This window comes from Mycobacterium sp. PS03-16 (genome assembly GCF_004570325.1).
In the GTDB taxonomy this organism is placed as follows: domain Bacteria; phylum Actinomycetota; class Actinomycetes; order Mycobacteriales; family Mycobacteriaceae; genus Mycobacterium.
The window spans coordinates 1-52,907 of sequence record NZ_SPQO01000031.1 but is presented as its reverse complement, the minus strand read 5'-3'; the positions used below and the strand labels follow the sequence as shown (position 1 = coordinate 52,907).

40 protein-coding genes and 1 pseudogene are annotated in these 52,907 nt (G+C 70.1%); 18 read left to right on the top strand and 23 right to left on the bottom strand.

Annotated elements, in window-relative coordinates; translation table 11 throughout:
* The 8 genes from E4P42_RS21360 to E4P42_RS21325 form a co-directional block, all read right to left on the bottom strand.
* Window positions 1–126 (bottom strand): SDR family NAD(P)-dependent oxidoreductase (locus E4P42_RS21360; protein ID WP_135128074.1); only part of this gene is annotated, 126 nt, incomplete at its 3' end.
* Entirely contained in the window at window positions 123–2,450 is a 2,328-nt protein-coding gene (locus tag E4P42_RS21355) for a CaiB/BaiF CoA-transferase family protein (protein ID WP_135128073.1), read from the bottom strand. The genes E4P42_RS21360 and E4P42_RS21355, both read right to left, overlap by 4 nt.
* 6 nt (window positions 2,451–2,456) lie before the next feature.
* On the bottom strand, window positions 2,457–3,428 hold the full coding sequence (locus E4P42_RS21350; RefSeq protein WP_135128072.1) for an enoyl-CoA hydratase/isomerase family protein: 972 nt from the start codon (window positions 3,426–3,428) through the stop codon (window positions 2,457–2,459).
* Window positions 3,429–3,478: 50 nt separating this feature from the next.
* Window positions 3,479–4,696, bottom strand: coding sequence for a cytochrome P450 (locus E4P42_RS21345; RefSeq protein WP_167759570.1), 1,218 nt, complete (start codon window positions 4,694–4,696; stop codon window positions 3,479–3,481).
* Between the two features lie 114 nt (window positions 4,697–4,810).
* Window positions 4,811–5,449, bottom strand: a complete 639-nt coding sequence (locus tag E4P42_RS21340) for a TetR/AcrR family transcriptional regulator (RefSeq protein ID WP_135128071.1) — start codon at window positions 5,447–5,449, stop codon at window positions 4,811–4,813.
* 673 nt (window positions 5,450–6,122) lie between these two features.
* Entirely contained in the window at window positions 6,123–8,411 is a 2,289-nt protein-coding gene (gene treS, locus E4P42_RS21335; protein WP_135128070.1) for a maltose alpha-D-glucosyltransferase, read from the bottom strand.
* A gap of 179 nt (window positions 8,412–8,590) precedes the next feature.
* Complete coding sequence (locus E4P42_RS21330) at window positions 8,591–9,973, bottom strand: aspartate aminotransferase family protein (protein ID WP_135128069.1); 1,383 nt, start codon at window positions 9,971–9,973, stop codon at window positions 8,591–8,593.
* Between the two features lie 87 nt (window positions 9,974–10,060).
* Complete coding sequence (locus E4P42_RS21325; protein WP_135128068.1) at window positions 10,061–11,554, bottom strand: CoA-acylating methylmalonate-semialdehyde dehydrogenase; 1,494 nt, start codon at window positions 11,552–11,554, stop codon at window positions 10,061–10,063.
* A 135-nt stretch (window positions 11,555–11,689) separates the two neighbouring features.
* Here E4P42_RS21325 and E4P42_RS21320 point away from each other — a divergent pair, with 135 nt between their 5' ends.
* From E4P42_RS21320 to E4P42_RS21305, 4 genes are all read left to right on the top strand, one after another.
* Complete coding sequence (locus E4P42_RS21320) at window positions 11,690–13,315, top strand: PucR family transcriptional regulator (protein WP_135128067.1); 1,626 nt, start codon at window positions 11,690–11,692, stop codon at window positions 13,313–13,315.
* Between the two features lie 83 nt (window positions 13,316–13,398).
* Entirely contained in the window at window positions 13,399–17,556 is a 4,158-nt protein-coding gene (locus E4P42_RS21315) for a SpoIIE family protein phosphatase (protein ID WP_245234157.1), read from the top strand.
* Window positions 17,556–17,885, top strand: coding sequence for an STAS domain-containing protein (locus tag E4P42_RS21310; protein WP_135128066.1), 330 nt, complete (start codon window positions 17,556–17,558; stop codon window positions 17,883–17,885). The genes E4P42_RS21315 and E4P42_RS21310 overlap by 1 nt, the downstream gene beginning before the upstream one ends.
* Before the next feature lie 81 nt (window positions 17,886–17,966).
* Window positions 17,967–19,133 (top strand): YihY/virulence factor BrkB family protein, encoded by a 1,167-nt coding sequence (locus E4P42_RS21305; protein ID WP_209305841.1) that lies wholly within the window; start codon window positions 17,967–17,969, stop codon window positions 19,131–19,133.
* 9 nt (window positions 19,134–19,142) lie between these two features.
* Here the strand turns inward: E4P42_RS21305 and E4P42_RS27485 are convergent.
* A pseudogene (locus E4P42_RS27485) lies at window positions 19,143–20,258 on the bottom strand (NCS2 family permease); the annotation flags it as partial.
* A 165-nt stretch (window positions 20,259–20,423) separates the two neighbouring features.
* Here E4P42_RS27485 and E4P42_RS21295 point away from each other — a divergent pair.
* On the top strand, window positions 20,424–21,362 hold the full coding sequence (locus E4P42_RS21295) for a LysR family transcriptional regulator ArgP (RefSeq protein WP_371287063.1): 939 nt from the start codon (window positions 20,424–20,426) through the stop codon (window positions 21,360–21,362).
* Here the strand turns inward: E4P42_RS21295 and E4P42_RS21290 are convergent.
* A complete protein-coding gene (locus tag E4P42_RS21290) occupies window positions 21,346–22,557 on the bottom strand; it encodes an NAD(P)/FAD-dependent oxidoreductase (protein WP_135128064.1) in 1,212 nt (403 codons plus the stop codon). The genes E4P42_RS21295 and E4P42_RS21290 overlap by 17 nt on opposite strands.
* A gap of 86 nt (window positions 22,558–22,643) precedes the next feature.
* Between E4P42_RS21290 and tenA the strand changes: the two genes are divergently transcribed.
* Both tenA and E4P42_RS21280 read left to right on the top strand, forming a co-directional pair.
* Window positions 22,644–23,321 carry a thiaminase II gene (tenA, locus tag E4P42_RS21285; protein ID WP_135128063.1) on the top strand — a complete coding sequence of 226 codons (678 nt, stop codon included), beginning with the start codon at window positions 22,644–22,646 and terminating at the stop codon, window positions 23,319–23,321.
* Between the two features lie 2 nt (window positions 23,322–23,323).
* The gene (locus E4P42_RS21280) at window positions 23,324–23,938 is read left to right on the top strand and encodes a class I SAM-dependent methyltransferase (protein ID WP_135128062.1); all 615 of its coding nucleotides are present in this window, start codon (window positions 23,324–23,326) and stop codon (window positions 23,936–23,938) included.
* A gap of 1 nt (window position 23,939) precedes the next feature.
* Here E4P42_RS21280 and E4P42_RS21275 read toward each other — a convergent pair whose 3' ends face one another.
* The 3 genes from E4P42_RS21275 to E4P42_RS21265 form a co-directional block, all read right to left on the bottom strand.
* The gene (locus tag E4P42_RS21275) at window positions 23,940–24,656 is read right to left on the bottom strand and encodes a GAF and ANTAR domain-containing protein (RefSeq protein ID WP_245234156.1); all 717 of its coding nucleotides are present in this window, start codon (window positions 24,654–24,656) and stop codon (window positions 23,940–23,942) included.
* Window positions 24,657–25,119: 463 nt separating this feature from the next.
* The gene (locus tag E4P42_RS21270) at window positions 25,120–25,575 is read right to left on the bottom strand and encodes an STAS domain-containing protein (protein WP_135128061.1); all 456 of its coding nucleotides are present in this window, start codon (window positions 25,573–25,575) and stop codon (window positions 25,120–25,122) included.
* 209 nt (window positions 25,576–25,784) lie between these two features.
* The gene (locus tag E4P42_RS21265) at window positions 25,785–27,056 is read right to left on the bottom strand and encodes a DNA polymerase domain-containing protein (protein WP_135128060.1); all 1,272 of its coding nucleotides are present in this window, start codon (window positions 27,054–27,056) and stop codon (window positions 25,785–25,787) included.
* A 56-nt stretch (window positions 27,057–27,112) separates the two neighbouring features.
* Here E4P42_RS21265 and fadD2 point away from each other — a divergent pair, with 56 nt between their 5' ends.
* On the top strand, window positions 27,113–28,828 hold the full coding sequence (gene fadD2, locus E4P42_RS21260) for a long-chain-fatty-acid--CoA ligase FadD2 (RefSeq protein ID WP_135128059.1): 1,716 nt from the start codon (window positions 27,113–27,115) through the stop codon (window positions 28,826–28,828).
* A 44-nt stretch (window positions 28,829–28,872) separates the two neighbouring features.
* On the top strand, window positions 28,873–29,652 hold the full coding sequence (locus E4P42_RS21255; RefSeq protein ID WP_135128058.1) for an SDR family NAD(P)-dependent oxidoreductase: 780 nt from the start codon (window positions 28,873–28,875) through the stop codon (window positions 29,650–29,652).
* Here E4P42_RS21255 and E4P42_RS21250 read toward each other — a convergent pair.
* Entirely contained in the window at window positions 29,649–29,957 is a 309-nt protein-coding gene (locus tag E4P42_RS21250; RefSeq protein WP_135128057.1) for a hypothetical protein, read from the bottom strand. The two genes, E4P42_RS21255 and E4P42_RS21250, sit on opposite strands and share 4 nt — an antisense overlap.
* A 42-nt stretch (window positions 29,958–29,999) precedes the next feature.
* Between E4P42_RS21250 and E4P42_RS21245 the strand changes: the two genes are divergently transcribed.
* A complete protein-coding gene (locus tag E4P42_RS21245; RefSeq protein WP_135128056.1) occupies window positions 30,000–30,911 on the top strand; it encodes an ADP-ribosylglycohydrolase family protein in 912 nt (303 codons plus the stop codon).
* A 12-nt stretch (window positions 30,912–30,923) separates the two neighbouring features.
* On the opposite strand, the gene E4P42_RS21240 is transcribed toward E4P42_RS21245, so the two are convergent.
* Window positions 30,924–31,142: an acyl carrier protein gene (locus E4P42_RS21240; RefSeq protein WP_135128055.1), complete on the bottom strand. Its 219-nt coding sequence runs from the start codon at window positions 31,140–31,142 to the stop codon at window positions 30,924–30,926.
* A 162-nt stretch (window positions 31,143–31,304) separates the two neighbouring features.
* Here E4P42_RS21240 and E4P42_RS21235 point away from each other — a divergent pair, with 162 nt between their 5' ends.
* Window positions 31,305–31,760, top strand: a complete 456-nt coding sequence (locus E4P42_RS21235) for a DUF6098 family protein (protein ID WP_135128054.1) — start codon at window positions 31,305–31,307, stop codon at window positions 31,758–31,760.
* 2 nt (window positions 31,761–31,762) lie between these two features.
* Here the strand turns inward: E4P42_RS21235 and E4P42_RS21230 are convergent, their stop codons facing one another.
* From E4P42_RS21230 to E4P42_RS21195, 8 genes are all read right to left on the bottom strand, one after another.
* Window positions 31,763–32,782 (bottom strand): aminotransferase class IV, encoded by a 1,020-nt coding sequence (locus E4P42_RS21230; protein ID WP_135128053.1) that lies wholly within the window; start codon window positions 32,780–32,782, stop codon window positions 31,763–31,765.
* Between the two features lie 27 nt (window positions 32,783–32,809).
* Complete coding sequence (locus E4P42_RS21225) at window positions 32,810–34,318, bottom strand: APC family permease (protein ID WP_135128052.1); 1,509 nt, start codon at window positions 34,316–34,318, stop codon at window positions 32,810–32,812.
* A 104-nt stretch (window positions 34,319–34,422) separates the two neighbouring features.
* Window positions 34,423–35,343 carry a LysR family transcriptional regulator gene (locus E4P42_RS21220; RefSeq protein WP_135128051.1) on the bottom strand — a complete coding sequence of 307 codons (921 nt, stop codon included), beginning with the start codon at window positions 35,341–35,343 and terminating at the stop codon, window positions 34,423–34,425.
* 81 nt (window positions 35,344–35,424) lie between these two features.
* The gene (locus E4P42_RS21215; protein ID WP_135128050.1) at window positions 35,425–36,201 is read right to left on the bottom strand and encodes a 3-oxoacyl-ACP reductase family protein; all 777 of its coding nucleotides are present in this window, start codon (window positions 36,199–36,201) and stop codon (window positions 35,425–35,427) included.
* A gap of 168 nt (window positions 36,202–36,369) precedes the next feature.
* Window positions 36,370–36,921, bottom strand: coding sequence for a TetR/AcrR family transcriptional regulator (locus tag E4P42_RS21210; protein ID WP_135128049.1), 552 nt, complete (start codon window positions 36,919–36,921; stop codon window positions 36,370–36,372).
* Window positions 36,922–36,928: 7 nt separating this feature from the next.
* A complete protein-coding gene (locus E4P42_RS21205) occupies window positions 36,929–39,121 on the bottom strand; it encodes an acyl-CoA dehydrogenase (RefSeq protein WP_135128048.1) in 2,193 nt (730 codons plus the stop codon).
* 68 nt (window positions 39,122–39,189) lie between these two features.
* Entirely contained in the window at window positions 39,190–40,344 is a 1,155-nt protein-coding gene (locus E4P42_RS21200; protein ID WP_167759569.1) for an alpha/beta hydrolase, read from the bottom strand.
* A 96-nt stretch (window positions 40,345–40,440) separates the two neighbouring features.
* A complete protein-coding gene (locus tag E4P42_RS21195) occupies window positions 40,441–41,058 on the bottom strand; it encodes a TetR/AcrR family transcriptional regulator (protein WP_135128047.1) in 618 nt (205 codons plus the stop codon).
* 74 nt (window positions 41,059–41,132) lie between these two features.
* Between E4P42_RS21195 and E4P42_RS21190 the strand changes: the two genes are divergently transcribed.
* The 7 genes from E4P42_RS21190 to E4P42_RS21160 form a co-directional block, all read left to right on the top strand.
* A complete protein-coding gene (locus E4P42_RS21190; RefSeq protein ID WP_135128046.1) occupies window positions 41,133–42,029 on the top strand; it encodes an oxygenase MpaB family protein in 897 nt (298 codons plus the stop codon).
* Between the two features lie 69 nt (window positions 42,030–42,098).
* The gene (locus E4P42_RS21185; RefSeq protein WP_135128045.1) at window positions 42,099–44,066 is read left to right on the top strand and encodes a SpoIIE family protein phosphatase; all 1,968 of its coding nucleotides are present in this window, start codon (window positions 42,099–42,101) and stop codon (window positions 44,064–44,066) included.
* Between the two features lie 140 nt (window positions 44,067–44,206).
* Complete coding sequence (gene eccA / locus E4P42_RS21180; RefSeq protein WP_209305840.1) at window positions 44,207–46,045, top strand: type VII secretion AAA-ATPase EccA; 1,839 nt, start codon at window positions 44,207–44,209, stop codon at window positions 46,043–46,045.
* Window positions 46,042–47,580, top strand: a complete 1,539-nt coding sequence (gene eccB, locus E4P42_RS21175) for a type VII secretion protein EccB (protein WP_135128044.1) — start codon at window positions 46,042–46,044, stop codon at window positions 47,578–47,580. The genes eccA and eccB overlap by 4 nt, the downstream gene beginning before the upstream one ends.
* Complete coding sequence (gene eccCa / locus E4P42_RS21170) at window positions 47,577–51,533, top strand: type VII secretion protein EccCa (RefSeq protein WP_135128043.1); 3,957 nt, start codon at window positions 47,577–47,579, stop codon at window positions 51,531–51,533. Before eccB ends, eccCa begins: the two co-directional genes overlap by 4 nt.
* Entirely contained in the window at window positions 51,533–51,844 is a 312-nt protein-coding gene (locus E4P42_RS21165) for a PE family protein (RefSeq protein ID WP_135128042.1), read from the top strand. Before eccCa ends, E4P42_RS21165 begins: the two co-directional genes overlap by 1 nt.
* A gap of 1 nt (window position 51,845) precedes the next feature.
* Window positions 51,846–52,907, top strand: a 1,062-nt coding sequence (locus E4P42_RS21160) for a PPE family protein (protein ID WP_135128041.1), incomplete at its 3' end; no start/stop codon positions are given.

The following is a 52,907-nucleotide window of genomic DNA, read 5'->3' as shown; positions in this document are numbered from 1 at the left end:
CACGCCGCTCTTCCGATCTAGCAGCGCCACCGCGGCGCCCCGGGCGGCGAGGTCCCGCGCGGTGGCGGCGCCGATGCCGCTGCTCGCGCCGGTCACCAGGGCCACCGTGCCGGTCAGCTCGGTCATGTCGCCGCCATCCGTCGTCCGCCGAGGATTCCCTCGAACACGTAATCGTTGTGCTCGCCGAGATTCGGTGCGCCGTGCTCGATGCGCGCCGGATCGCGCGAGAGCCGCCACGACGGCCCGAGCACGGGGCGCTGACCTTCGCGGTGGTCGGAGACGAAGCAGAACGTGCCGCGCTCCCACAGCAGGGCGTCACCGAGCACGTCCACCGCCGTCGCACTCTTCGCGGCGGGCACCCCCGCCGCCTGCAGGCGTCGCACCAGGTCAGATACCTCGAATGTGGCGGTGCGGGAGCTCATTTCGGCGTCCACCGCATCCGCCGCCCGTTGCCGCGCCGCAGCGGTGCGGAACCGGAGGTCGGCGGCCAGGGCGGGTGCGTCGAGCGCCGCGCAGAGAGCCTGCCACGTCGTGTCGCCGGGGACCGCGATGCTCACCCAGTCGCCGCCCGCGCACGGGTAGCAGCCGTGCGGCGACATGTCCGCATGCCGGTTGCCGTCGGGGACCGGCGGCCGGCCGGTCAGCTCATGGGCGAACAGCGTGTCGCCGATCATCGACGACAGCACCTCGACCGCGGACACGTCGACGAACTGACCGTCGCCGGTGCGCTGCCGGTGCAGCAGCGCCGCCACCGTCGCGTAGGCGGCCGCCGCGCCGACCGTGGAGTCGCCGTACCGCATGCTCGGGCCCAGCGGCGGCCCGCCCTCGTAGCCGACCAGCGCGGCGGCGCCGGCCAGCGCGGCGAAACACGGGGCGTACCCGGTCTGATGGGCGAGCGGTCCGTCGTTACCCCACATCTTGATCGAGACGGACACGATGTCCCGACGGATCGCGCGCAGCGCGTCGTAGCCCAGGCCCTGGCGTTCCATCGCGCCCGGCCGCAGGTTGTTGATCACCACGTCGCTGTGGGCGATCAGGTCCCGCAGCGCCGACATGCCCTCGGGTGTCTTGATATCCAGGTCGACACTGAGTATCTCGGGGTTGATGCTCAGGAAGTACGGTGCGTGGTCGATGTCGGTGCCGCCGTAGGCGCGCATCTCCTCCGGGCGGGCGCGGCACTCGACCTTGATCACCTCGGCGCCCAGGAAGGCCAGGAGCTTGCCCGCGTACGGGCCCGCCCACACCTTGGTGAGTTCGACGACGCGCACCCCGGCCAGCGGGCCGCCGCGTCCGCCGCCCGCCGGCTGGCCGGCCCCGGTGCGCCGGTCGCGTGGTGTGGAGAGGACGTCGGCGGTGTCGGCGCCCAGCGCGGGGGCGGGGGACCGCAGGCTCGCGGGCGACGCGCTGAGCCGGTACGGCACCGTCGGGTACCGCACATCGCCGGCCGCCGGATCGGCGACGGTCGCGAAGTAGCGGCGGTGGTGGTACTGCGGTGAGCGCCGCAGGTCCGCGGCGTCGTTGACCGGCACCAGCGGAACGCCCGCGCGTTGAGCACGTTCGGCGGCCTCCTCCCGGCTCTGCTCGCGGATCCAGTCGGCGAAACCGCGGTGGAAGGCCGCCACCTTCTCGCGGGTCACCGAGAACTCCAGCCAGTCGTCGGCGAAGTCGTCGAGCCACTCGGGCCGGCCCATCAGCTCCTTGACGGCCGCCCAGTGCGCGCGGCTGGTCAGGTACAGGTAGACGAACCCGTCGGCGCAGGCGAAGAACGACGCCGGCCCCTGCTGGTCGAAGTCGTCGCGGGTGTTCTGCGGGTCCACCTCACCGGTGACGAAGCGGCCGAGGATGCAGTCCGCGCGCGACACGAGGACGGCCTGCTGCGAGATGTCCACGAATTGCCCTGCGCCGCTGCGTCCTTGAGCGTACAGGCAGGCGGCGACGCAGAGTGCGGCGTCGAGTCCGGCCTCGTAGTCGGCAAGGAACCGGCCCGGGCCCTTCAGTGGCGGCCGGGCCGGGTCGGCGTGGCTGGGGGTGTGGAAACCCCAGCCGCTGCTGTGGAAGACGTTGAGGCTGTATGCGTTCTGCCGGTTGGCGGGTGCGCCTGCGCCGTAGGGGGTGATCGAGCAGACCACCGCGTCGGGGTGCTCGCGCCATACCTCGGCCGCCCACTGCGGGTCGTGGTCGTCGATCACCGCGTCGGCCGTCGCGAGCAGCGCGTGCAGCGCGGCGGTGTCGGACCGGTCGAGTGCGACGGACCGTTTGTTCGTGTTCAGGTAGCCGAACACGGCGCCGGTGTCGCCGACGCGGGGCCGCAGCGCCCGGGTGGGGCTACCCCGTCCGGGCGCTTCGACCTTGACGACCTCGGCTCCGAAGTCGGCCAGGAGCTTTCCGCAGTACTCGCCGGCCACCGACTCCGCGAGCTCGACGACCCGGATCCCGGTCAGTGCCGACATGACCGGTCAGGGCTTGGCGCGGCCGCCGCGGCTCAGGCGCCACTCCGGCGGGAAATTCATGTCGTTGTCCTTGACGACGTTGTTGAGCCCCTTCTCGAACGTGCCGCCCGTCAGGTCCACCTCGTTCTCGCGGTCGTTGGTGATCATCGGCAGCATGCCCTCGACCATGCCGGTGAGCAGGCTGCCCAGGTACTCGCCCTTGTGCTGTTTGTAGATCTCCAGGAACGTCTTCTGCACGGCGACGGTGTCGGTGGGACGCGACTTCGAGCACGCCATCGCGTACTTCATGGTCTCGTCCTCGAGCTGGTCCCGCGGCACCACGCTGTTGACGAATCCGCAGTCGTACATCTCCTTGGCGCTGAACGGCCGCCCGGTGAACAGCATCTCGGAGAACTTGCGCAGACCCATGGTCTCGGCCCACCACCACAGCCGCGGGCCCCAGCCGACGTAACGGAACGCCGGATGACCGAACAGCGCGTCGTCGGACGACACCACCAGGTCGGCGTCGCCGGCCTGGTAGAAGTGCCAGCCGTAGCAGTAGCCCTTGGCCTCGATGATGCTGACCTTGCGCAGCTCCTGCAGCGGCCGGTTGCCCGCGGGCGCCTTGGCGTAGAAGTCGGTGACGGTGGACAGGTAGCGGTAGGAGCCGCCCTCGGGGTATTTGACGTCGTCGTCGTTGATGGCGAGTTCGTGGTGCAGCGGCATCCCCGGGTTCTCGATCATGCCCCGCTGCTCGGGCAGGTCACCGCCGCTGCCGAAATCCTCACCCTCCCCGCGGATCACGACGACCTTGACGTCGTCGTCGACGTTGCACTTGTGGATGATGTCGGCGTAGAGCTGCCGCATGCCCAGCGTGGCGGAGTTCTGCGCGTCCGGCCGGTCGAAGGTGATGGTGGCGATGCGGTTCTTGCGGTCTTTCTCGAAGCGGATGTACTGCTCCGCTTCCTTCTTCATCTCGACGTAGTCGAATTCGGGCATGGGACGACTCCACTTCCTTCCGGGGTTGGACACGCGGTTTCGGGTCCGGCTCAGGGCACGACGGCGGGCATCGACTCCCAGCCGCGCACCGTGGAGGTCGGGCTGAGCTCGGCGGTGCTCAGGTCCACCTCCCACTCGGGGAAGCGGTCCAGGATCTCGTCCAGCGCGATCCGGCCCTCCAGCCGCGCCAGCGCGTTGCCGAGGCAGAAGTGGGTGCCGACGCCGAACGACAGGTGCTGGCGGGGTTCACGGTGGATGTCGAACGAATCGCTGGTGGGGCCGAAGCGGCGTGGATCCCGGTTGCCGGCGGCCAGGAACAGCATCATCGCGCTACCGGCGGGCACGGTTTGCCCGTAGTGCTCGACGTCGCGGGTGACATAGCGGCAGGCGTGCAGCGCGGGCGGCTCGAACCGCAGCAGTTCTTCGACGGTGGCAGGCAGCAGGGTCCGGTTGCCCACGAGTTCGCGCCGCTGGTCGGGGTGTTCGGCCAGCACCTTGCCGGCCCAGCCGATCAGCCGGGTGGTGGTCTCACTGCCCGCGGTGGCGATCACCTGCAGGTACAGCAGCAACTCGTCGCGGCCGAGCCGGCGCCGGGCCCCGGTCTCGTCGGCGAACTCGGCGTTCAGCAGCTCGGTCATCAGATCGTCCGAGGGGTGTTCGGCGCGCCAGTCGATGTACTCGGCGAACACCTCGCCGGTGGCGATCGCGCCGTCGGGGTTGTCGGTCATCTTGCCGCCGTGTTCGGTGCGCAGCGTCGAGTCACCGTGGTCGACCACGTGCTGCTGGTCGGCCTCGGGGATGCCGAGCAGCATGCCGATCACCCGCATCGGCATCTGGGCGCCGAGGTCGGTGACGAAGTCGAACCGGCCGCTGCCGATCAGCGGGTCCAGACAGCGGGCGGTGAACTCGCGGATCTTGGGTTCGAGCGCCAGGACCTTGCGCGGGGTGAAGATGCGGGAGAGCAGCTTGCGGTGGATGTTGTGGATCGGGGGATCCTCGAAGATCAGCGTGCCGGGCGGGATCTCCATTCCGGACTTGATGATCTCGAGGACCGCGCCGCGGGCCGAGCTGTAGGTGTCGTGGTCGACGAGTGCGGCGTCGACATCGTCGTAGCGGCTCAGCGCGTAGAAGTCGTGGGTCGGGTTGTAGTACAGCGGCGCCTCCTCCCGGATCCGGCCGAGCATCGGATACGGGTCGGTGTTGAGCGCGACGTCGTAGGGGTCGTAGTTGAGGTCCTGCACGGTGCTGCTGTCGGTGCTGAGTGCCACGAACTTCCGCCTTTCGCTGCGCAGCCGGACATGTTTGTGCCGCAGGGCAACCCGTGCCAGTGTGTCAGCGCGTTGACGATTTCGGGCGATTTACACTCTTCGCTTAAAAGAATGTCATTCTCGTGAGCCGCACGGCAGCGATGCCGTGCCGGTCGGCGTCCGGGCCAGCAGGATGCCGGTGATGATCGCCGACATCATCTCGTCGAGCCGCTCGGCGGAATCCACGACCCGGTCGCCATGGGCGAAGCGCAGCAGCAGACCGTTGATGAAGGTGAGCGTCACGTCGGTCACCTCGCCGATCACCGCGGGGTCGGCATCGGGGGGCATGAAGGTGCCCAGGATGTCGTGGTGCAACCGGTTGAACGCCTCGGTCTGGTGGCGCATCACCTCGGCCATCTCCGGGTCGCGGGACGCGGCCATGGTCAGCTCGTAGCGGGCCTTCGTGCGGGTGAGCTGCGGTTCCCGGCCGGCCTGCACGACCAGCCGCGCCAACCGGGAGGCGGCGCCGTCGGGCGCCGGATCGTCCATCGCGCTGCGCATGTCGGCCAGGTCGAGTTCGGCCACCCGCTCGGCGACGGCGCGCAGCAGCGCGGACCGGGTGCGGAAGTAGAACGAGGTGGTGCCGTCGGGGAAACCCGCCTCGCGGTCGACCTTGAGGTGACTCAACCCCTTGCTGCCGGATCCGGCCAGCAGCCGGATCGCCGCGTCGCAGATCGTGCGGCGGCGCTGCTCGGGATCCGGTTTTCGTCTCATCGCGGTCCGAGCAGTGTAGTGGCCGTACCCGGGCGGCGCGGCCGGTCGACCGGACTCGTCAAAACCGCCCCGATCATGCCGGTCGTCTCTCTATATTCGTAGTGCCTCAGGTCTCTCCTCGCCGTAGCGGAAGGACGCTCCATGGTCGCACTCTCCGAGATCCGGTCGCCATCCTCGCAGGCGCCGTCGCCCCCGGCCGCGGACGTCGGCCGGTACCAACTGGTGGTCGTCGCGGCCGATCCCGTGGACGCGGTCAGGCGGGCCGGCGCCCTGATGTGCGACCACGCGATGGCGGGATGGGATGTGGCGCTGCTCATTTCGGATGAGGCGGCCGCTTCCGATGCGGAGGCCGGTAGGCCGGCGCAGATCCTCGGGGCCGATCAACTGGCGTGGGCGCCGGGCGCCACCCGGCTCGGCGAACCGGCGCTCGGGCGGTCGCTGGTGGTGGCCGCCGAGGTGTTGCGCGGCGATCCGGCCGTGCGCGGCTGGGTCACCGCCGGCATGGCCGACCACCGGGTCGACCTGCTGCTCTGGGAGCGCGAAGGCGCGCCGGCGCGGCACGGCGAGGGCGATCAGGTGCAGCCGTCGACGAGCGCCACGGCCGCGGCGTTCAAACGACACGCGCTGGCCGCGGCCGGGCTCGGCGACGAACTGTCGACCGCCGAGGTCTTCCTCAGGCCTCGGCTGGTGGATCGCCGGCGTCCGGCGGCAGCTCCACCAGCAGCGACATCCCGTGATGCGCAGGCATTTCCACCGCGAAACTGTGCAGATCATCCACCGTCGCCAAGGTATGGCCGGTGAACATGTCCGACACGGTGGCCCCCGGCGGCAGCGCCTCGGACCGGACGGTGCCTGCGACCTCCTCGTTGGCGAAGTTCAGCACGGTCAGCTGGTAGCGGCCCTCCTCGGCCAATTGGTGTACCAGCACCAGCATCCCGCGGTGTGACACCTCCGGGATGTCGATCTGCCTGCTGGTCGCGATGCCGTAGTGCGCGCGCACCCGCAGGATGGCCTGCAGTTGACGCACGAAGCTGGTCTCGTCGGCGAGTTGCTCGGGGAGCGACCCGTAGAGGCTGCGGCCGCGCGGCATCCCCGCCAGCGACTTCGTCGCCCCGGGGTTGACGCCCATCAGATCGTGTGCGGCGCGGTGGATCCACCGGGTGTCGCCGCCGCGCAACAGCTCACCGATCTGCGACGGCGGCAACGTCAGCATGCCGCACAGATCCCAGCCCGACAGCGCGAAGACGCCCGGTTGCAGTGCGTTGAACATCGCCAGCAGCAGGTGTGCCCGGCGGATGCGGTCCAGGTCGGCCGGATCGGTGATGTCATCCAGATCGCTGATGCCCAGCGTCGCCGCGATCACGGTGGCCGTCGTACACGCGATGCCGTTGGTGGTGAAAACCAGGTTATACGGGGCTTTTTCACCGGTCAGCCGATCGCTGAGGTCACCGCGGATCCGGTCGCCGAGCGCCTCGCCGGTGATCTCCTCACCCTTGTAGGTGAAGACGTCCTCGCGGTGACCGTGTGACCAGTGCACCAGTTCGTAGGTCAGTTCGTCGTGGTTCTGCAGCGCGTGCACCAGTGAGACCGGATCGACGCCGAGTTCCAGCGTGGTGCGCAGGCACAGCCGCAGGAACTCGGTGTCCGCGGTGGCCAGCGCGTGCTGGTAGGCGGGCCGGGTGATGAAGTCGTAGGACAGGTCCGCGCCCGCCTCACCGATCTGACGGATGTCGTCGATGGTCAGGTTCAGTTCCTGGAACGTGAACCCGCCGACCTTGCGCACCATGCTCGCGATCAGGTGGTTGGCCGCCTCCGACAGCGGATGACCCTCCGACCAGCCCACCGCGTCCTCGGCCGCGGTCTTCTCCGCGCCCAGGAAACCGTTGGCGTCCAGCCGCAGACCGCCGGTGCCCAGGTCGGCCAGCGAGTGCAGCGCGTCGCCGATCACCAGCCGCATCCCGGCGAACGACGGGTCGAGCCAGTTGATCGACGGCTGACCGTCCTTGAAGTAGTGCAGGTACACCCAGCGGCGCTCGACACCGTCGATGCCGACCACCGGGCGGGTGACGCTCCAGTTCGTCTCCTTGATGCCCTCGGCGTAGAAGATCACCCGCTGCAGGCGGCCGATGATGTAGCCGGCCTTGTCCAGCCACTCCTCGGTGACGGTGTCGATGTTCACCGAATCCGCGCCGGCGGGCACGTCGGGCAGGTGCGCCCAGTCGCGCGGATCGATCTCGACCATGTGGTAAATGCCGGGGTAGTCGGCATACTTCATCTCGGCCAGGCGGAAATCGGCGCCCTTGCCGGTGTGCCCGGGCACGATGTCGTCGATCACGGTGCCGCCGTACCAGTTGGCCGTTCCGCACATCTTGCGGAACTCGTCCTCGGTGCCGAACGCCGGATCGATCTCGGTGCTGATGCGATCGAAGTGGCCGTCCACGCTGGGCGTGGTCTGCCAGCCGGAGATCCCACCGGCCCGCTTCACCGGGCCGGTGTGGATGGCCTCGATGCCGATGTCGGCGAACGCCTTCCACATGTCATCGTCGGCGAGCGCCTTGAGGAACGACTCGTTGGGCCGGGTGATCAGCGACAGCGGATAGGCGGTGAACCATACTGACGCGGTCTCCACGGCGCCGCGCGGGCTGGGGGTGGCGTACGGGTTCTGCCACATCGAGCCCTGCCCGGAGAACTGCTGGCTGATCTGGTTGGCGTCGGCCAGCATCGACTGCGCCAACAGCCACGACACGTACGCCGGGTTGTCCCCGGTCGCCGGGCCGTCCTGCGCGACCGACCGGCGGGTGAACGGTGTCTTCACCCGGGGCCGGAACCGCAGCGAGCGGGGCCGCGCCGGATGCAGATATTCGTCGAAGCTCGGCTCGTTCGTGTCGGTGGGCTGGTCATCGGTGTCCGGCACGACCTGATCGTCGCCTGCCCGAATGTCCGACTGTGGCGCCTCAGACATGCATCCCCTTCACGAACCGATTCCGCCGTGCTCGACCTTCACCGAGTTGTTCCACCCCATGGCGATCTCGAAACAGGCGCCTCGTCGCGCACGCGCCCCGGTGGGCCGACCACCAACCCTACGGACAGCGACAGCGCCCCGCCCACCAGGACGGGGACGGGGCGCTGCCGGTGTGCTTGCTACAGGTGCGAGTCCGCGACGTCCAGTGCCGCGTCCAGGATCGCCAGCCCCTCGCGGGCCTCCTCGGCCGAGACCGTGCAGGGCGGGACGGCGTGGATGCGGTTGAAGTTCGCGAACGGCAGCAGACCGTTGTTCTTGCACGCCGCGACAACCGCGTTCAGCGCGGCGCTGCTGGCGCCGTAGGGCGCCAGCGGTTCACGGGTCTGGCGGTCGGCGACCAGCTCGATCGCCCAGAACACACCGGTCCCGCGCACCTCGCCCACGCTGGGATGGCGGGCGGCGATGTCGGCGAGGCCGGGGCCGAGCACCTCGGCGCCGATCCGTGCCGCATTGCCGACGATGTCCTCCTCGGTCATCGCGGTGATGGTCGCCACCGCCGCGGCCGTGGCCAGCGGGTGACCCGAGTAGGTCAGGCCGCCGGGGTACGGCCGGTGGGCGAAGGTCTCGTCGATCGCCGGGCTGATCGCCACGCCGCCGAGCGGGACGTAACCGGAGTTGACGCCCTTGGCGAAGGTGAGCAGGTCGGGCACCACGTCGAAGTGGTCGATCGCGAACCACTTGCCGCTGCGGCCGAATCCGGCCATCACCTCGTCGGCGATCATCACGATGCCGTAGCGGTCGCAGATCTGACGGACGCCGGCCAGGTAGCCCGGGGGCGGCACCATGATGCCCGCCGTGCCGGGGATGGACTCCAGCACGATCGCGGCGATCGTCGTCGGCCCCTCGAGCCGGATGACGTCCTCGAGGTGGGCCAGCGCCCGGGCCGACTCCTCGGCCTCGGTGGTCGCGTGGAACTGCGTGCGGTACAGGAACGGCCCGAAGAAGTGGACAACGCCGGCGTTGCCGTGGTCGTTGGGCCAGCGCCGCGGGTCCCCGGTCAGGTTGATCGCGGTCTCGGTGCCGCCGTGGTAGCTGCGGTACCGCGACAGCACCTTGTAGCGGCCGGTGTGCAACCGCGCCATCCGCACGGCGTGCTCGATCGCGTCGGCGCCGCCGTTGGTGAAGAACACCCGGTTCAGCTCGCCCGGAGTGCGCTCGGCGATCAGCCGGGCCGCCTCGGAGCGGGCGTCGTTGGCGTGCTGGGGCGCGACTGTGCACAGCTTGGCGGCCTGCGCCTGGATCGCCGCGACCACCTTCGGGTGCTGATGGCCGATGTTGGTGTTGACCAGCTGGGACGAGAAGTCCAGCAGGCGCCGGCCCTCACCGTCCCACAGGTAGCTGCCCTGGGCGGCGGTCACGGTCATCGGCGTGATCTCGGCCTGCGCCGACCACGAGTGGAAGACGTGTGCCCGGTCGAGTTCGTAGGCGCGGGCGGCCTGCGCGCGGGCGTCCTCGACGGACAGGCCGTTGGGCAGGACGGCGGCCTCGTTGGTGACAGTCATGAGTGGACTTTCTGGTAGCGCCGAGCGCACGGTTGTTGACGGACCCTCTCGGGTTTCACGTGCAACAACCGTACTCTCGCGGGCCGGTTACTTGTTCTGCGGGAAGCCGAGGTTGATGCCGCCGTGGGACGGGTCCAACCAGCGCTGGGTGATGGCCTTGCCGCGCGTGAAGAAGTTGACGCCTTCGGTGCCGTGCGCGTGGCTGTCGCCGAACAGCGAGTTCTTCCACCCGCCGAAGCTGTAGTAGGCCATCGGCACCGGGATCGGCACGTTGATGCCGACCATGCCGACCTCGACCTCGTTCTGGAACCGCCGGGCGGCGCCGCCGTCGTTGGTGAAGATCGCGGTGCCGTTGCCGTACGGGTTGGCGTTGATCAGTTCCAGCGCCTCGTCGTAGGTCTCCACGCGCACGACCGAGAGCACGGGACCGAAGATCTCGTCGGTGTACACGCTCATCTCGGGCTTCACATGGTCGATCAGCGTCGGCCCGAGCCAGAACCCGTCCTGACCGCCGTCGGCTTGCACACTGCGGCCGTCGACCACGATCTTGGCGCCGTCGCTCTCGCCGGCATCGATGTAGGACGCCACCTTGTCACGGTGGGCCTTGGTGACCAGCGGACCCATGTCGGCGTCGCCGGTGCCGTCACCGGTCTTGATGCCCTGGGCGCGCTCGGCGATCTTGGCGACCAGGTCGTCGGCGATCGGGCCGACGGCCACGCATGCGCTGATCGCCATGCAGCGTTCCCCGGCCGAGCCGAAGCCGGCGTTGATCATCGCGTCCGCCGCCAGGTCGAGGTCGGCGTCGGGCAGGATCACGGCGTGGTTCTTGGCGCCGCCGAGCGCCTGAACCCGCTTGCCCGCGGAGGTGGCGGTCGCGTAGACGTACTGGGCGATCGGCGTGGAGCCGACGAACGAGACGGACTTGACGGCCGGGTTGGTGAGCAGTTCGTCGACGGCGGTCTTGTCGCCCTGCAGCACGTTGAACACACCGTCGGGCAGGCCGGCCTCTTTCCACAGGTTGGCCAGCCACAGCGACGCGGACGGATCCTTCTCCGACGGCTTGAGCACGACGGTGTTGCCGGTGGCGATCGCGATGGGGAAGAACCACATCGGCACCATGGCGGGGAAGTTGAACGGCGAGATGATGCCGACCACGCCCAGCGGCTGGCGGATCGAGTAGACGTCGACGTTGGTCGAGGCGTTCTCGGTGAAGCCGCCCTTGAGCAGATGCGGGATACCGCAGGCGAATTCCACGACCTCCTGGCCGCGGGTGACCTCACCCAGCGCATCGGAGAGGACCTTGCCGTGTTCGGCGGTGATGAGCTCGGCCAGTTCGCCCTTGCGGGCGTTGAGCAGTTCGCGGAAGTTGAACAGAATCTGCGTGCGCTTGGCCAGCGAGGTGTCCCGCCACGCCGGGTAGGCCGCCGCGGCGGCGTCGATCACCGTGCGGGCGTCCTCGACGCTGGCGAGCGCGACCTGCGCGCTGACCTGACCGGTCGCCGGGTTGGTGACGTCGGCGGTGGCGCCCGAGGTGCCTGCGAAGAGGCTGCCGCCACTCCAGTGCTGTACTACGTCTGCCATCGATCTTCTTCCGCTTGTTCTCGGCTGCGCCGGACCTCGTTGACACGGCGGGACGCTGTCGATCCTGCCGTATCCGCAAGCCCCTCGACGGCTGCACTGTGTCACGCAATCAAGCCGAAGTCTTACAGTGTGTCAATGGTCCTTACGGTGGCCGACGTGATCGGTCTGCCCGTGGTGCAGGGCGGTGCACCGGAGGTGCTCAGCGCCCGGCGGTGGCAGGACCCGATCCGGTGGGTACACGTCGGCGACGTCGCGGACATGTCGGCGCTGCTGACCGGCGGGGAGCTGGTGCTGACGACCGGCGCCGGCCTGCGGGAGGACCCCGACCGCTACCTGCGCGGCCTCGCCGACGCCGGTGCGGTCGCGCTGGTGGTGGAACTCGGCACGGCGCTCGCGGCGGTGCCCGCGCCGGTGGCCGCACTCGCCGAGCGACTCGATCTGGCGCTGGTCGCGCTGCACCGCCAGATCAAGTTCGTCGACGTCACCGAGGCCGTGCACCGCCGCATCGTCGCCGCCCAGTACGACGAGGTGGAGTTCGACCGGCGGGTGCACCGTGAGTTCACCGACCTCAGCATGAAACGGGCGTCGGCGGCCGGCATCGTCGACGCCGCGGCGCGGATCCTCACCGAACCCGTCGTGCTCGAGGACCTCGCCCACCAGGCGCTGGCCGTGGCGACCGGCGGCGCCACCGCCGCGACGCTGCTGCGCGACTGGGAGCGCCGCTCCCGGATGACGTCCGCCGACGGCGGCGCTGAAGGGTGGGCGGTCACCTCGGTCGGTCCGCGCGGCGAGGAGTGGGGACGGCTGATCGTCCCGCGCCGGCCCGCGGACCGGGCCCGCGCCACGATGGTGCTCGAACGGGCGGCCGCCGCGCTGGCGCTGCACCGGATGATCGAACGCAATCGCAGCGGACTGCACCAGCAGGCGCAGAGCGGGCTGATCGACGATGTGCTGGCCGGCCGGATCACCGACGAACGTGAGGCCGCCGCTCGCGCCCATGCGCTGGGTCTGCGCGCGGCGCCGGCCTACCGGCCGGTGGTGGTGCGGGTGGAACGCGTCACCCCCGACGTGGATCCGGTTGCCGCGCAGCAGCACAACGTCGCCCTGCTGGATGCGGTGGCGCACACGGTCAACGCCGCGGGGCACACCGCGCTGTGCTCGGTCCGCCGCGACGGCGAGATCAGTGCGCTGGTCGCGCTCGACCCGGCCCGCGGTGCGGGGCAGCGGGCGCTGACCGTGCTCGGCGAGCGGCTCGCCGCCGCGCTGCGGCGCATCGACGGCAACGCCCGATCGGTGTGTGCGGTGGGCGACCCGGCGGCCGGGATCGTCGCGGCGATCCAGGGCATCGGGGAGGCCGCCCACGTCGGCGAGGTGGCGATCGCGATGCAGGGCCCCGCCCAGCCGTTCTACCGCGCCTCCGACGTCCGGTTGCGCGGCCTGATCGCGCTGCTGCGCGACGACCCGCGGGTACAGCAGTTCGCCGAGACCGAACTGCGGGCGTTGCTGGTCGACGACACCGGCGGCGGCCTGTCCCACCTCGAGGTGCTGCGCCGCTACCTCGAGGTGGCCGGCAACAAGGCGGCACTGGCGCAGCGGCTGCACATCAGCAGGCCCGCCCTCTACAAACGCCTCGCCACGATCGGCCGGCTGCTCGACGTCGACCTCGACGATGCGGAGTCGATGACCTCGTTGCACGTGGCCATGCTGATCCTCGACGCCCGCCGCCGGGTCGACCCCGCCGCGGTGGCCCGCGGCGGCTGAGGCGCGGGCGGGGTTTCGCCACACGGGGGTTTGGGCAGCCTGCACTGCACACGAGGGCGGCAGGTCGCGCGAGAGGGAGACGGGTGAGCGCTGCGGAAGAGCGGGAATCGCCGACGGTGTCGGTGTCCGCGCTCGTCGGTGCCGACGCCGACGTGGGCCGCGACCTGTCCGCCGTCGACTGGTCCACCACCTCGCTCGGGCCGCCGTCGGAGTGGCCGCAGAGCCTGCGCACGGCGGTCAGCATCCAGCTGGCGTCCCGGTTCCCGATGTGGATGGCCTGGGGTCCGGAGCTGACGTTCTTCTGTAACGCCGCGTACCGGCGGGATACGTTGGGGCGCAAGTATCCGTGGGCGCTGGGCCGGCCGGCCAGCGAGGTCTGGGCCGAGATCTGGCCCGACATCGGGCCGCGGATCGATCGCGTCCTGTCGACCGGCGAGGCGACCTGGGACGCGGGGCTGCTGTTGTTCCTCGAGCGGTCCGGTTACTCCGAGGAGACCTACCACACCTTCTCCTACAGCCCGCTGCACGACGAGTCCGGCGGTGTCGTCGGCATGCTGTGTGTGGTCAGCGAGGACACCGAGCGCGTCATCGGTGAACGGCGGATGAGCACGTTGCGCGATCTCGGATCGGATCCGAGCATCGTGCGTACCGAGCGGGAGCTGCTGGACTTCTGCGCCCAGCAGCTCGATCGCAATCCGCACGATCTGCCCTTCACGCTGACCTATCTGTTCGACGAGCACGGTGACGCCCACCTCGCCGGTGCCAGCGGCATCGCGCCGGGCCATCCGGCTGCACCGGAAACGTTGCCGGCGCAGGGCTTGTCGGTGTGGCCGGTCGACGAGCCGGCCCGCGGCGAGACCGTGCTGATGGATGTCGACGGCGAGTCGCTGCGGCTGCCGCACGGGGCCTGGGCGGCGCCGCCGACCCAGGCGCTGGTGGTCCCACTCATCTCCCAGGGGGCCACGCCCGTCGGCTTCTTCGTCGCCGCGCTCAACCGCCACCGCCGCATCGACGCGGCCTACCGCGGTTTCGTCGAACTGGTCGCCGGGCACATCGCCGCGGGCATCCTCAGCGCCCGCAGCTACCGGGCGCAGCAGCAGCGGGCCGAGGAACTCGCCGAGCTGGACCGCGCCAAGACCACGTTCTTCTCCAACATCAGCCATGAGTTCCGCACGCCGCTGACGTTGATCCTCGGCCCCGTCTCCGATCTGCGGAACTCGCCCGACCGCCTCGACGACCGGACCCGCGGTGAACTGGAACTGGTGCACCGCAACGCATTGCGGTTGGCCAAGCTGGTCAACACCCTGCTCGACTTCTCCCGGATCCAGGCCGGCCGGATGCAGGCCCGGTTCGAACCGGTCGACCTGGCCGCGGTCACCGCCGAACTGGCCAGCGTGTTCCGCTCGGCGATCGACCGGGCGGGCCTGGACTTCGTCGTCGACTGCCCACCGCTGTCCGAACCCGTCTACATCGACCGCGACATGTGGGAGAAGGTGCTGCTCAACCTGCTGTCCAACGCGTTGAAGTTCACCTTCGACGGTTCGGTGACCGTGCGGGTGCGCAGCGACGGGCCCGACGCGCTGGTCACCGTCTCCGACACCGGTATCGGCGTGCCCGCCACCGAGATGCCGAAGCTGTTCGAGCGCTTCCACCGCATCGAGACCGCCCGCGCGCGCTCCAGCGAGGGCAGCGGTATCGGACTGGCGCTGGTGCGTGAACTCGTTGCGCTGCACGGAGGTTCGATCACCGCCGACAGCCAGGAGGGTGTCGGGTCGACGTTCACCATTCGGCTTCCCGTCGGTTCGGCGCATCTGCCTGCCGCGGACATCGCGGAGCCGCGCAACATCCCCGCGGTCTCCGACATCGCCGACCCCTATGTGCAGGAGGCGCTGCGCTGGCTGCCGACCGACCCGGACACATCGCCCGCCGCACCGGAACTGACCCCGGCCGTCGGGACCGCCACCTCCGCCACCCGGGTGCTCGTGGCCGACGACAACGCGGACATGCGCGACTACCTGACCAACCTCCTGCGTGGCGCCGGGTACACGGTCAGCGCCGTGACCGACGGGCGACAGGCCCTGGAGTCGGTGCGCGCGGATCCGCCGGACCTGATCATCAGCGATGTGATGATGCCGGATCTGGACGGCCTCGGGCTGGTGGCGGCGTTGCGCACCGACCCGCGCACCGTCGGCTTGCCGGTGCTGCTGCTGTCCGCCCGCGCCGGGCAGGAGGCCTCGATCGAAGGCCTGGCCGCCGGCGCCGACGACTACCTGGTCAAACCGTTCGCCGCGGCCGAACTGCTCGCCCGGGTGCGCGCGAACGTCGCGCTGGCCCGGCTGCGCAACCATCACAGCCGGTGGCGCACGGCGCTGATCGATTCCCTGCAGGAGGCGTTCTTCGTCTGCGACGAGAGCGGTGCGGTGATCGAGATCAACACCGCCTTCACCGACATCCTCGGCTACGGCCCGGAGGGGCTGCCGTACCAACCGGTGCAACCGTGGTGGCCTGACCCCGACACCGACCCGGAGGGGTACCGGCAGACCAGCACGGCGCTCACGGGGGCGCTGTCCCGCACCCGCGGGCAGTACACGTTTCCGGTCACCCATCGGGACGGGCACCGGCTGTGGATCAACGTCAGCTTCAACCCCGCCGAGGATCCCGACACCGGCCGCCGGGTGATCGTGGGCACCTTCCGCGACGTCACCGCCGAGCACTACCGGGTGCAGCGCGAGAACGCCCTGGCGGCGTTGAACGCACAGCTCGCCGACGCCGACACCGTCGACGGCGCCCTGCGCGCCGCCACCGAGGAACTGCTGCAGGTGTGGCAGGCGCGCCGCGTTCTGGCGATCACGTTCCGCACCCAGCACGTGTCCACCTCGGCCGAGGTCGTCGACGTGATCTGCGCCGGGGAGCCCGTGCAGTGGGAGGAGCTGCCTGAACGGCACCGCGCCACCATCACCGCTGTGCGCGAGGTGGATTCGCTGACCAGCAACACCGACGAGCACGGCACCGCCGCGATCGGCCTGCAACATCCGCGCGGCGTCCTGGTGCTGTGGATCGAACTCGCCGAGCAGCGTCCGTTCACGCCGGAGGACGACACGCTGCTGTCGGTGCTGGCCGGCCGCCTGGGACAGGGATTGCACCGGGTGCACCAGCTCGACCAGCAGCGCGAGACCGCGCTGACCCTTCAGCACGCGATCCTCGGTCCGGCCATGCTGCCCGGCGGTTTCGCGGTGCGCTACCACCCCGCCAGCCCGCCGCTGCAGGTCGGCGGTGACTGGTACGACGTGGTGGACCTCGACGACGGGCGTATCGCGATGATCGTCGGGGACTGCGTCGGGCACGATCTCGCGGCCGCCACGGTGATGGGCCAGCTGCGCAGCGCGTGCCGGGCGCTGCTACTGGAGAATCCGAGCCCGGCTGCGGCGCTCACCGCACTCGACAGCTTCGCCGCCCGGTTGCCGGGGGCACGCTGCACCACCGTGTGTTGCGCGGTGCTCACCCCCGATACGGGTGAACTGGTGTACTCCAGCGCCGGGCACCCGCCGCCGATCCTCGTCGGTGCGGACGGCTCGCGTCGCCTCCTCGACGACGCCCGCGGGTTCGCGCTCGCGTTGCGCTCCGCCGAGCCGCGACCCGAGGCCCGCGTCACCCTGCCGGCCCGGGCCACGTTGCTGCTCTACACCGACGGTCTGGTGGAGCGCCGCCGCGCACCCCTGGACCAGGGGATCGGCCGGGCGGCGGGATTGGTGCACGACGGCCGCTCCGACGCCCTCGACCACATCGCCGACAACCTGATGGGCACGCTGGCGCCCGACGGCGGCTACCAGGACGACGTGGCGCTGCTGCTGTACCGGCAGCCCGCACCGCTGGACACGGTGTTCCCGGCGCGCTCCGACGAACTCGCGGGTTCCCGCTCGGCACTGCGCTCCTGGCTGAGCCGGGCCGGGCTGAGTCCCGAGCAGGCGATGAACGTGCTGATCGCGGCCGGCGAGGCGGTCGCCAATGCGATCGAGCACGGTCACCGGCACCAACCGGGGACGGTGACGCTGCGCGCGAGCGCGCTCGTCGACCGGCTCGAGCTGACGATCACCGACACCGGTTCGTGGAAGACGCCGCGGCCGGGCGCCGACATGCGACGCGGGCGCGGTGTCACGTTGATGGAAGGTCTGATGGATGACGTGTCCATCGAGTCCGGGGTCGACGGGACGACGGTCCGGATGTACGCGAGAATCCTGTGATGGCCACCGAGCTCACCGTCCGCGCCGACCGCGGCGACGACGGGGACCCTCGGTTGATCGCCGTCGGCGAGATCGACCTGTCCAATGTCGAGGACTTCACCGCGGCGCTCACCGCGCTGCTCGACGGCGACACCGCGGCCGCGGTAACCGTCGACCTGGCCGCGGTCGAATACCTCGACAGCGCCGCGGTCAACGTGCTGGCGATCCACGCCGATCAGGCGGCCCGGATGCGGGTGATCGCCCACCCGTACCTCATCCCGGTGCTGCGGATCAGCGGGATCTGCGAGCTCGCCGACGTGCACACCGCCGACGGTTCGCGGGCCACCTGACCCCCGGGCACGTGTCCGCGCCGGTCAGATGGGGTATGCCGGGCGGACGGCATCGGTTGCCGGCGGAAGAGGTGGGGCACGGTGATCGCTTGGCTGGACAGACTGCAGCAGCGCAGCCGTGCGCTGGGGTACGCGCTCGCGGTGCTCTACAAGTACGTCGACGACCAGGGCGGCTATCTCGCCGCGCTGATCACCTACTACGCGTTCGTCTCGCTGTTCCCGCTGCTGCTGTTGCTGACCACGGTGCTCGGTGTGGTGCTGGTCGGGCGTCCCGAGCTGCAGCAGCAGGTGGTGGAGGCCACGGTCAGCCAGTTCCCGCTGATCGGTGAACAGCTGGCCCGGCCCGAGCAGCTCAGCGGCGGGGTGGCCGCCGTCGTCGTCGGCATCCTGGGCGCGCTGTACGGCGGCTCGGGGATCGGCCAGGCCGTGCAGAACGCGATGAACACCGTGTGGGCGGTGCCCCGCAACGTGCGGCCCGACCCGATCCGGTCCCGGATCCGCAGCCTGTTGCTGTTGCTGGTGCTCGGCTCGGCCGCGATCACCGCGACGCTGCTGGCCGCGACCGCCCGCGCCGCGGACAACTTCGGACTGTTCGGCACGGCCGGCATCGTGATCGCGACCATCGTGATCAACACCGGGATCCTGCTGGTGGCGTTCCGCGTCACCACGATTCGCGAACTGAGCTACCGCGACGTGCTGCCCGGCGCGCTGACCGGTGCGGTGATCTGGCAGCTGTTGCAGTGGTTCGGCGCCGGGTACGTCGCGCGCACGGTCAGCTCGGCCAGCGCCACCAACACGGTGTTCGCGCTGGTGCTCGGCCTGCTGGCGTTCCTCTACCTGATCTCGGTCAGCCTGGTGCTGTGCGCGGAGATGAATGTGGTGCGCGTCGACCGCCTGTATCCGCGGGCGCTGCTGACCCCGTTCACCGATGCGGTGACGCTCACTCCCGCCGACCGTCGCACCTACACCCGAAAGGCGAAAGCCGAGCGGCTCAAGGGTTTTCAGCATGTGGCGGTGACGTTCCGGCCGAACCCGCCGGACGGCCCCTCAGGCCCCGAGCAGGCTCTCGATCCCGGTGCGGGCGAAGTAGATGACGAACCCGGCGGCCACCACCCAGAGCAGGGGGCTGATCTCACGCGCGCGGCCGGCCCCGGAGCGGATGATGACCCAGGAGATGAACCCGACGCCGATACCGTTGGCGATCGAGTAACTGAACGGCATGGTCGCAACGGTCAGCACGACCGGTAGCGCGACCGAGAATTCCGACAGGTCGATGTGGCGCACCTGGGAGACCATCATCGCGCCGACGATCACCAGCGCCGCCGCGGCGACCTCGGTGGGCACGATCGAGGCCAGCGGTGAGATGAACATCGCCGCCAGGAACAGCACCCCGGTGACCAGGTTGGCCAGGCCGGTGCGGGCGCCCTCCTCGATGCCGGCGCCGGATTCGATGAACACCGTGTTCGACGACGACGAGGTGGCGCCGCCGACCGCCGCGCCGGCGCCCTCGACGATCAGCGCCGACCGCAGTCGCGGGAAGGTGCCTTTCTGATCGGCCAGGCCGGCCTCGCGGGACAGCCCGGTGAAGGTGCCCATCGCGTCGAAGAAGTTCGCGAACACCAGTGTGAAGACCAGCATCACCGCGGCCAGGACGCCGATGCGTTCGAAGGCGCCGGTGAGACTGAACTCGCCGACCAGCGACAGGTCGGGCAGCGCGAACGGCGACCCCGACAGCTGCGGCACCGACAGTCCCCAGCCGCCGGGACGTTCCTGGGCCGAGCCGAGATCCCAGATCGCCTCCACGATCACTGCGATGACGGTCCCGGTGATCAGCCCGATGAGGATGCCGCCGCGCACCCGGCGGGTCACCAGCACGCCGGTGATCAGCAGCGTGAACACGAAGATCAGCGTGGGCACGGTGGTGATCGAGCCCAGCCCGCCCGCACCGAGCCCGACCGGCGGGGAGGCCAGCCCGGTGGAGCTGATGAAACCGGCGTCGACCAGGCCGATGAACAGGATGAACAGCCCGATGCCCGCGGTGATCGCGAGTTTGAGCTGCATCGGCACCGCGTCGAACACCAGCCGCCGCAGGCCGGTGACCGCCAGCAGCACGATGATCAGGCCGTTGATGACCACCAGGCCCATCGCCTCGGCCCAACTGACCTCGCCGACCACGGTGGTCGCCAGGAACGAGTTGATCCCCAGCCCCGCGGCGAACGCGAACGGCATCCGTGCGATGACGCCGAACAGCAGCGTCATCACCCCGGCGGCCAGCGCGGTGGTGGCCGAAACCTGCGCGAACTGCAACGACCCGCCGGTGGCGTCCTCCGAGCCGGACAGGATGATCGGGTTCAGCACGATGATGTAGGCCATCGCGATGAATGTGACCAGGCCGCCGCGGACCTCGGCGCCGACGGTGGACCCGCGCGCGGAGATCTCGAAGAAGCGATCGAGGCGATTCATGCCCTGACCCTAGGGTGAGAGACCGTCGACGGCGAGTCAGCGCGGCGGGGGCCGCGCACTTTCTATCGTGAACGGGTGAGTACGCGCGGCGAACCGGCGGGCGACGGTGTGCGTCTGCCGGCCGATCAGCTGGCCGCACTGGCCGCGGTGATCTCCTCGGGCAGCTTCGACGCCGCCGCCGAACGGCTGAACGTGACCCCGTCGGCGGTCAGCCAGCGCATCAAGGCGCTCGAGCAGCGCGTCGGCCAGGTGCTGATCGTCCGCGAAAAACCCTGCCGGGCAACGCCTTCGGGCATCCCGCTGCTGCGGCTGGCCGCGCAGACCGCGCTGCTGGAGGCCGAGGCGCTCGGGGAGCTGCGCGGGGCCGGCCCCGCGCCGCGACCGCGGGTCGCGATCGCGGTCAACGCCGATTCGATGGCGACGTGGTTCACCGCGGTGTTCGCCGAGCTGCCCGAGGTGCTGTTCGACCTGAGCATCGAGGATCAGGACCACTCCGCCCGGTTGCTGCGCGAGGGCGCGGTGATGGGCGCGGTGACGACCGAGCGGACCGCGGTGCCGGGCTGCCGGGTGCAGCCGCTCGGGGTGATGCGTTACGTGCCGGTGGCCAGCGCCGGCTACGTGGCCCGCCACCTCCCGTCGGGGTTCACCGCCGCCGCGGCGGCGCAGGCGCCGTCGCTGGCGTGGAACCGTGACGATGCGCTCCAGGACATGTTGGTGCGCCGGGCGTTTCGGCGCCCGGTGGCCCGCCCGGTGCACTACGTGCCGACCGCGGAGGGGTTCGGCGCCGCGGTGCGCGCGGGGCTGGGCTGGGGTATGTATCCCGAGCAGCTGGCCGCGGCGGAACTGGCCGACGGCACGTTCGTGCGGATCGCCGACGTCCACCTCGACGTCCCGCTGTACTGGCAGTGCTGGAAGCTGGACAGCCCGCTGGTCTGGCGGATCACCGGCGCGGTGCGCACCGCGGCCGGATCGTTGGGATCCCGTCGGCGGGGTTCGGCTACAGCCGGCCCTTGAGGATCAGGTGCCAGTAGCTCTGCGGCAGCCCGTACCGGTCGAACGCCCAGGCGCTGCGGCGCGGCTTCACCGGATCCAGGAACGACGGCAGCGACGAGGACAGCGCGCCGGAGCGGTCGAACTCGCCGGCGATCAGGTGGTGGGCGTCGGTGGTGACCGGGGCGACGGTGTAGCCGTCGTACTCGGTCAATTCACCGTCGGCGCGGGCGGCGAGGAGGTTGTCGACGAGGATCTTGATCTGGCGGCGCAACGCGCCGCCGGACGGGTCGGTCTCGACGGCGGCGGCGTCGCCGGCCGCCCAGATGCCGGAGTGGGCGCGGTGCCGGAACGTGCGGGCGTCGACGTCGATCAGCCCGTGCGGCTGTGCACCGCACAGCCCCGATGTCTCCACCCACCGGCGGCCGCGAAACGGCGGCACCAGGTGCAGCAGGTCGTAGTCCAGTTCGGCGGTGGCGCCGTCGGCGCCGCGCACGGCGATGCACTGCCGCTCGGGCATCAGCCCGGTGACCGCGGTGTCGTACCGGACCCGCACGCCGAGCGCGGCGAGGTGCTCGCGCAGGCGGGCGTCGATCGCGGGTGCGGGCAGCAGGTCCGAGCGGTCGATCACCAGGGTGATGTCCACTCCCGGCAGGCGCCCGGTGCGCTTCCAGTGCGCGGCCGCCAGGAACAGCGGTTTGATGGTGGTGCCTGTGCAGCTGACCGGTGGACGCGGCACGGTGAACACCGCGTGCCCGCCCCGGGGCATCGACTTGATCAGCTGCCACGTCTCGTCGGCGCGGTAGAGGTAGTTGCTTGCGACGGCGGGGGTGTCGAGTGCGGCGTGGATGCCCGGCAGCGCGTCGGTGTCGGGCACCAGGCCGGTGCCGAGGATCAGGTCCCGGTAGCGGTAGCTGCGGCCCGACACGCAGCGCACCGTGCGACTGACCGGGTCCACCAGGGCGGCCGAGTCGTGCAGCCAGGTGCACCCGTCGGGGATGACCGAGCGCTGGGTGCGTTCGGCGTCGCGCATCGTGGCCTGACCGCCGCCGACGTACGACAGCAGCGGCCGGTACGTGTGGACATGCTGCGGCTCGATCACCGCGACGTCGGTGACACCTTGGCGCAGCAGCCGGGCCGCTGCGCTGATCCCGGCGTTGCCGCCGCCGACGACCAGCACATCGAAGAAACCGTCGATCCGTTCGGGGCTGGCCGTCACCCACGATTGGTACCCGCCGTGCGGTGAGTCATGCACGCTCTTGCGCGGTCACCCGGACGCCAACGGCCGCTGCTACGTTGACGGCGATGACTACACCTTCCGAACGCTGGTCACTGCGGCTGTGGCGGGACATCGAGCCGGTCTTCGCCGCGATCATGTCCCACCCGTTCATCGGCGGGCTCACCGACGGCACGCTGGATCCGGACGTCTTCGCCCACTACGTCGCCCAGGATGTGCACTACCTGCGCGACTACGCCCGCGCGCTCGCGGTGGTCGGGGCCAAGGCGCCGGCGTTGACCGAGACCGCGATGTTCTCCCGGCACGCGGCCGACGTGTACACCGTCGAGATGGCGCTGCACCACACGCTGCTGCCCCAGTTGGGCCTCGACCCGGCGCAGCTGGCCGAGGTGCCGGTGGCACCGACCACGCGGGCGTACACCAGCTATCTGCTGGCCACCGTCTACGGCGGCAGCTTCGCCGACGGTCTGGCCGCGGTGCTGCCGTGCTACTGGATCTATGCGCGGGTGGGCGAGCAACTGCTGGGGAGCGGTTCGACGGACCCGCGCTACCAGCTGTGGATCGACAGCTACGGGGGTGAGGAATTCGCCGCGACCGTCGCCGAGGTCCTCGAGGTCACCGACCGGATCGGACCCACGCTGACCGCCGACGACGAGGCCACCGCCCGCGCGCATTTCGTCACGACGTCGCGCTACGAGTGGATGTTCTGGGACGCGGCGTACCGGCGCGAGACCTGGCCGGTCTGAGCATGACGCACGCCGACGCGTTCGCCCAGCCCGTCTCGCGCTGGGAGGACATCCCCGGCTGGTTCGGATGGCGCCGCGCGCAGGAGGAGGCCGTCGAGCACTTCGGTGACGGCGTCCGCTTCCTCGAGGTGGGGACCTACCTGGGCCGTAGCCTGTGCTCGCTGGCGGAGGTGGTCCAGCGGTCCGGTCGCCGGATCGGCATCGTGGGCGTCGACACCTGCCGGGGCAGCGGCCCGGAGGGTCCGCGACAGGTCAACGCGCACGGACCGGCGGTCGAATACGGCGGCGGCACCTTCGCCGGCCTGCTGCACCGCAACGTCCTGGCGTGCGGCTTCGCCGATCTCGTCACCCTGCTCATCACCGATTCGCTGAGTGCCGCAACGATGTTCGACGACGGGGCGCTGGCCTGGGTGCACATCGACGCCCGCCACGACTACGACAGCGTGCGCGCCGACATCGCCGCCTGGGCGCCGAAGGTGGCCGCCGGCGGATGGCTGTCCGGTGACGATTACAACCCGTCGCTGTGGCCGGGCGTGGTGGGCGCGGTCGGGGATGCGCTGCCGGACGCCAGCGAGTGGACGCCGGGGCAGTGGCGCTGGATCAAGCCGAGCGACTGAGTCAGCTGCCGTCCCGCAGTGCGGCGTCGCGATGGTCCTCCGCCGCGATGATCTTGCGGGCGATGTCGATGACCTTCGTATTCGACTCCTGTGACAGCCTGGTCAGCAGTTCGAACGCCCGCACGGCGTCGATGCCGAAGCGCTCCATCAGCATGCCCTTGGCCTGGCCGATGATGTCGCGGGAGGCCAGCGCGCTGCGCAACTGGGTATCGCGCAGCAGTGCGCTCCACGCCATCGCGGTGTGGGTGGCGAAGATCAGGCCCACTTCCTCGGACTCCTCGGCCAGGGCATGGGACTCCTCGGCGTACAGATTGAGCGCGCCCATGGTCTGCCTGCTGGTGAAGACCTCGAAGGACAGCAGGGCCCGCACCGGCGTCTGGATGAGAGCGTCGTGCCGGTAGTGCGGCCACCGTTGGTCCTTGGTGAGGTCTTCGATCCGGATGGTGTGGTGATTCCTCGCCGCAGACAGGCAAGGACCCTCACCGTGGCGTTGCTGGATGTTGTCGAGTGTGACGGCGTACTCCTGGGTGGCTGCCCGCGTGGAGATCTGTCGGCCGCGTTCGGTGACGGTGATGCCGGCGGCCGCGACGCCCGGCACACACTCGACCGCGGAGCGCGTCAGGCGCGACAGCGCGGTGTCGATGTCCGGGATGAAGTCACTGTTGACCTCCCTGACCAATTCCGCGATGCGCAGATGCACCTCGCGATCGTGCGTCACTGAACCATTCCCCTCGACTGAACCGGGACATCTTCCGTTGCCGTCCCGCCGGTTCCGCTTCGCAAATGGGATACCCGAAAGCGATCTTCGCGAATCTGCGGGCGCTTCGTCGTGCGCATCGCGCGGGAGTGCAGTGGTGACGTTGTCCTTTTTGGAGGGTTGATCTCTGGCTTGGTTGGTGCGGTCTTCGGGCGGACCTCGTGTCGTACCCGGGTGGCGCGATCGAAAGCATGTTCGAAGGAGTCGAGGCGGGTGGGTCTTATCGCGCCCACATATAAGTCGACCGCCGCCACGGCATGTGCCGGGACGGCGGTCGAGATGCGAGATCAGGCGGCCGGATCAGGCCGGGTCGGATCAGGCGGCGCGGGCCGTGATCGCCTCCATGTGGTGGAAGCCGTGGCGGCGGCGCTTGAGCAGGAAGCTGAGCCAACGAACATCGAGAAGCATGGTGTCGCCTTTCTGGTCAGGCGGTCTTGGTCAGGAGGGGCAGCAGGCGGCGGCGGGCGAGGATGCCTTCGCTGAAGTGGTGCAGCGCCTCGGGCACCGACGCGGTGACCGGCATGTCTTCGAGGGCGCCGGCCGCGCGCAGCGCCTGCAGGAGCGGCTGGCTACCGATCACCGACCACTCGACACCGGCGTTCGCGCACTGCTCGTCGATGTCGTAGAGCAGCGAGATGCAGTCCTCGGCATAGGAATTCAGGCCGCTGAGGTCGAGGACAAAGGGCTTCTCCGCGAGGACGAAGCGCTTGGCGTAGTCGAAGACGCAGTCCACATTGGCGGCGTCCACGTCACCGGTGACGGTGACCACCGTCGCCAATTGGCGGCAGCGGGCTCGCATTCGGACGCCCTCGCAGTCGAATGCCGGATTTCCGTAGTGAAATGAACCGTTCGAAGTAGTGGTCGTGCTCGTGATCGTCATGAGCGGCCTCCCCGTCGGACGTTTCGCTGGAGTGGTGTCGGTGGCGTTGCCACCTCAACCTGACGCCTAAGTTATGCGGCGAATTTAAGGCCGCTGGGAGCTACCGCTAATACTTTGGTAAGAACCGGCATTCGTAAGTCTTGTGATGGGATTGTTACCGGCCGGTATCCCCGCCGTGGCCGCCCGGTTGGCTCGCTGCCGCCGCGGAATCAGGTGTGCCGCCCCTGAGCGCCGGTGTAGTTCTCCCACGGGCTGTAGTCGGCGAGCAGCGCCTCCTGCGGCGGCCGCTGCGCTTCGGGGACGTGCTGCAGGTTGATCCGGATGCGGTACCAGATCGAACTCGGGCCGCGCATCCCGTCGATGAGGACATCGGCCGGCTGCAGCCGTTCGGCCGCCTCCGGATGACGCGCGCGCCAGGTGTCGAGCGCGGCGAGCGCCTCGGGTTTGGTCTTGGTGCGGGCAACCTCGATCAGCGGCATCACCGACTGCCTGCGGCCGCTGCCGTCCGCCCGCCGGGCGCCCCGGGGCGCCTTCTCGGCCGGGCCCAGCCGGTCGGCCAGGTCCAGCAGCGCGTCGAGGCGGCCGGGATGGTCGTCCATCGACTCCCAGGGGTCGCCGAGTTCGGCGTAGCGCACCGGCACCGTGTCGATCGTGAACGCCTCGGGCCGGCAGTCCGGCACCTCGTCCCAACGCAGCGGGGTGGACACCCGCGCATCCGGAGTGGCGCGCACGGAGTAGGCCGACGCCACCGTGCGGTCGAACGCGTTCTGGTTGAAGTCGACGAACACCCCCTCGCGCTCCTCCTTCCACCAGCGGCTGGTGGCCAGCTCGGGCGCCCGGCGTTCCACCTCGCGGGCGATCGTCTGGGCGGCCAGCCGGACGAATGTGAACGGCCAGCGCGGTTCGATGCGCGCATAGATGTGGAAGCCGCGCGATCCCGACGTCTTGGGCCACGCGGTCAGGCCGTGGTCTTCGAGGACCTCCCGCGCCACCAGCGCGACCTCGATGATCTGCGGCCACTCGACGCCGGGCATCGGGTCGAGGTCAACCCGCAGTTCGTCGGGCTGGGCGAGATCGCCCGACCGGGTGGGATGGGGGTTGAGATCGACGCACCCGGTGTTCACCGCCCACGCCAGCCCGGCCGCATCGCGGATCACCGCCTCGCGCGCCGAGGTGCCGGACGCGTACTTCAACTCCGCCACGTCGACGTAGTCGGGCCGCTTCTCGGGTGCGCGCTTCTGGAACACCGCCTCCTCGGTGATGCCCTTGACGAAGCGTTTGAGGATCATCGGCCGGTCGGCCACGCCTCGCAGGGCGCCGTCGGCGACGGACAGGTAGTACTCGATCAGGTCGATCTTGGTGATCGGTGGGCGGCCGGCGAATGCCGGGAACACGACCTTGTCCGGATGGGTCACGGTCAGCAGGTGACCGGCGATGTCGAGCGAGAGTCCCTGCGCTCGGGATCCGGCCATGTCAGCCATGGTAAGGACTGCCGATACGCGCCGCGGTTGCGACATGGGTCACATAAGGTGGGCGCATGCCGAAGCTCACTGATCTTCCGTTGCAGGCAGCTGCCAAGGCCAAGCAGTATCTCGACCGCGGATCGGCCGAACTGCACTACGCCCGCAAAATGTTCGAGGCCGGCGCGCTGCAACTCGAACCGCCACAGCACATCGCGGCATTCGTCGCCGACATGCGCCGGTGGGGTGAGTTCGGCATGATTCCCGCACTCAACGCCCGCCGCACCCCCGACCGCCTCGCGGTGATCGACGACTTCGGCGAGATGACCTACCGGGAGCTCGACGAAGCCGCCCACGCGGTGGCCAACGCGCTGCTGGAGAAGGGCGTCAAGGGCGGCGACGGCGTGGCGATCCTGGCCCGCAACCACCGCTGGTTCCTGGTCTCGGTCTACGGCGCGGCCCGCACCGGCGCCCGCATCATCCTGCTCAACAGCGAGTTCTCCGGCCCGCAGATCAAAGAGGTGTCCGAACGCGAGGGCGCCAAGCTGATCATCCACGACGACGAATACACCAAGGCTGTCTCACAGGCGAAGCCCGAACTCGGCTTTCTGCGCGCGCTGGGCGTCAACCCGGACAACGACAAGCCGTCCGAGAGCGACGCCGAGACGCTCGAGGAGATCGTCGGGCGCAGCAGTAAGAAGCCCGCGCCCAAGGTCACCAAGCACTCGTCGATCATCATCCTGACCAGCGGCACCACCGGCACGCCCAAGGGCGCCAACCGCAAGTCGCCGATGTCGCTGGCGCCGATCGGCGGGGTGCTGTCGCACGTGCCGTTCCGGTCGGGGGAGATCACGTTGCTGCCTGCGCCGATGTTCCACGCGCTGGGCTACCTGCACGCGACCATCGGCATGATGCTGGGCTCCACGTTGGTGCTGCGCCGCCGCTTCAAGCCGGCCACCGTGGTGGCCGACATCGAGAAGCACAAGGCCACCGCGATGATCGTGGTGCCGGTGATGCTCTCGCGCATCCTCGACTACATCGAGGGCATGGACACCAAGCCGGACCTGTCCTCGCTGCGCATCGTGTTCGTCTCCGGATCGCAGCTGGGCGCGGAGCTGGCGCAGCGGGCGATGAAGGACATCGGCCCGGTGATCTACAACCTGTACGGGTCCACCGAGATCGCGTTCGCCAGCATCGCCCGGCCGCAGGATCTGCAGAAGAACCCGGCGACGGTCGGTCCGGTCGTCAAGGGTGTGCGGGTCAAGCTCTACGACGAGAACGGCAAGGAGGTGCCGCGCGGCGAGGTGGGCCGCATCTTCGTCGGTAACACCTTCCCGTTCGAGGGGTACACCGGCGGTGGCGGCAAGCAGATCATCGACGGGCTGATGTCCTCGGGCGACGTCGGCTACTTCGACGAGCACGGCCTGCTCTACGTGTCCGGCCGCGACGACGAGATGATCGTCTCCGGCGGCGAGAACGTGTTCCCCGCGGAGGTCGAGGACCTCATCAGCGGCCACCCCGAGGTGGTCGAGGCCACCGCGCTGGGCGTCGAGGACAAGGAGTGGGGCCACCGGCTGCGCGCGTTCGTCGTCAAGGCCGACGGCGCCTCGATCGACGAGGACGCGATCAAGCTCTACGTCAAGGAGCACCTGGCCCGCTACAAGGTGCCGCGCGAGGTGGTCTTCATCGACGAACTGCCCCGTAATCCCACGGGCAAGATCCTCAAGCGCGAGCTGCGCGAGATGGACGTCGACGAGAAGAAGGCGGCCGGCACCAAGGCCTCACCGGAATGACCTCAGCGGAATAACCGGGCACCCCGGTGTCGTCGTAGCAGTGCGTGAACATCGACCTCACTGGTAAGACCGCACTCGTCACCGGCTCCACGCAGGGCATCGGATTCGCCATCGCCCAGGGGTTGGTGGCCGCCGGCGCCCGCGTCGCGGTGAACGGCCGCAACGCCGAGCGCGTCGACGACGCCGTCGGACGGATCGACGGTGACGCGTTCGGCGTCGCCGTGGACATGACCACCGAGGATGGCGTGGCCGAGCTGCTCGCCGCGCTGCCGGACGTCGACATCCTGGTCAACAACCTCGGCATCTTCGGCGCGGTGCCCGCCCGCGAGATCACCGACGAGCAGTGGCGGACGTACTTCGACGTCAACGTGCTGGCCTCGGCGCGGCTCATCCGCCACTACCTGCCCGGGATGACCGAGCGCGGCTGGGGCCGGATCATCCAGATCGCCAGCGACTCGGCGATCGTCATCCCCGAGGAGATGATCCACTACGGCGTCTCCAAGACCGCGCTGCTGGCGTTGTCGCGCGGGTTCGCCAAGGACGCGGCCGGCACCGGCGTCACGGTGAACTCGGTGATCGCCGGCCCGACGCACACCGCGGGCGTGGAGGACTTCGTCTACCAACTCGTCGACAGCTCCCTGCCGTGGGATGAGGCGCAGCGGGAGTTCATGCGCGCCCACCGCCCGCAGTCGCTGCTGCAGCGCCTGATCGAGCCCGAGGAGATCGCCAACATGGTTACCTACCTGGCGTCCCCGCTGGCGTCGGCGACCACGGGCGCGGCGGTGCGGGCCGACGGCGGCTACGTCGACTCGATCGTCCCCTAATCCAGCATCGCCGACCCCGGCACCGCTAGGCACATCAGGGACAGCGCCAGCAGGAACCACCCGGCGCCCTGCCAGATGGGCCACGTCGCCTCGGTCTTCCACGCCTGATAGGTGCGGACGAACGCGCCGACCCCGCCGACGAACAGGATCACCGGCACCAGCACCGCGGGGATCAGCGGATGATCGCCGGGGAATGCGTAGAACGCGAACGCGACCGCCGCCACGGCGACCACCGCCAACACGTAGGTGACCGCCGCCCGAAACGTGGGCGGATCATTCCACCGCTTTTCGACATCGTTGGTCATGGCGACGAGTTTCCCCGGCGCGTCCGGGTGAAACCGGGTGCAATGGGAGACGTGGACGTCACACGAGCGCGGATCCGGTCGGGCCTGGTCGCCTACGCCGCCGGGGACGCCGCGGGGGTGCCGTGGGAGGGCTGCACCGCCGACGAGATCGACTACGCCGGTATCGACGAGGTGCCCCGCCGGGGCGGCTGGCCGCGGGGTGCCACCTCCGACGACACCGCGCTCACCCTGCTGGTGGTCGACTACCTGGCCGACCGCGGTGCCGTCGTCGACGAACACGATTTCCTGTCCCGGCTGGCGGCCGCGGTGCCGGGCATCCGCGGCGTCGGGCCGAGTACCCACGCCGCCGTGGCCCGGTTCCGGGACACCGGCGCGGTGCACGCGGAGTCCGGCGACACGAACGGCGCGGCGATGCGGGCGCTACCGATCGGCTGGGCGGTCGCCGACGACGATCTGCGGCGCACCGTCACCGCGGGCCTGTCGCGTACCACCCACGGTGCGGCGCCGGCCATCGCTGCCGCCTGCGTCGCCGCAACGATGGCGTCGGCGGCCGTCGACGGTGGATCGGCAGCCGTGCTGCTCGACGCGGCCGCCGTCGAAACAGGCTGGGCGGAGGCGGAATTCGGTGCCGGTGCAGTGGGTCCGGCGCGCCGGGCCCTCGACGGCGCCTGGCGTCCCCGCCGTTCCGGCGTGCAGCTGGACGCCGCCGAGACGCTGGCCGGGGTGATCACGGTGATACGCCACGCCGCCGACTCACGCGCCGGCGTCGCCGACGCGTTGCGCTATGCGGTGTCGCTGGGCGGGGACACCGACACCGTCGCCGCGATCGCCGGCGGCATCCTCGGCGGCCGCGAATCGCGGACCCCCGACATCCCGTGGCTGGCGCGGGTGCGGATGCCCGACGCGGCGGCCCTCGACGCCGCCGCCGACGCGCTGGCGGCGCTGCGCGGCTGACCGCCTCGCCGGTTACGACGAGTGCATCTTCTGCAGGAATTCGTGGCAGCGCTTGGCGCGCGCGGAATCCTCCGACATCACCTGTTCGAAGAACGAGGCGATGTCGTCCAGGCCCGCGTTCTTCGCGTCGCGGACGTACTGCCCGTAATCGTGTCCGGCCTTTAACGAGTGGTACTGCACTGAGATCAGATCGAAGGTCACGTCATCGAATCCGGTTTCACCGGTGGCCATGGCTCCTCCTCGCGTTCGATTTGGTGGATGCGGCCGTACTACCCGGCGACGACGGATGCAAACCGGCCGGTTTGATCCCGCCCCACCCGGGTAAGCGGCCCGCGCCGAGGTGCGAACATCAGCGGCGACAACGGATCTCGATCACTTCGGAGGCGCGACGCGATGACCATGCAGCCTGCTCCCGAACCGCTGCCGGTGATCGATTCGCTCGACGAGCTGACCGACCTGGTGGTCGGCCAGCCCGACGTCTATCTGCGGTACTCGGAGGGGCCGGAGACCGACCGGCACGACTCGGCCAGTTGTGACTACGAGGCCGACGTGGTGATGCCCGGGCTGTCGGTCAGCGCGGTCGCGCCCGAATCGTGGTGGCCGCGTCCGGCGCGGGACTGGATCGCCCGGCGCATCCGGCAGTACGCCCAGCTCCACGAACCGGGCCGGTTCCCCTGGCTGCTCACCGGCCGCATCGTCGGGCGCGGCCCTGATCATGAACCGCTGGTCACCGAGGTTCGCCCGATCGCGCGCCTCGGCGAGCGAACGCTCGCCGAGGCGGCCGCGTGCTACCGGAATCGCTTCCGGGTCGGCCGGGACTCCACGACGGGTACCCGGCCTGGCGCCTGACGTCAGTACTCGATGGCCTCGACGAGCGGGCCGGGCTCGTCCATCAGCGCCCAGAACCGGTCGCGGATGGCGACCGTCATCGGCCCGGGTGTGCCGTCGCCGATCGGCTCACCGTCGAGGGTGTTGATCGGCGTGACCCCGCCCGCGGTGGTGACCGCCATGAGTTCGTCGGCGTCGTAGAGCTCGTGGCTGGTGACGTCACGCAGGGTCGCCTCGATGCCCATGGCGTCGGCGATCTCGAACACGGTCTTGCGGGTGATGCCCGGCAGGGCGTTCCGCGACGGCGACGCCAGCTTGCCGTCCTTGACGATGCAGACGTTGAATCCCGGGCCCTCCGCGACGCAGTTGTCGGCGTCGAGCAGGATCGCGGTGCGCGCGCCGCGATCCTTGGCCTCGAAGCTCGCCGCGGTCAGGTCGCCCCACTGGTAGTTCTTGATGGTCGGGTCGACGGTGTTGCGGCCGGCGCGGCGGACGTGGCGCGGCACCACCGCGGTGGTGCCGAAGATCTGCTCGGCGGGCGGGAACGCCCACAGGTAGGGGATCGCGTAGATGTAGACCTGATGGGTGAGCTTGCTCAAGTCCTTCTCGCCCTTGCGTTTTCCATAGCCGCGCGTCACGGTCAGGTTGACGAACGACTCGCGCAGCTGCGACATCGCGACGCAGCGTTTGGTGATGTCGGCGAGCTCCTCCTTGGTCATGCCCGGATCGAGTCGCAACTTGCGGGCCCCGTCGAGCAGGCGGTCCAGGTGGTCCCCGAGCCGGAAGATGTTGCCGTGCCACACATGTGCGACGGTGTAGGTCAGGTCGGAGTGCCCGAAGCCGGTGTCGAAGATCGAGATCTTGGCCTCCTCGGCGGGCAGGTATTCGCCTTCGATCCAGGCCACACCGCCGGCGAACGGGCTGGAGGTGTCGAGTTCGTAATCGCTGTACTGGATCACCGAACCCGGCGGGGTGTTCTCGCGGATGGCGCCCGGTTCGACGGCGACGAGGTTGGAGGTGCCTGCGTCGTGGATTGCGGTCATGGTGATGTCCTTACTGATCGTGAGCGGTCAGATGCCGTGGGTCTTGGCGTAGTCGGCGCCGGCGTCGCCGCGGGCCAGCCGCGACTTCAGCCCGGTGGCCCACCAGATCCCGGCGAGCACGACGATGCCTCCGAAGACCCACTTGTTGGTGGTGAACTGCGGCAGGAACAGCAGGGCCACGGCCACGCCGAGGAACACCACCAGCGCGGTGACGTACAACGGCAACCGGAAGCGGCCGAGGTCGAACGTGCCGGGCTCGCCGCGCGGGATCGTGCCCCTGCGGTAGCCGACCAGCAGGCCGATGGTCTGCAGGATGTAGACGAAGAAGAACAGCAGCGACGCGATGCCGATGATGTAGTTGAACGCCTTCTCGTTGACCAGCGCCGAGAGCAGCAGTGCCGTCGACAGGCAGCCCAGGCCCAGCACCGCGTACGTCGGCGCCTTGCTCTTCGGCGAGACGTGCCGCCATACGTGCGAGAACGGCAGCATGTTGTCGCGGGCCATCGAGTACGTGAGCCGCGTGGCCACCAGGATGTTGGCCAGCAGGCACGCCAGGATGTTGGTCAGCGCGATCGCGACCACGATCTTGGTGACCACCGGGCCGGCCTGCTGGGTGATGATCTCCTCGATCGGTGCGGCCGAATTCGCCTCCACCGCAGCGGCATCGCGGATCGCCAGCACGTAGACGATGTACATTAGCAGTTCGATGACGATCGAGGTGACCAGCGCGTAGAACATCGTCTTCGGCACGACGCGGCGGGCGTTCTTGGTCTCCTCGGCGACGTCGGCGCCGGACTCCACCCCGATCAGGCCGAAGAACGGACCGAGCGCGGCGGCCAGCCAGGCCAGCAGATAGGAGTCCTTGTCGCCGGACTCGCCGCCGGTGAACAGCACCGAGATCGGCTGATGGTTCTCCGGCGCGGAGAACGCGATGACCGCGATGAGCGCGGTGGCGCCGACCGTGATGACCAACTCCAGGCTGACTCCGATGTTGTTGACCATCGTGGCGAACCGGACGCCGTAGATGTTGATCAGCACGCAGACGAACACCACCCCGATGGCGAGCAGGATCTGCGTGCTCTGGGTCAGGCTCCAGCCGAACAGCCCGCCGAGGTAGCCGGACAGGATGAACCCGACACCGGTCATCCCGCACACCCAGCCCATCAGCGCGATGAAGCCGGTGAACCACGCCAGGTTCGGCCCGTTGATGCGGCTGATCCACTGGTAGCTGTAACCGGCCAGCGGGAGCTTGGCGGTCAGGTCGGCGGCGATGAACGTCCACAGCGCGAAGACCGCGCCGGCCAGCAGCAGCGTCCACACGAACGGCGCGCCCGCGGTGAAGTAGCCGGCGCCGAAGCCGGTGAATACCGCGGTGGTCGCGCTGATGGTGGCGAAGCCGATCGCGAACGACGCCAGCGTGCCGACCGATCGGTCGAGCTTCTGGGTGTAGCCGAGTTCGGCGAGTTTGGCGTCCTCATCGCCCAGCGGCGACGGTGAATGAGTGGGGGAGGGCGGTGGGGCCAGCGCATCGGTCATGATCACTCCAGGTCACAGCAGCGGATGAACAGCTGAAGACAGCAAAACGTCACCGGCCGGGCACCGGAAGTTCAAGGTTTTGATCTATTCATAACTGGCGGTTATCAATCGAGTGTGTCGGTCGTCGTCTCGCCGAAGCTCCACCGCGCCGCGACGTGCCTGACCAGGGCATCCGCTTGCGGGGAGAGCTTCTGCGGGTGCCACGCCAACGCGGTGTAACTCGGCGGCCGGTCTGTTATCGGCACGTAAACGATGCCGGGCCGGTCGTAGAACCGGGCGACCGACGACGTCGTGAAGCTGATGCCCAGACCCCGTGCGATCGCCGTGGTCTCGGCTTCGTAGGTCGCCGCGACGGCCGCGATGGTGGGCGGGCGGGTGCCGCGCACGTCCATCGCGAGCCAGTAGTCGCGCCAGGTGCCCGCGGTCAGCGGGGCGCACACGATCGGATCGTCGAGCAGTTCGGCGATCTGCACCTCGGCCCGGCCGGCCAACCGGTGATCGCGCGGCAGGCACGCCACCCACGATTCCGAGTCGAGGATCAGCGTGCGGTGGTCGGGCAGGTCGACCGGTGGGCGGATGATGGCCACCTCGGTGCTGCCGTCGGCCAGGCCCGCGGTCGGATCGGCGAAGTCGTATTCGATCGGCTCCACGGTGACGTCGGGGTAGGCGGCCTCGAAGTGGCGCACCATCCGGAACAGCAGATCGGCCCCGGTGCCGATCAGATAGCCCACGCGCAGCACCCCCTGTCGGGTGCCCGAGAGCATGACCAGGTTGTCGACCACCGCGTCGACCCCGCCGACGGCCTGCTGCACCTGCGGCAGCCATGCGGCGCCGAGGTCGGTCAGCGCGACCTCTCTGGTGCTGCGGGTGAACAGCTGCACCCCGAAGGCGTGCTCGAGCTGTTTGATCGCGGTGGACAGCGCGGGCTGGGTGATGAACAGCCGTTCGGCGGCGCGCCGGTAGTTGAGCTCTTCGCCCAGCACGGCGAAGTAGCGCAGCTGGCGCAGCGTGACCTCGGCGCTCATGCGCCGAAACTACGGTCGGTGACGCGACACGCCGAGGAGCGCGTCACCAACCGGAGTGTCGGCGATGCGGAACGGCGTCGGTCAGACGGTGTACCCGCCGTCGACGGACCACGTGGCGCCGGTGACCCAGCCCGCCTCGGGAAGGCTCAGATAGGCGACCACGCTGGCGATGTCGGACGTGTCGCCGTAGCGGCCGAGGGCGGTCTGCGCGCGGTTGAGGTCGGCGAACTCGCCCGCGTCGGGGTTCATGTCGGTCGCGGTGGGGCCGACGGCGAGGTTGTTGATCGTGATCTGCCGCGGGCCGAGCTCACGCGCGAGGCCACGGGTCAGCCCGGCGACCGCGGCCTTGGTCATGGCGTAAACGGCGAGGCCGGCGGCCACCGGTACGCGGTCGCCGTTGACGCTGCCGATGGTGATGATCCGCCCGCCGTCCACCATGTGCCCCGTGGCGGCCTGAATGGCGGCGAACACGGCGCGCACATTGACGGCCACCAGTCGGTCGAAGTCGTCGAGGGTGAAGGACTCGAGCGGTGCGAGATGGGCGATGCCCGCGTTGTTGACCAGAATGTCGAGGCCGCCGAGCTTTTCGGCCGTGTGGGCGACGGCGGAGCGCACCGCGTCGACGTCGGCGCTGTCGGCCTGTATGGCGATCACCGTCGAACCGGTCGTCGACAGTTCGGCGACGAGCTTCTCGGCGGCCTCCGGGGAGGAGTTGTAGGTGAACGCCACGTCGGCGCCGTCGGCGGCGAGGCGGCGCACGATTCCCGCGCCGATTCCGCGCGATCCACCGGTGACGAGGGCGCGTCGACCGGCGAGGGGAAGGGCCGTCGGGCGGGGTGATTCGAAGGTGAGGGTCATCAGGGTTCCTTTCCGGGGGCTACCCTTCGCCCAACTTTAACGGTCACTACAGAATTCCCGCTCGGCAGAATCGGCGGTTGAGGCGTCGAGTTCTACCTGAGGGTCGCTTCGCCTCCGCCGCGACGACCCTGGTGCAGAACTCGACGCATCGCGGCGCCCGAGGAGGCGCTACGGCCTCGGTGCCTCCGGCCAGGCGAGCAAGGCGACGTCGGCGACGGCCCGCAACTGCTCGCGACCGGCGCCGTCGCGCGCTTTGCCCGACAGGCCCCGCAGCACGAGGTCGACGTAGTCCGCCAGCGCGGTCGGATCGGCGTCGTCGGGTAGGTCGCCGTCGCGTTGCGCCCGGCGCAGCCGCTCGATCAACGCCTCGCCTCCGGTACCCCGGCGCGCCCCGAGCGTCGGCTCGCTGATCACCAGGCATCCCGGCGGATGTGTGGGCTCGGTGTAGAGCGTGACGGCCCGGTCCAGGATCTGTTCGAAGACCTCCCGCGCCGTGGCCGCCTCGAGGGCGGGCGGCACCACGGCCGACTGCTCGTACAGGTCGACGGCAGCATCGAACAGCGCCTGCTTGTCGCCGAAGGCGGCGTACAGGCTGGGCGGCGAGATCCCCATCGCCTCGGTGAGGTCGCTGATCGACGTGCGGTCGAACCCACGCTCCCAGAACAGGAGCATGGCGCGGTGCAGCGCTTCCTCGCGGTCGAACTTCGGGGGTCTCGCCATCGGCCGCTTACGGGTCGCGGGGCAGGCCGAGCAGGCGTTCGGCGATGATGTTGAGCTGCACCTCCGAGGTGCCGCCGTAGATCGTGGTGGCGCGGCTGCCCAGCAGATACTCCACCCACGTGAACTCCGGCGAGCCGGGTTCACCGATCACCGCATCGGTGCCGAACGACGACACCGCGAACTCCGCGTAGCCCTGGCCGGTCTTCATCGACAGCAGCTTGGAGATCGCGGCTGACGGCATCGCGTCGCCGCCGGCCAGCGTCAGCAGCGTCGAGCGCAGGTTGAGCAGCTTGGCGGCGTGGCCCTCGGCGATGAGGTGCCCGGCCTTGTTCTGCCCGATCTGGTCGAAGTGGCCGTCGCGGATGAACTCGACGAAGCCGTCGAGGGTGGCCAGGAACGGCGGCTCGCTGCTGCCGATCGACACCCGCTCGTTGGTCAGCGTGTTGCGGCTGACCTCCCAGCCGCGGTTGACCTCACCGAGCACCAGCTCGTCGGGCACGAACACGTCGTCGATGAACACCGTGTTGAACATCGCGTTGCCGGTGAGCTCGCGCAGCGGTTTGACCTCGACGCCTTCGCTGTTCATGTCGAGCAGGAAGTAGGTGATGCCGTTGTGCTTCGGGGCGGACGGATCCGTGCGCGCCAGCAGCGCACCCCACTGTGAGTACTGCGCGCCGGTGGTCCAGATCTTCTGGCCGGTGATCCGCCAGCCGCCGTCGACCTTGGTGGCCTTGGTGGTGAGGCTGGCCAGGTCGGACCCGGCGCCCGGTTCGGAGAACAGCTGGCACCAGATCATCTCGCCGCGGAACGTCGGCGGCAGGAAGCGCTGCTTCTGCTCGTCGGTGCCGAACGCGACGATCGACGGGATCAGCCACGCCGCGATGCCCATCTGCGGCCGCTTGACCCGGCCGCTCGCGAACTCCTGGGCGATGATGATCTGCTCGATCGGCGTGGCCGCACGGCCCCACGGGGCGGGCAGGTGCGGCTGCACCCAGCCGCCCTCGGCGATCGCGACCGTGCGCTCCTCGCGGGGCATCTCCTTGAGCGCGGCCACCTCGGCGCGGATCTCGGAGCGCAGCTTCTCGGTGTCCGGGTCGAGGTCGATGTCGATCGGCCGCATGCCGGTGGTGGTCGCGGTGTCCACCACCTGCTGGGGGTAATCCGACGTGCGCCCGAAGGCGGCGGCCAGCACCAGCGCGCGCCGGTAGTAGACGTTGGTGTCGTGCTCCCAGGTGAACCCGATGCCGCCGTGCACCTGGATGCACTCCTGCACACAGTGCTGCCCGGCGGCCGGGGCCAGCGTGGCGGCGACGGCGGCGGCGAACTCGAGATGTGTATCCGCCGACGCATCTTCGCGGACATCGTCGAGTGCGCGGGCCGCGTCCCACACCGCGGCGGTCGCGCGCTCGGTCTGGGCGATCATGTCGGCGCACTTGTGCTTGATGGCTTGGAACTGACCGATGGGCCTGCCGAACTGTTCGCGGATCTTGGCGTAGGCCGACGCGGTGTCGGTGGCCCACCGGGCGACGCCGATCGCCTCCGCCGAGAGCAGCGTGGTGATCAGCGCGCGGGCCAGTGCGGGGGTCAGGTTCTTCAGCACGCGGTCGTCGCCGACCTCGACCGCGTTGGCGCGGACGTGGGCCACCGGCCGCAGCGGGTCGACGCTGCGTACCGGTTCGATCTCGAGCGCATCGGCGTCGAGCACCACCCATTCGTCACCGCTTTCGATCGCCACCGGCAGCACCAGCACCGAGGCCTGCGCGGCCGCAGGCACCGCCCGCACCTCACCCCGGATGACCAGGCCGTCACCGTGGCGGGTGGCGGTCAGGCTGGAGTCGATGGCGTAGGCCGCGATCACCTCACCCGAGGCCAGCCCACCCAGCAGCTTCTCCTCGGGATCGTGGGCGGCGATCAGCGCGCTGGCGATCGCCGACGGCACGAACGGTCCGGGTACCGCGCCGTAGCCGAATTCGGCCAGGGTGATCGCCAGCTCGAGGATGCCGAAACCCTGTCCGCCGACCGATTCGGGCAGGTGAACCCCCATCAACCCCTGCTCGGCCGCGGCCTTCCAGTACGGCGGCGGGTTGGGAACGGGGTTCTCCAACGCCTCGTGCAGCACCTCCGACGGCGCCACCCGCGCCACCAGGGACCGCACCGAATCGGCCAGGTCGTTGTGCTCTTCGGTGATCGCGATGGGCATAGCTTCGTTGCCTTCCCTATTAACCGGTCGGTTGGGGCAAGGCTACCTGTCGGCGCCCGCGGCGAATCTCAGCGCCACCGTTTGGCGATCCACTTCGCGATGGTGTCGGCCTGTTCGCTGCGCGCGCCGGGCGTGGTGAAGTAGTGGTCGGTGTCGATGGCGCTGAAGGTCTTGTCCGCGCCGGCCAGCGCATCGAGAATCCGCCGGGCATCCGACGGGTACACCCCGGCGTCCTGTTCGGCGGTGATGACCAGTGCCGGGCACTCGATGCGGGCCAGGTGCGGTTCGGCCCGGGTCTGGGCGTGGCGCAGGCTCCACATACCGAGCCAGTTGCGCAGCGTGGTGGCCGAGGCCATGCCGTGCGCGGAGCGGTTGGCCACGGCGGGCTGACCGAGGTAGCAGGTGTTCACCGGCCGTTTGGAGGGATCGATGGTGGCGTCCATCATCCGCAGATCGGCCCACGTGCGCAGGACCGCGAACGGCCGGTCGGCATACCCCGCGGCGCGCACCCGGGCGTACTCCGCCTCGACCCAGTCGGTGATCGCGTGGTTGCGCGCCACCTGGGCCGCGCGGTACCGCTCGACGAACTCCGGCGGGTACGGCGGCCCGTGGCGTTCGTCGAACGGGTCCAACTCCGGATCGGTTGGCACAGGGTCGAATTCGTCGACCACCGAACCGTCCATCCAGGCCGTCATCACGTCGGGCCTGCCGGGGTGTGCGGCGGATGCGACGTACCCGTCGACCGCGAGCAGATCGTTCAGGCCCGCGGCCGGGCGCATCCCCTCCATCGGGGTGACGTGGTGGTGGCAGGCCTGCGCCTGGTAGGCCGCCATCAGCGAGCCGCCACCCGAATTACCCAGCAACACAATCGTTTCGATGTTCTGGACCTCGCGCAGCCACCGGACGCCCACGCCGATGTCGACGAGCGCGTGGTCGAGCAGGAAGCTGGTCTCGAAGCCGCGGAACCGGGTGTTCCAGCCCAGGAACCCGATGCCGCGGGTGGCCATGTAGTCGGCCAGGTAGTGCTCGGAGAAGTCGATCTGGTAGTGGGCGGCGATCATCGCCACCTTGGGCCTGCGGCCGACCCCGCGGTAGTAGATGCCCTGACAGGGATGGCCACCGGACGCCGCGCGCAGCGCGGTCGGTGAGTCCAGGCCGACGAACTCCCTTGTCACGCCGGGCGTCTGCGTCGGTCGCTGCGCCGGTGACACGTTCCTGGTCATGTTCGGCCCCCGTGGTGTCCGGGCGTGGGCTGAACCCGAACTGACTCCGATGTTAGTTCCCGGACAGGCGCGACGTGGGCCACTTGGGCGCCTCGGTCAGTACAGCCGCGGGTCGGCCAGCTGGTCGATCATGGCGGTCAGCTGGTCGACCAGCTCCTCGGGTCGCAGCGCGACGCCGCCGGCGAGCCACGCGCTGAGGGTCTGGCTCACCCCGCCGACGACGAAGTGGGCCGCCGCCGTGATCCGGTCGTTCTCGGCCCGGCGCAGCGCGGCACTGGCGTGCTGGCCGGACAGCATCGCGAACAGCGCGCCGGACTCGGTCCGTTTGCGCACCACCACGGTGTTGGACAGCTGCGCACTGAACAGCAGCCGGCCCACCCGCGGATCGTCGGAGACGGTGCGGACGATGTCGGTGATGACCGCGCGGTTCTGCTCGCGCGGCGGCGCACCGGCCGCGGCGGCCTGCGCGGTGGCGGCGATCCGGCCGATGACCCAGTCGAAGACTGCCGCGACGAAGTCGTCCTTATCGGTGAAGCCCTCGTAGAAGTACCGCACCGCGACTCCGGCCCGCCGGCACACGGCCCGCACCGTCACCTCGGACAGGTCGGGCTCGGCCGACCCGAGCAGGTCCAGACCCGCCTCGAGGAAGCGCATGCGGCGCTGGGCGAGGCGCTCGGGCGCCTCCACCCCCCGATACGGGCGGACCTGTCCCATCACCCCATCTTGACACCCGTGAGCGCCCCGAGGGAACATCAGGAAACATTCGTTCTCACTTTTGAGGGGTGGCCATGACGCTCAGCGAACCGATCCCGCACGTCGAGCGCCCGATGAGCGACGCTGCGCCCGCCACCCGTGCGGCCGGCCGGCGCGGGGCCACCGCGGACGACGGACTCATGGGCGTCGCGCTGCTGGCCGGACCGGCGAACGTGATCATGCAGCTGGCCCGCCCCGGTGTCGGGTACGGCGTGATGGAGAGCCGGGTGGAGAGCGGTCGCGTCGATCTGCACCCGATCAAGCGTGCCCGCACCACGTTCACATATCTGGCGGTCGCCACTCGGGGGAGTGACGCGCAGAAGGCCGCGTTCCGGCGGGCGGTGAACAAGGCCCACGCGCAGGTCTACTCCACCGACGAGAGCCCGGTGCGCTACCACGCGTTCGATAAGGACCTGCAGCTGTGGGTGGCGGCCTGTCTCTACAAGGGCGGTGTCGACATCCACCGCATCTTCATCGGCGAGATGGACGAGCAGGCCGCCGACGAGCACTACCGCGACAGCATGTCGCTGGGCACCACACTGCAGGTGCCGCCGGAGATGTGGCCCGCCGACCGCGCCGCCTTCGACAGGTACTGGCAGGAGTCACTCGACCAGGTCCACATCGACGACGCGGTCCGCGAGTACCTCTATCCGATCGCGGTGTCACGCATCCGCGGGGTGCGACTGCCCGCCCGCGTGCAGCGGCGCCTCGAGGACTTCAATCTGCTGATCACCTCCGGCTTCCTGCCGCAGCGGTTCCGCGAGGAAATGCGGCTGCCGTGGGACGCCGAGCGCCAGCGCCGCTTCGACCGGGTGATGTCGGTGCTGCGCACCGCCAACAACCTGATGCCGCGGGTCGTCCGCCAATTCCCCTTCAACGTGCTGCTCCACGACCTCGACCGGCGCATCCGCACCGGGCGTCCGCTGATCTGACACGCCGACGTCGGCGGCCCGGGTTGATCGCGACTCGCAGCGGGTAATCACGCCTACTGTGGTCACCACATGAGCGCACCGTCGCCGCAGTCCGGCGCCCCCTCCGACGAACGTGACTGGGACCGACTGGTCGGGGACCGCGACACCGTCCGGCGCGTCTTCGACGAGGTCCCGGTGATGGTGTGCGCATTCGAAGGCCCTCGGCACACCTACGTCGCGGCCAACGCCGCCTACCGTGCCGAATATCCGAAGCTGGCCGCGATGGGCGCCTCGCTGCGCGACCTCGCGCCGGAGGTCGAGGGCCAGGCCATGTTCGAGGCCTTCGACCGGGTGTATGAGACCGGCGAGCCGCTGACCGCCTCCGAATGGCGGGTGCACGCCGACATCGACGGTGACGGGGTGCTGCAGGAACGCTACTTCGACATGGTCATCGCCCCGCGTCGTGACGCCGAAGGAACCGTCATCGGCCTGCACGTGACCGTCACCAACGTCACCGAGCGGGTTCAGGCTCGGCTGGCCGAGGAGGCCCGCGCGGCCGAACTGTCCGATCGATATGTGGCCCTTCGCAATTCCGCCCAGGTCATGCAGAAGGCGCTGCTCGCCGCCGCCGTGCCGGTGTTACCCGGCGTCGACATCGCCGCCGAGTACCTGGTCGCCACCGAGGACACCGCGGCGGGCGGGGACTGGTTCGACGCGATCCCGGTCCCGGGTGGCGTCGTGCTGGTGGTCGGCGACGTCGTCGGGCACGGCATCGAGGCCGCCGCCGCGATGGCTCAGCTGCGCGCCGCGGTGCGGATGGCGGTGCTCTCCGGGCGCGAGATCAGCGAGACCCTGCGCGACGTCGACGCCTTCTCCGGCCACGTCCCCGGCGGGCGATACGCCACGCTGTGTGTCGGGCGCCTCGACGCGGAGGCCGGCACGTTCGAGTACTGCACGGCCGGGCATCCGCCACCGCTGCGGATCACGGCCGCGGGGCAGCCACAGTTCCTGCCCGCCTCCGGCGACGCTCCGCTGGGCCGGGATTCGGCGTGGCACGCCAGGACCGAGCGTGTCGACCCCGGCGACGTGATCCTGCTCTACAGCGACGGCATCATCGAGCGACCGGGGCGTGAATTGTCCTCCAGCTCGGCCGAATTCGCTCGCCTGGCCGCCGGCATTCTGGCCGGCGGCGGATTGCCGCTCGACGGTCTGCGGCCGGTCGAGCGCCTGTGCGGGCAGACGATCGAGCTGCTGTTGCGCGAAACCGGCTACGGCGACGACGTGACGCTGCTGGCCGCGCAGCACCGCGCCGCGCCGGCGAAGCTCGCGCTCGAGCTGCCCGCCGACCCGCACGCCGGGGCCGCCGTGCGCGCCGCGTTGCGCGAGTGGCTGGCCGCACTCGGCGCCGATGACGCCGACGTGGTGCTCGTCGAGCACGCCGTCTCCGAATACGTCGACAACAGCGCCGAACACGCCTACGCCGACGGCTCCTCCGGGACGCTGACCGTCGACGGTGTGCTCGACGGGGACGGTCATGTGCGGATCACCGTCACCGACCGGGGCCGTTGGCAGGAACGCGGCCGCCGCCCGCGCAATCGCGGACGCGGACTGCGGATGGCCGAGGCGCTGGTGACCCACACCAGCGTCGTCCACGACGACCGCGGCACCGTGGCCACCGCCACTCACCGCCTGGAGCGCCCCGCGCGCATCGTCACCGACCAGCACCGGGTCTTTCCCCGGCGACCCACGGCGGCCGAATTCGCCTTCGCCATGGACGTCGACGACGTGGGCGGCATCGCGCTGTGCGGTGACGTCGGCACGGTGGACGCCGACCGGGTGGCCACCACGATCGCCGCGGTGAGCCGCGCGGGCACCCGCCCGGTGCGCATCGACCTGCAGGACGTCACCCATCTGGGCTCCACCGCGCTCGGCGTGCTCGCCGACGCGCTGGACCGGGCGGCGCAGAACCACACCGAGTGCACGCTGCTGGCGCGGCCCGGAAGTGCCGCGCACCGTGTGCTGACCCTGGTGAATCTGCCGATCACCGCCGACGAGTGACCGCCGTGAGCGGGGTCACCACGGCCCGGGCCACCGTGCATCTCGACAGTTAGCTTATGCAATGCTAACTTCACCGAAAGTTAGCCTAGCCATACTTAAGGGGAGAAGTGGGGGCTTTGCGCTCCCGCGCGTACCGATCGATGCAGATGCCAAGTGACACGCTCGCGGCGCCCAGCGGTGCGCCCACCCGGGTCGACCGCGACGTGGTCAGCCGGTTCGCCACCTGCTGCCGTGCCCTCGGGCTGACGGTCAACGACCGGCAGCGCCCCGCCGACCTGCCCGCCGCCCGCACCGGTTTCACCGCGCTGACGCACATCGCGCACGATCACTGCGACGCGTGGACGGGGCTGGCCGCCGCCGGCGAGGCCACCCCGAGAGTCATCGAAGCGGTCTGGCGCACCCGGTCCACCGCCGGTTTGCTGCAACGCCACGTCGAGATGGCCCCGGGCGCACTGGGCTTCCACTACGACACCGGGCTGTATCTGCAGTTCCGGGCCGCCGACCCGGACGACTTCCAACTCGCCTACGCGGCCGCGCTGGGCGACACCGGCGCGTACGCCGACGCCGACGCGCTGATCGCCGAGCTGATCGAGCGCCGGCCGGGGAGCCGGGAGGCGCGCTGGGTGCGGGTGGCGATCCACTACCGCGCCGAACGCTGGTCAGACGTCGTGCGCCTGCTCACCCCGGTGGTCAACGACACCACGCTGGACCCGGCCTACGCGCACGCCGCGCGGATCACGCTGGGCATCGCGCTGGCGCGCCTGGGCATGTTCGCCCCGGCGATGTCCTACCTGGAGGAGCCGGCCGGTCCGGTCGCCGTGGCCGCGGTCGACGGCGGGCTGGCCAAGGGGCTCACCCTGCGGGCCCAGGGTGAGGAGCAGGACGCGGCCGAGGTGCTGCAGGAGCTCTACGCCGCCAACCCGGAGAACGGCCAGATCGAGGCCGCGCTCATCGACACCACCTTCGGGCTGGTGACCACCACCGCCGCCCGCATCGAGGCGCGCAGCAACCCGTGGGATCCCGAGACCGAGCCCACCGAGGCCGAGTTCGTCGACCCGGGCGCGCAGGACCGCAAGGCACACCTGCTGGTCGAGGCCGAGGCCGAACTCGCCGAGTTCATCGGCCTCGAAGAGGTCAAGTACCAGGTGGCCAGGCTGAAGAGCTCGGTGGCCATGGCGATCCGCCGCCAGGAGCGCGGACTGGCCGTCGCGCAGCGCACCAACCACCTGGTGTTCGCCGGGCCGCCCGGCACCGGTAAGACCACCATCGCCCGCGTCGTGGCGAAGATCTACTGCGGTCTGGGCCTGCTGCGCAAGGAGACCGTCCGCGAGGTGCACCGCGCCGATCTGATCGGCCAGCACATCGGTGAGACCGAGGCCAAGACCAACGCGATCATCGACGCCGCGCTCGACGGCGTGCTGTTCCTCGACGAGGCCTACGCGCTGGTGTCGACCGGGGCGAAGAACGACTTCGGCCTGGTCGCCATCGACACGCTGCTCGCGCGCATGGAGAACGACCGCGACCGGCTGGTGGTCATCATCGCCGGGTACCGCAAGGATCTCGACATGTTCCTCGACGCCAACGAGGGGCTGCGGTCGCGGTTCACCCGCAGCATCGACTTCCCGTCCTACTCGCCGGCCGAACTGGTCGAGATGGCCGTGCGGATGGCCGAGAAGCGGGACAGCATCTTCGAATCCGCGGCGCACGACGACATGGAGAAGCTGTTCGCCCAGCTGGCCGCGTCGTCGAGCCCCGACGCCAACGGTGTGGACCGCCGAAGCCTCGACATCGCCGGTAACGGCCGATTCGTCCGTAACCTCGTCGAGCGGTCCGAGGAGGAGCGGGAGTACCGCCTGGACCATTCGGATGCCGACGACTTCACCGACGAGGAACTGATGACCATCACCGTCGACGACGTGCGCCGGTCGGCAGAACCGCTGCTGCGGGGCCTCGGCCTGTCTGCTCCGGTGCAGGCATGACCGCCCCCGGCCCCGAGGACCGGCGGTCCTTCACCTCCCGCACCCCGGTCAACGACAATCCCGAACGCGCCCCCTACCGGCGCGGATTCGTCACCCGCCACCAGGTGTCCGGTTGGCGATTCATGATGCGCCGCATCGCCTCCGGCGTCGCGCTGCACGACACCCGCATGCTCGTCGACCCCCTGCGCACCCAGACCCGGGCGGTGCTGGTCGGCGCGCTGATCCTCGTCACGGGGCTGGCGGGCTGCTTCGTCTTCTCGCTCATCCGCCCCTCGGGGGTGGCCGGGAACGACGCGGTGCTCGCCGACCGGTCCACCGCCGCGCTGTACGTGCGGATCGGCGAGCAACTGCATCCCGTGCTCAACCTGACCTCGGCGCGCCTGATCGCCGGCCGGCCCGACAACCCGACCACGGTCAAGACCAGTGAGATCGACCAGTTCCCCCGCGGCAACCTCGTCGGTATCCCCGGCGCCCCGGAACGGATGGTGCAGAACGAATCCCGCGACGCCGAGTGGACCGTCTGCGATGCCGCCTCCGGCGCCAACCCGGGCGTGACGGTGCTGGCCGGCCCGGTGGCCGACGGCGGTGAACGGGCCGAGCCGCTGGCCGACGACGCGGCGGTGCTGGTCGCCAACGAGTCCGGCACCTGGCTGCTGTGGGACGGCCGCCGCAGCCCCGTCGATCTGAACAACCGAGCCGTAACCGACGCCCTGGGCTTCGGCGCGACCGGTGCGACGCCGCGGCCCATCGCCGCGGGGCTGTTCAACGCCATCCCGGAGGCGCCGGCGCTGACCGCCCCACCGATTCCGGACGCCGGGACACCGCCGCGTTTCGGGCTGCCGGTGACCGCACCGGTCGGCGCCGTCGTCTCGGCCTTCGAGGCCGACAACACCATCCGTTACTACGCGGTGCTGGCCGACGGACTGCAGCCGGTGCCGCCGGTGCTGGCCGCGATCCTGCGCAACACCAACTCCTACGGCCTCAACCAACCGCCGCGCCTGGCCGCCGACCAGGTCGCGCAACTGCCGGTGGCGACCACGCTGGACACCGCGGCCTACCCGGCCGACCCGGTGACCCTGGCCGACGCGGCCGCCGCCCCGGTCACCTGCGTGCGATGGGCCAAACCCGTTGACGCGGAGCAGAGTTCGTTGGGCGTGCTCTCGGGTGCGGCGCTGCCGCTGCCGGACGGCATGCGCACCCTCGGCCTGGTCGGCGCGGGCAACGGCACCACGGCCGACCGCGTGGCCATGGCCCCGGGCACCGGGTACTTCGTGCAGGCGGTCGGTCAGGAACCGGGCTCGCCGACCGCGGGGTCGCTGTTCTGGGTCGGCGACACCGGTGTGCGCTACGGCATCGATCCGGGCCAGAACGATCAGACGGTGTCCGCTCTGGGCCTGGCCGGTCCGCCGGTGCCCGTGCCGTGGTCGGTGCTCGCACAGTTCGCGCCCGGGCCGACGCTGTCGCGCGACGACGCGCTGCTCGCGCACGACACCCTGCCCTCCGACCCCGAACCCGCCCGACTGGAGAACCGATGAGCCGGCTGATCTTCGAGGCACACCGCCGGGTGCCGCCGCCGGCGACCCGCAGGGGCACGATCACCATCGAACCGCCGCCGGAGCTGCCGCGGTTGGTGCCGCCGTCGCTCCTGCGCCGCGTGCTGCCCTACCTCATCGTGCTGCTCATCGTCGGGATGATCGTGGCGCTGGTCGCCACCGGCATGCGGCTCATCTCGCCGACGACGCTGTTCTTCCCGTTCGTGCTGCTGCTGGCCGCCACCGCGCTCTACCGCGGCACCGACAACAAGATGCGCACCGAGGAGGTCGACGCCGAACGCGCCGACTACCTGCGCTACCTGTCGGTGGTCCGCGACAACGTGCGCGCCCACGCCGCCGAACAGCGCGCCGCGCTGGAGTGGTCGCACCCCGCGCCCGACGTGCTGGCCACCATCCCGGGCACCCGCAGGCAGTGGGAGCGCGACCCGCGCGACGCCGACTTCCTGGTGCTGCGCGCCGGGCTGCACGACACCCCGCTGGACGCCACGCTGCGGGTCAAGGACACCGCCGACGAGATCGACCTGGAACCGGTGTCGCACACCGCGTTGCGCGGGTTGCTCGACGTGCAGCGCACCGTCCGCGACGCCCCGGCGGGCATCGGCGTCGCCAAGGTTTCGCGGATCACCGTCTTCGGTGAGCCCGACGAGGTGCGGGGCGCGCTGCGGGCGTGGATCGCCCAGGCCGTGACGTGGCACGACCCCAGCGTGCTGGGTGTGGCGCTGGCCACCCCTGATCTGGAGGGCGACGACTGGTCGTGGCTGAAATGGCTGCCGCACACCGACATTCCCGGTCAGGCCGACGGTGTGGGACCGGCCCGGTACATGGCAGGCAGCGTCGCCGAACTGCGCGGCCTGCTCGCGTCCGCGCTGGCCGACCGCGGTGCCTTCGGCGGTGATGCGGGTGCGCTGCGCCACCTGCTGGTGATCGTCGACGACCCGGACGCCGACGTCGAGGACCTGATCCGCCGGCCGGGCCTGGCCGGGGTGACGGTGCTGGTGCGCAGCGCGACGGCGCCGCACCGCGAACAGTATTCGGATCCCGAACGGCCCATCCTGCGGGTGGCCGACGGGCGGATCGAACGCTGGCAGTCCGGTGGGTGGCAGCCCTATGTCGACACGGCCGACACGCTCGGTGTGGCCGACGCCCGCCACCTGGCGCGGCGGCTGGCGCGGTGGGACTCCAACCCCGCTCACGCCCGGTCGACCACCACCGGCGGATCGACGTTCACCACGCTGCTCGACATCCCCGACGCCTCGGCGCTCGACGTGGCCGCGCTGTGGGCGCCGCGCCGCCGCGATGACGAACTGCGCGTGCCGATCGGGGTCACCGCGACCGGTGAGCCGCTGTACTTCGACCTCAAGGACGAGGCCGAGGGCGGCATGGGCCCGCACGGGCTGATGATCGGGATGACCGGATCGGGCAAGTCGCAGACGCTGATGTCGATCCTGTTGTCGCTGTTGACCACCCATTCCGCCGAGCGGCTGATCGTCATCTACGCCGACTTCAAGGGCGAGGCCGGCGCCGACATCTTCCGCAACTTCCCGCAGGTGGTCGCGGTCATCTCGAACATGGCCGAGAAGAAGTCGCTGGCCGACCGCTTCGCCGACACGCTGCGCGGCGAGGTGGCCCGCCGCGAACAGCTGCTCAAGGACACCGGACGCCGGGTGCAGGGCAGCGCGTTCAACTCGGTCACCGAGTACGAGGCGGCCCGCACTTCCGGGGCCGGCGCTGCCGCAGACCTGCCGCCGCTTCCGACGCTGTTCGTCGTCGCCGACGAGTTCACGCTGATGCTCGCCGACCACCCCGAATACGCCGACCTGTTCGACTACGTCGCGCGCAAGGGCCGCTCGTTCCGCATCCACATCTTGTTCGCGTCACAGACCCTCGACGTCGGCAAGATCAAGGACATCGACAAGAACACCTCCTACCGCATCGGTCTGAAAGTGGCCAGCCCCAGCATCTCCCGGCAGATCATCGGCGTCGAGGACGCCTACCACATCGCGTCGGGCCGCGAGCACAAGGGCGAGGGCTTCCTGGTGCCGGCGCCGGGCGCGGTGCCGATCAAGTTCCGCAGTACCTACGTCGACGGCATCTACGAACCGCCGCGGGTGGAGCGGTCGATCGTGGTGCGCGCGCTGCCGCAGGCGCAGCCGTTCACCGCCGCCCGGGTCGAACCCGAACCGGACACCGTCATCCCCGCCGCGCAGGACGAGTTTCAAGCGGCGCCGCCGCGCAAGCTGATCGCCACGATCGGCGACCAGTTGGCCCAGTACGGGCCGAAGGCGCCGACGCTGTGGCTGCCGCCGCTCGACGAACCCATCGCGCTCATCGACACGCTGCAGCGGTCTGCGGTGCCGGCCCGGCAGTGGCGCTGGCCGCTGGGAGAGATCGACCGGCCGTTCCAGATGCGGCGCGATCCGCTGGTGTTCGACGCCACGTCGGCGGCGGCCAACATGGTCATCCACGGCGGGCCGAAGTCCGGCAAATCGACGGCGCTGCAGACCTTCATGCTGTCGGCCGCGGCGCTGCACTCCCCGCGCGACGTGACGTTCTACTGCCTGGACTACGGGGGCGGCAAGCTCGCCCCACTGGCCGACCTCGCGCACGTGGGCAGCGTCGCCACCCCGCTCGAACCCGAACGGATCCGGCGCACCTTCGCCGAACTGGAACAGCTGCTGACCGCCCGGCGGGCCCGCGGCGCGACCGCCCGCGATGACGGGTACGGCGAGGTGTTCCTGGTGATCGACAACCTGTACGCGTTCAGCCGCGACAACACCGACACCTTCAACACCCGTAATCCGTTGCTGGCCAAGGTCACCGAGCTGGTCAACACCGGCCTGGCCTACGGCATCCACGTCGTCGTCACCACCCCGAACTGGCTCGAGGTGCCGCTGAACATGCGCGACGGGCTGGGTCTGCGCCTGGAACTCAAACTGCACGACTCCCACGACAGCAACGTGCGGATCACCGGTGGGCTGCGCCGCCCCGCCGACAGCGTGCCCGCCGACCAGCCGGGCCGCGGATTGACCATGGCCGCCGAACACTTCCTCTTCGCCACCCCGGCGCTCGAGCTGATCGACGCGATCAACGCCCGCTTCCCGGGCCAGACGGCGCCGCCGGTGCGGCTGCTGCCGCACGACCTGTCGCCGGCCGCCGTCGGGCCGCTGTATCCGGCGCCCGAGCGGGTGGTCATCGGCCAGCGCGAACAGGACCTCGCACCCGTCGCCCTCGACTTCGCGGACAACCCACTGCTGATGGTGTTCGGCGACAGCCGGTCCGGCAAGACCACGCTGCTGCGTCACCTCATCCGCACCATCCGCGACCACTCCACCCCGGACCGGGTGGCGTTCACCGTCATCGACCGCCGGCTGCAACTCGTCGACGAACCGCTGTTCGCCGACAACGAGTACACCCCGAACATCGACCGCATCACCCCGGCGATGCTCGGGCTGTCCGCGCTGATCGAGAAGCGGCGCCCGCCGGCCGGGCTGACCCCCGAGCAGTTGCGTGGCTGGACCTATGAGGGCCACACGCACTACCTGATCATCGACGACGTCGACCAGATCCCCGACGCGCCCGCGGTCAGCGGGCCGTTCGTGGGCCAGCGGCCGTTCACCCCGCTGATCGGTTTGCTGTCCCAGGCCGCTGACCTGGGCCTGCGGGTCATCGTCACGGCCCGAGCTACCGGATCGGCGCATGCGGTGATGACCGCTCCGCTGCTGCGGCGCCTCAACGACCTGCAGGCCACTATGCTCATGCTGTCGGGCAACCCGCAGGACAGCGGCAAACTGCGCGGGCACCGGTTCAGCAGGCTGCCCGCCGGCCGCGCGATGTTGCTCGGCGACAGCGACACGCCCACCTTCGTCCAGTTGATCAACCCCCTTGTGGCCGAGGTGGCCGCCTCGAACAGCATGAACGGAAAGGACCACCGCTGATGACCCTGCGCGTCGTTCCCGAAGGACTGACCGCGGCCGGCGCCGCCGTCGAGTCCCTGACCGCCCGGTTGGCCGCGGCCCACGCCGCCGCCGCGCCGCTGGTGAGTGCGGTGCTCCCGCCTGCCGCCGACGCGGTGTCGCTGCAGACCGCCACCGGCTTCAGCGCCCACGGCAGCAGGCACGGGGCCGTCGCCGCGCAGGGCGTCACCGAACTCGGCCGCTCCGGGGCCGGGGTGGCCCAGTCGGGTGCCAGCTACGCCGGCGGTGATGCGCTGGCGGCGTCGAGCTACCTGATCGCACGCGGCGGTTGACGTGACCGCCCCCATCTGGATGGCCCTGCCACCCGAGGTGCACTCGGCGCTGCTGTCCAGCGGCCCCGGCCCCGGGTCGCTGCTGGCCGCCGCGGGGGCGTGGCAGTCGCTGAGCACCGAATACGCCGCGGCGGCCGCGGAACTGACCTCGATCCTCGGCGCGGTGCAGGCCGGGTCGTGGGAGGGGCCCAGCGCCGAACAGTACGTCGCCGCCCACACGCCGTACCTGGCGTGGCTGGCCCAGGCGAGCGCGAACAGCGCGGCCGCGGCGGCCCAGCACGAGACGGCCGCCGCCGCGTACACCGCGGCGCTGGCGATGATGCCCACCCTCGGCGAACTGGCCGCCAACCACGCCACCCACGCGGTGCTGTTGGCCACGAACTTCTTGGGCATCAATACGATCCCGATCGCGATCAACGAAGCCGACTACGTGCGGATGTGGATCCAGGCCGCCTCCAGCATGAGCACCTACCAGGCCGTGGCCGGGGCGTCGCTGGCGGCCACGCCGACCACCGCGCCCGCGCCGTTCCTCCTCGCCCCCGGCGTCGGCGAGGCGGGGGCGGCGATGGCCACCGCCCAGCAGACCGGGGCGCAGGCCACGGCGACCGAATCCGGTTCAGCACTGAACATTTCGGACATCATCTCCGACCTGTTGGGGCTCTACACCGATTACGTCAACCAGTTGTTCGAACCGATCCTCAACTTCTTCCAGGACCCGATCGGTAACTCGATTCAGCTCATCCGCGACTTCCTCACCAACCCCGCGGCGGCCTTGCAGACCTGGGGGCCGTTCCTGTTCGCCGTTGCCTACCAGGCGTTCTCGTGGGTGGGGGCCGCGCTGACGTATCCGCAGCTGCTCATCCAGCCGCTGCTCGCGCTGACGCTCGGCATCATCGGTGGCGTCGCGCAGTACCTGCTCACCCAGGTGCCGCCGCCCGCACCCGCCGAAACCACGGCCGACGCACCCGCCTCCGCGCCGGCGCCCGCGGCCCGCGCCGATCAGCCGGTGTTCCCGGTGGCCGGTGTGCCCGCGCCCGGCGCACCGGCCGCTCCGGCCCCCGCC

Bases quoted from the DNA above. Each gene is read 5' to 3' on its own strand.
- E4P42_RS21235 (WP_135128054.1), top strand. From the start codon at position 31,305: ATGACCATGCAGCCTGCTCCCGAACCGCTGCCGGTGATCGATTCGCTC.
- E4P42_RS21320 (WP_135128067.1), top strand. From the start codon at position 11,690: ATGGTCCTTACGGTGGCCGACGTGATCGGTCTGCCCGTGGTGCAGGGC.
- E4P42_RS21215 (WP_135128050.1), bottom strand. From the start codon at position 36,201: ATGACCCTCACCTTCGAATCACCCCGCCCGACGGCCCTTCCCCTCGCC.
- tenA (WP_135128063.1), top strand. From the start codon at position 22,644: ATGACTACACCTTCCGAACGCTGGTCACTGCGGCTGTGGCGGGACATC.
- E4P42_RS21330 (WP_135128069.1), bottom strand. From the start codon at position 9,973: ATGACTGTCACCAACGAGGCCGCCGTCCTGCCCAACGGCCTGTCCGTC.
- eccB (WP_135128044.1), top strand. From the start codon at position 46,042: ATGACCGCCCCCGGCCCCGAGGACCGGCGGTCCTTCACCTCCCGCACC.
- E4P42_RS21265 (WP_135128060.1), bottom strand. From the start codon at position 27,056: ATGGCTGACATGGCCGGATCCCGAGCGCAGGGACTCTCGCTCGACATC.
- eccCa (WP_135128043.1), top strand. From the start codon at position 47,577: ATGAGCCGGCTGATCTTCGAGGCACACCGCCGGGTGCCGCCGCCGGCG.
- fadD2 (WP_135128059.1), top strand. From the start codon at position 27,113: ATGCCGAAGCTCACTGATCTTCCGTTGCAGGCAGCTGCCAAGGCCAAG.
- treS (WP_135128070.1), bottom strand. From the start codon at position 8,411: ATGTCTGAGGCGCCACAGTCGGACATTCGGGCAGGCGACGATCAGGTC.
- E4P42_RS21310 (WP_135128066.1), top strand. From the start codon at position 17,556: ATGGCCACCGAGCTCACCGTCCGCGCCGACCGCGGCGACGACGGGGAC.
- E4P42_RS21195 (WP_135128047.1), bottom strand. From the start codon at position 41,058: ATGGGACAGGTCCGCCCGTATCGGGGGGTGGAGGCGCCCGAGCGCCTC.
- E4P42_RS21250 (WP_135128057.1), bottom strand. From the start codon at position 29,957: ATGACCAACGATGTCGAAAAGCGGTGGAATGATCCGCCCACGTTTCGG.
- E4P42_RS21220 (WP_135128051.1), bottom strand. From the start codon at position 35,343: ATGAGCGCCGAGGTCACGCTGCGCCAGCTGCGCTACTTCGCCGTGCTG.
- E4P42_RS21340 (WP_135128071.1), bottom strand. From the start codon at position 5,449: ATGAGACGAAAACCGGATCCCGAGCAGCGCCGCCGCACGATCTGCGAC.
- E4P42_RS21205 (WP_135128048.1), bottom strand. From the start codon at position 39,121: ATGCCCATCGCGATCACCGAAGAGCACAACGACCTGGCCGATTCGGTG.
- E4P42_RS21280 (WP_135128062.1), top strand. From the start codon at position 23,324: ATGACGCACGCCGACGCGTTCGCCCAGCCCGTCTCGCGCTGGGAGGAC.
- E4P42_RS21225 (WP_135128052.1), bottom strand. From the start codon at position 34,318: ATGACCGATGCGCTGGCCCCACCGCCCTCCCCCACTCATTCACCGTCG.
- E4P42_RS21210 (WP_135128049.1), bottom strand. From the start codon at position 36,921: ATGGCGAGACCCCCGAAGTTCGACCGCGAGGAAGCGCTGCACCGCGCC.
- E4P42_RS21240 (WP_135128055.1), bottom strand. From the start codon at position 31,142: ATGGCCACCGGTGAAACCGGATTCGATGACGTGACCTTCGATCTGATC.
- E4P42_RS21350 (WP_135128072.1), bottom strand. From the start codon at position 3,428: ATGCCCGAATTCGACTACGTCGAGATGAAGAAGGAAGCGGAGCAGTAC.
- E4P42_RS21270 (WP_135128061.1), bottom strand. From the start codon at position 25,575: ATGACGATCACGAGCACGACCACTACTTCGAACGGTTCATTTCACTAC.
- E4P42_RS21355 (WP_135128073.1), bottom strand. From the start codon at position 2,450: ATGTCGGCACTGACCGGGATCCGGGTCGTCGAGCTCGCGGAGTCGGTG.
- E4P42_RS21165 (WP_135128042.1), top strand. From the start codon at position 51,533: ATGACCCTGCGCGTCGTTCCCGAAGGACTGACCGCGGCCGGCGCCGCC.
- E4P42_RS21200 (WP_167759569.1), bottom strand. From the start codon at position 40,344: ATGACCAGGAACGTGTCACCGGCGCAGCGACCGACGCAGACGCCCGGC.
- E4P42_RS21190 (WP_135128046.1), top strand. From the start codon at position 41,133: ATGACGCTCAGCGAACCGATCCCGCACGTCGAGCGCCCGATGAGCGAC.
- E4P42_RS21230 (WP_135128053.1), bottom strand. From the start codon at position 32,782: ATGACCGCAATCCACGACGCAGGCACCTCCAACCTCGTCGCCGTCGAA.
- E4P42_RS21325 (WP_135128068.1), bottom strand. From the start codon at position 11,554: ATGGCAGACGTAGTACAGCACTGGAGTGGCGGCAGCCTCTTCGCAGGC.
- E4P42_RS21245 (WP_135128056.1), top strand. From the start codon at position 30,000: ATGGGAGACGTGGACGTCACACGAGCGCGGATCCGGTCGGGCCTGGTC.
- eccA (WP_209305840.1), top strand. From the start codon at position 44,207: ATGCAGATGCCAAGTGACACGCTCGCGGCGCCCAGCGGTGCGCCCACC.
- E4P42_RS21185 (WP_135128045.1), top strand. From the start codon at position 42,099: ATGAGCGCACCGTCGCCGCAGTCCGGCGCCCCCTCCGACGAACGTGAC.